This window comes from Pseudonocardia sp. ICBG601, from assembly GCF_020496245.1.
This window is the reverse complement of sequence record NZ_JAHLJA010000042.1, coordinates 1-50,346: the sequence shown is the minus strand read 5'-3', so window position 1 is coordinate 50,346 and position 50,346 is coordinate 1. Positions and strand designations below refer to the sequence as shown.

The 50,346-nt window shown below is 64.3% G+C and carries 41 protein-coding genes; 20 read left to right on the top strand and 21 right to left on the bottom strand.

Annotation, left to right across the window (positions count from 1 at the left end):
* Positions 1-1,091: 1,091 nt before the first annotated feature.
* From KPL57_RS15550 to KPL57_RS15540, 3 genes are all read left to right on the top strand, one after another.
* On the top strand, positions 1,092-2,315 hold the full coding sequence (locus tag KPL57_RS15550) for an ISAs1 family transposase (protein WP_226352161.1): 1,224 nt from the start codon (positions 1,092-1,094) through the stop codon (positions 2,313-2,315).
* A 200-nt stretch (positions 2,316-2,515) separates the two neighbouring features.
* Positions 2,516-3,709, top strand: coding sequence for a DNA cytosine methyltransferase (locus tag KPL57_RS15545; protein ID WP_226352160.1), 1,194 nt, complete (start codon positions 2,516-2,518; stop codon positions 3,707-3,709).
* Positions 3,706-4,569, top strand: a complete 864-nt coding sequence (locus tag KPL57_RS15540) for an NgoMIV family type II restriction endonuclease (protein ID WP_226352159.1) — start codon at positions 3,706-3,708, stop codon at positions 4,567-4,569. The genes KPL57_RS15545 and KPL57_RS15540 overlap by 4 nt, the downstream gene beginning before the upstream one ends.
* A gap of 43 nt (positions 4,570-4,612) precedes the next feature.
* Here KPL57_RS15540 and KPL57_RS15535 read toward each other — a convergent pair whose 3' ends face one another.
* The 5 genes from KPL57_RS15535 to KPL57_RS15515 form a co-directional block, all read right to left on the bottom strand.
* Complete coding sequence (locus KPL57_RS15535) at positions 4,613-5,986, bottom strand: MFS transporter (protein WP_226352158.1); 1,374 nt, start codon at positions 5,984-5,986, stop codon at positions 4,613-4,615.
* A 44-nt stretch (positions 5,987-6,030) separates the two neighbouring features.
* Complete coding sequence (locus KPL57_RS15530) at positions 6,031-6,552, bottom strand: hypothetical protein (RefSeq protein ID WP_374203729.1); 522 nt, start codon at positions 6,550-6,552, stop codon at positions 6,031-6,033.
* Positions 6,524-7,777: a hypothetical protein gene (locus KPL57_RS15525; RefSeq protein ID WP_226352157.1), complete on the bottom strand. Its 1,254-nt coding sequence runs from the start codon at positions 7,775-7,777 to the stop codon at positions 6,524-6,526. Before KPL57_RS15525 ends, KPL57_RS15530 begins: the two co-directional genes overlap by 29 nt.
* A gap of 330 nt (positions 7,778-8,107) precedes the next feature.
* Positions 8,108-8,428: a transposase family protein gene (locus KPL57_RS15520; RefSeq protein WP_226352156.1), complete on the bottom strand. Its 321-nt coding sequence runs from the start codon at positions 8,426-8,428 to the stop codon at positions 8,108-8,110.
* Between the two features lie 124 nt (positions 8,429-8,552).
* On the bottom strand, positions 8,553-8,933 hold the full coding sequence (locus tag KPL57_RS15515; RefSeq protein ID WP_226352155.1) for a transposase family protein: 381 nt from the start codon (positions 8,931-8,933) through the stop codon (positions 8,553-8,555).
* 665 nt (positions 8,934-9,598) lie between these two features.
* Between KPL57_RS15515 and KPL57_RS72205 the strand changes: the two genes are divergently transcribed.
* Together KPL57_RS72205 and KPL57_RS15505 are read left to right on the top strand one after the other, a co-directional pair.
* A complete protein-coding gene (locus tag KPL57_RS72205; protein WP_374203730.1) occupies positions 9,599-9,928 on the top strand; it encodes a transposase family protein in 330 nt (109 codons plus the stop codon).
* A 202-nt stretch (positions 9,929-10,130) separates the two neighbouring features.
* Complete coding sequence (locus KPL57_RS15505) at positions 10,131-10,544, top strand: hypothetical protein (protein ID WP_226352154.1); 414 nt, start codon at positions 10,131-10,133, stop codon at positions 10,542-10,544.
* A 604-nt stretch (positions 10,545-11,148) separates the two neighbouring features.
* Here the strand turns inward: KPL57_RS15505 and KPL57_RS15500 are convergent.
* Positions 11,149-11,895, bottom strand: coding sequence for a hypothetical protein (locus tag KPL57_RS15500; RefSeq protein ID WP_226352153.1), 747 nt, complete (start codon positions 11,893-11,895; stop codon positions 11,149-11,151).
* Between the two features lie 1,251 nt (positions 11,896-13,146).
* On the opposite strand from KPL57_RS15500, the gene KPL57_RS15495 reads away from it, so the two are divergent.
* A complete protein-coding gene (locus KPL57_RS15495) occupies positions 13,147-13,329 on the top strand; it encodes a hypothetical protein (RefSeq protein ID WP_226352152.1) in 183 nt (60 codons plus the stop codon).
* 2,473 nt (positions 13,330-15,802) lie between these two features.
* Here KPL57_RS15495 and KPL57_RS15490 read toward each other — a convergent pair.
* The 7 genes from KPL57_RS15490 to KPL57_RS66550 all read right to left on the bottom strand — a co-directional run bounded on the left by KPL57_RS15490 (position 15,803) and on the right by KPL57_RS66550 (position 23,639).
* Entirely contained in the window at positions 15,803-16,429 is a 627-nt protein-coding gene (locus tag KPL57_RS15490; RefSeq protein ID WP_226352151.1) for an HNH endonuclease family protein, read from the bottom strand.
* A gap of 128 nt (positions 16,430-16,557) precedes the next feature.
* Positions 16,558-18,246: a DUF308 domain-containing protein gene (locus KPL57_RS15485; RefSeq protein ID WP_226352150.1), complete on the bottom strand. Its 1,689-nt coding sequence runs from the start codon at positions 18,244-18,246 to the stop codon at positions 16,558-16,560.
* Between the two features lie 990 nt (positions 18,247-19,236).
* Complete coding sequence (locus KPL57_RS15480; protein ID WP_308252888.1) at positions 19,237-20,454, bottom strand: hypothetical protein; 1,218 nt, start codon at positions 20,452-20,454, stop codon at positions 19,237-19,239.
* 10 nt (positions 20,455-20,464) lie between these two features.
* Positions 20,465-21,553: a hypothetical protein gene (locus tag KPL57_RS15475; RefSeq protein ID WP_226352148.1), complete on the bottom strand. Its 1,089-nt coding sequence runs from the start codon at positions 21,551-21,553 to the stop codon at positions 20,465-20,467.
* Positions 21,554-21,805: 252 nt separating this feature from the next.
* Positions 21,806-22,363, bottom strand: a complete 558-nt coding sequence (locus KPL57_RS15470; protein ID WP_226352147.1) for a hypothetical protein — start codon at positions 22,361-22,363, stop codon at positions 21,806-21,808.
* A complete protein-coding gene (locus KPL57_RS15465) occupies positions 22,360-22,722 on the bottom strand; it encodes a hypothetical protein (RefSeq protein ID WP_226352164.1) in 363 nt (120 codons plus the stop codon). Before KPL57_RS15465 ends, KPL57_RS15470 begins: the two co-directional genes overlap by 4 nt.
* Positions 22,722-23,639 carry a DUF2637 domain-containing protein gene (locus KPL57_RS66550; RefSeq protein WP_308252887.1) on the bottom strand — a complete coding sequence of 306 codons (918 nt, stop codon included), beginning with the start codon at positions 23,637-23,639 and terminating at the stop codon, positions 22,722-22,724. The genes KPL57_RS15465 and KPL57_RS66550 overlap by 1 nt, the downstream gene beginning before the upstream one ends.
* Before the next feature lie 1,690 nt (positions 23,640-25,329).
* On the opposite strand from KPL57_RS66550, the gene KPL57_RS15455 reads away from it, so the two are divergent.
* Positions 25,330-26,094 carry a transposase family protein gene (locus KPL57_RS15455; RefSeq protein WP_226352146.1) on the top strand — a complete coding sequence of 255 codons (765 nt, stop codon included), beginning with the start codon at positions 25,330-25,332 and terminating at the stop codon, positions 26,092-26,094.
* A 159-nt stretch (positions 26,095-26,253) separates the two neighbouring features.
* Here the strand turns inward: KPL57_RS15455 and KPL57_RS15450 are convergent, their stop codons facing one another.
* The 6 genes from KPL57_RS15450 to KPL57_RS15425 form a co-directional block, all read right to left on the bottom strand.
* Positions 26,254-27,366, bottom strand: coding sequence for a C40 family peptidase (locus tag KPL57_RS15450; protein ID WP_226352145.1), 1,113 nt, complete (start codon positions 27,364-27,366; stop codon positions 26,254-26,256).
* The gene (locus KPL57_RS15445) at positions 27,366-27,737 is read right to left on the bottom strand and encodes a hypothetical protein (RefSeq protein ID WP_226352144.1); all 372 of its coding nucleotides are present in this window, start codon (positions 27,735-27,737) and stop codon (positions 27,366-27,368) included. The genes KPL57_RS15450 and KPL57_RS15445 overlap by 1 nt, the downstream gene beginning before the upstream one ends.
* 293 nt (positions 27,738-28,030) lie before the next feature.
* Positions 28,031-30,160: a hypothetical protein gene (locus KPL57_RS15440; protein WP_226352143.1), complete on the bottom strand. Its 2,130-nt coding sequence runs from the start codon at positions 30,158-30,160 to the stop codon at positions 28,031-28,033.
* Positions 30,161-30,309: 149 nt separating this feature from the next.
* Positions 30,310-32,823 carry an ATP-binding protein gene (locus KPL57_RS15435; protein WP_226352162.1) on the bottom strand — a complete coding sequence of 838 codons (2,514 nt, stop codon included), beginning with the start codon at positions 32,821-32,823 and terminating at the stop codon, positions 30,310-30,312.
* Between the two features lie 107 nt (positions 32,824-32,930).
* On the bottom strand, positions 32,931-33,365 hold the full coding sequence (locus KPL57_RS15430; protein WP_226352142.1) for a hypothetical protein: 435 nt from the start codon (positions 33,363-33,365) through the stop codon (positions 32,931-32,933).
* Positions 33,366-33,422: 57 nt separating this feature from the next.
* Positions 33,423-33,677, bottom strand: a complete 255-nt coding sequence (locus KPL57_RS15425) for a hypothetical protein (RefSeq protein ID WP_226352141.1) — start codon at positions 33,675-33,677, stop codon at positions 33,423-33,425.
* Positions 33,678-34,148: 471 nt separating this feature from the next.
* Between KPL57_RS15425 and KPL57_RS15420 the strand changes: the two genes are divergently transcribed.
* The gene (locus KPL57_RS15420) at positions 34,149-34,820 is read left to right on the top strand and encodes a helix-turn-helix domain-containing protein (protein WP_226352140.1); all 672 of its coding nucleotides are present in this window, start codon (positions 34,149-34,151) and stop codon (positions 34,818-34,820) included.
* Here the strand turns inward: KPL57_RS15420 and KPL57_RS15415 are convergent.
* Together KPL57_RS15415 and KPL57_RS15410 are read right to left on the bottom strand one after the other, a co-directional pair.
* Positions 34,817-35,254, bottom strand: coding sequence for a hypothetical protein (locus KPL57_RS15415; protein ID WP_226352139.1), 438 nt, complete (start codon positions 35,252-35,254; stop codon positions 34,817-34,819). The genes KPL57_RS15420 and KPL57_RS15415 overlap by 4 nt on opposite strands.
* Positions 35,229-36,173 (bottom strand): hypothetical protein, encoded by a 945-nt coding sequence (locus tag KPL57_RS15410; protein ID WP_226352138.1) that lies wholly within the window; start codon positions 36,171-36,173, stop codon positions 35,229-35,231. Before KPL57_RS15410 ends, KPL57_RS15415 begins: the two co-directional genes overlap by 26 nt.
* 1,243 nt (positions 36,174-37,416) lie before the next feature.
* Between KPL57_RS15410 and KPL57_RS15405 the strand changes: the two genes are divergently transcribed.
* The 12 genes from KPL57_RS15405 to KPL57_RS15350 all read left to right on the top strand — a co-directional run bounded on the left by KPL57_RS15405 (position 37,417) and on the right by KPL57_RS15350 (position 49,991).
* Positions 37,417-38,052, top strand: a complete 636-nt coding sequence (locus KPL57_RS15405; RefSeq protein WP_226352137.1) for a hypothetical protein — start codon at positions 37,417-37,419, stop codon at positions 38,050-38,052.
* 27 nt (positions 38,053-38,079) lie between these two features.
* Entirely contained in the window at positions 38,080-39,261 is a 1,182-nt protein-coding gene (locus KPL57_RS69740; RefSeq protein ID WP_226352136.1) for a glycoside hydrolase family 16 protein, read from the top strand.
* 35 nt (positions 39,262-39,296) lie between these two features.
* Complete coding sequence (locus KPL57_RS15395; RefSeq protein ID WP_226352135.1) at positions 39,297-39,782, top strand: hypothetical protein; 486 nt, start codon at positions 39,297-39,299, stop codon at positions 39,780-39,782.
* Positions 39,730-40,701, top strand: a complete 972-nt coding sequence (locus tag KPL57_RS72200) for a transglycosylase family protein (RefSeq protein ID WP_374203728.1) — start codon at positions 39,730-39,732, stop codon at positions 40,699-40,701. The genes KPL57_RS15395 and KPL57_RS72200 overlap by 53 nt, the downstream gene beginning before the upstream one ends.
* A gap of 27 nt (positions 40,702-40,728) precedes the next feature.
* Entirely contained in the window at positions 40,729-42,039 is a 1,311-nt protein-coding gene (locus KPL57_RS15385) for a MinD/ParA family protein (protein WP_226352134.1), read from the top strand.
* Positions 42,040-43,121: 1,082 nt separating this feature from the next.
* On the top strand, positions 43,122-43,808 hold the full coding sequence (locus KPL57_RS15380; RefSeq protein WP_226352132.1) for a ParA family protein: 687 nt from the start codon (positions 43,122-43,124) through the stop codon (positions 43,806-43,808).
* A 343-nt stretch (positions 43,809-44,151) separates the two neighbouring features.
* Positions 44,152-44,391, top strand: a complete 240-nt coding sequence (locus KPL57_RS15375) for a hypothetical protein (protein ID WP_226352133.1) — start codon at positions 44,152-44,154, stop codon at positions 44,389-44,391.
* Between the two features lie 791 nt (positions 44,392-45,182).
* Entirely contained in the window at positions 45,183-45,869 is a 687-nt protein-coding gene (locus KPL57_RS15370) for a ParA family protein (protein WP_226352132.1), read from the top strand.
* Between the two features lie 343 nt (positions 45,870-46,212).
* Entirely contained in the window at positions 46,213-46,452 is a 240-nt protein-coding gene (locus KPL57_RS15365; RefSeq protein WP_226352133.1) for a hypothetical protein, read from the top strand.
* Positions 46,453-47,243: 791 nt separating this feature from the next.
* The gene (locus KPL57_RS15360; protein ID WP_226352132.1) at positions 47,244-47,930 is read left to right on the top strand and encodes a ParA family protein; all 687 of its coding nucleotides are present in this window, start codon (positions 47,244-47,246) and stop codon (positions 47,928-47,930) included.
* 343 nt (positions 47,931-48,273) lie between these two features.
* Positions 48,274-48,513, top strand: a complete 240-nt coding sequence (locus tag KPL57_RS15355; RefSeq protein WP_226352133.1) for a hypothetical protein — start codon at positions 48,274-48,276, stop codon at positions 48,511-48,513.
* Between the two features lie 791 nt (positions 48,514-49,304).
* Positions 49,305-49,991 carry a ParA family protein gene (locus tag KPL57_RS15350; protein WP_226352132.1) on the top strand — a complete coding sequence of 229 codons (687 nt, stop codon included), beginning with the start codon at positions 49,305-49,307 and terminating at the stop codon, positions 49,989-49,991.
* Positions 49,992-50,346: the final 355 nt, after the last annotated feature.

Genomic DNA, 50,346 nt, shown 5'->3' with positions numbered 1-50,346 from the left:
CGGCCTTCGGCCCACGCGGGACGCCCTTCGGACGCCCCGTAGCTACGTAGCTCAGTAGCTACGTAGCAGTTAATGCGTAGCTACTGAGCTATAATATCACTAAGATCGCCCTTCGGGCGCCTTAATCTGCTGGTCAAGCTGCTTTTTATCCATTAGGGTATTACGTAGCTACTGGACTAGTATGGAGTAGTCGGTACTTCATCGCATATGCTACGTACATCAGTATCTACGTAGCATTTATCTCAGTAGCTACGTAGATGCTGAGATAAATGGCCAATCGGTCGCCTAATTTTTAAACGTCCAAGTAGCTTTCTTCGCAGACAAGAACTCGATCGCAGCACCCCACCTCTTCGCAAAACCGACATCGCCACCCTTTCTGCTCATTTACGACCAAAAGCCGCCAATCCTACTCCTCAATTCTAAGGGGTCACTCCAGAATCACCCCAAGAATCCCTAGTTGCAGAGCAGGAGCGCGAGCGAGGCGAGGCGAGGCGAGGCGAGGCGAGGCGAGGCGAGGCGAGGCGAGGCGAGGCGAGGCGAGGCGAGGCGAGGCGAGAGCCAGCTCGCCGATCGCAAGGATGGCCATGCCCCATGCTACTACGTAGCTACTGAGGAAACAAGAACGTAGATGCGTAGTGGTATATCTCTTTTTCTGCTGGCCATGGTGCTTGTTCGTTGCACCAGTCTGATGTTTATGGTCACGGCTCCTGGTGCTCACCCACGAAGCCCGCGGAGGAAAGAAGCGGGAGCGGGCGGACCGAGCGGCTGGGCGCCGGAACGCTGAGTTCCAGAGCCGAGCCCGAGACTCCGCCTGCCGACGGGGCTCAGGCGCTGATAGCGCCCGCCCGGGTCACGCGCGGCCGGACTGGCGATGGCGTTCAAGCTCATCGAGGCCGCCCAGAACCGATGGCGCGCCGTGAACGGACCGCACCTGGTCGCCCTCGTCCGAGCAGGGCCCCGGCAAAGTCGTGATGGGTGGGTCCTGAGCTGCGGTGATGTGGGGGGTGGGGGTGGGTGCGGACACAGGCTTGGCGTGATCATGAGGGTGTCGAATCCTTGCTCACGTCAGGAAGCCTGTGTCCGCAGTGTCAGTGTCTCCGATCGTTGCTGCTCTGGAAGGCCTGGAGGTCGGTCCTGACGCGGGGAGAGCCGCGCCGGTCGGTGAGGCGGCGGGGTTGTCGCTGGTGGAGGCCCTGTCGCGAGTGCCGGACCCGCGGAAACCACGCGGTGTCCGCCACGGTGTCCTCGCGGTGTTGCTACTGGGGGCGTGCGCGGTGTTGGCGGGGGCCCGGTCGTTCACCGCGATCGCCGAGTACGCCCATGACGTCGGCCGCGCCGTGCTGGACGTGCTCGGGGTGGGCGCGGTCGCTCCGCACGAGTCGACCATCCGCCGGGTCCTGCAACGGGTCGACGCCTCGGCGCTGGAGGCGGCGTTGCGGTCCTGGGTGTTGCCCCAGCTCAGCGCCCAGCCGGCCCCGGAGGGCACACCCCGGCGAGAACAGCGTCGCGTGCTGGCCTTGGACGGCAAGACCCTGCGCGGCGCCCGCGTCCGTGCCGCCGACGGCAGGGTCTGGCTCCCGCATCTGGTGTCGGTGCTCGACCAGACCAGCGGTGGCGTGCTCGGCCAGGTTCAGGTCGCAGAGAAGGGCAGCGAGATCACCGCGTTCACCGCGCTGCTCGACCCCCTCGACCTCGACGATGTACTGGTCACCGCGGACGCTCTGCACACCCAGCGAGCCCACGCCGACTACCTACACCGCCGCGGCGGGCACTACCTGATGACGATCAAAGCGAACCAGCCCACGCTGCTGGCACGGGTACGGGCGCTGCCCTGGACCCAGATCGGCGTCGCTGATCGTCAACGCGGGCGTGGGCACGGCCGCGTCGAGACCCGCACGATCAGCGTGGTCAGCCTGCACCCCTGTCCCGACCTGGGCGCAGAGTTCTTCCCCCACGCATCCCAGGCGATCAAGCTGGTGCGCCGGCGTCGCCCACTGCGGCCTGGCGGGAAGTGGAGAACCGAGACCGCCTACGCGATCACCAGCCTGACCAGCACCGACGCCGATCCAGGACTGCTCGCCCGCTGGATCCGTGGGCACTGGTCGATCGAGAATCGCCTGCACTGGGTCCGTGATGTCTGCTTCGACGAAGACCGCGCCACCGCCCACACCGGTCACGCCCCGCAGGTCATGTCGGCGTTGCGGAACCTCGCGATCACCGCGCTACGCCTGCACGGCGTCAGCAACATCGCCGCAGCACTCCGCCACCACGCCCGCGACCCCCATCGACCACTGACCACCTACAAGATCATCTAGCGACTTTGCCGGGGCCCTGCTCGTCCGAGCCGGAGCCCGATTCGACGCCGGCCGCCTCGTCGAACGACCCGACGCCCACACCCACACCGAAGCCGCCTAAAAGATCTTCATCCACAGGTCTTGACGATTGCTCGCCCCACGACCTCACCGCGGCCTGCGCCGAGTTGCTGGGTTCAGCCCGGGCGGTGAGTCTCGGTGCGGTGAGTCTGGATGGCGCGGTAGGCGTGGTGGGCGACCGCTGCGGTGGCTACCAACGCGACCATGGCGGCCGCGACCGGTGCGGCGATCATGGCGACACCGGCGGTGAGGACACCAGCGGCGACCAGAAGCCCGCCGACCTGCAGGATCAGGAGCCCGTCGACGGAGCAGGTGGCCGCGCCTACGAGGCGCAGCGCGGCCGGGGGGATACGCTCAACCGAGGCCCAGGAGGATCATTGCTGACATCAGTCGAAATCTGCACCGGAGCCGGTGGACAGGCCCTTGGTCTAGAGCAGGCAGGGTTCGATCACCGTGCCGTCGTCGAGATCGACCGGCACGCATGTGGCACCTTGCGCGCCAACCGCCCGGAGTGGAACGTCATCGAGCAGGACCTGCTTGCGTGGGACCCCATCGGGCACGAGGGCGTGGACCTGCTGGCGGGCGGCGTTCCATGCCCCCCATTCTCCAAGGCCGGACGGCAACTGGGAGCCGATGACGAGCGCGATCTGTTCCCGCGTGCCATCGAACTGGTGGACGCGCTCCGGCCCAAGGCGGTTATGCTGGAGAACGTCCGGGGGCTCCTCGACATCGTGTTCCAGACCTACCGCTCCGGGGTTGAGCAGCAACTAAAGGACCTGGGCTACGAGCCGGACTGGCGTCTGCTGAACGCTTCTGACTTCGGGGTTTCGCAACTGCGTCCCCGCGTGATCTTCGTTGCAGTCCGGAAGGATCTTGGGCGTCCGTTCGAGTGGCCGGTGCCTGCCCCCGAGGCGACGGCACCAACGGTTGGCGAGGCACTACGAGACCTCATGGCTGCCAACGGCTGGGAAGGTGCGGACGAGTGGGCGGCGCAGGCGAACACCATCGCCCCCACTCTCGTCGGCGGCTCCAAGAAGCACGGTGGTCCTGACCTTGGCCCGACACGAGCCCGCCGTGCGTGGGAGTCACTGGGCGTGAACGGCAAGACGCTTGCTGAGGAGGCACCGGCCCCGGGCTTCACCGGCCTGCCTCGTCTGACCGTCGAGATGGCTGCACGTATCCAGGGGTTCCCGCCTGAGTGGCACATCACGGGGCGCAAGACCAACGCCTACCGGCAGGTCGGCAACGCCTTCCCGCCGCCCGTGGCCAAGGCCGTGGGCGAGCAGATCAAGGCAACCATCCTCGGAGCAAGGCCCGGGCTCCAGGTTGTGGCATGACCGCACTGATCAGCAGTGCCCGGAGAGCCTTCCACCAGCGCCTGGTTGACGACAGCACGCTCTCACTTTCCGCAGACGGCGTAGCCTCCAACGCTGACGGCAGCCAGAAGACGAGCAAGGCAATCGCGCTGAGCATCGCCAGCGGCATCGGCGCGCAGGTGATGCCGAAGAAACTCGACGGGCAGCGCACCGGGCACCTCTTCGAGCAGGCGGTGCAGGAGTTCCTCGGTGCCACGTTCCCCGGTCTCGGGACCATCCGGCCAGGCAACTGGCGCATAGAGAACGTCGGCGGCTCACGAGCTGAGTACCAGATCGCCCGGTACGAGCCCTACACACATCTGGACGACCTCGCGACGGCCATCGAGCAGAACCCGACCCTTGCCTCCGTGCTCGGCAACTCCTACGAGATCAGCCCCGACGTGCTCGTCCTGCGCGAGCCGGAGCCGGACGAGGCGATCAACCGCGACGCACTGGTCGTTGACAGCGACACGGCCCGGCACGCCGTGATCCGCAGCGCCAATCAGGAGCGCGCAATCGTCCACGCCATCGCATCCTGCAAGTGGACGCTGCGGTCTGACCGGGCCCAGAACGCCCGGTCAGAGGCGCTGAACATGATCCGGAACCGCAAGGGCCGCACACCGCACATCGTCGTGGTGACTGCCGAGCCCACCCCGTCCCGTCTTGCGTCGCTGGCGCTCGGCACCGGAGATGTGGACACGGTGTACCACTTCGCCCTGCCCGAACTGACGAAGGCCGTCAAGGCAAGCGGCAACGACGAGGCCGAGTCCATGCTCGGCATCCTGGTGAACGGAAAGCGACTGCGCGACATCAGCGACCTACCGCTGGACCTGGCGGTCTAGGGGAGGCAGCCCGGGCGGCAGAGCACCCGGATGAGCCCTAGACTCACTCCCGCTCACTCACCAGGAACGGTCCTGCTTGAGTGCTGGCGGCGGCGATCACGAGCAAGGTCACCATTTGGATGATTAGAATTGCGGTGAAAGCGGTGGGGTGTCCACTGCTCAGCATCCCTGTGGTGAATAGTCCGCCTATTACCGTAATTCCGATGGCCATTGATCCTTGTTGCGTCGTGACGAGGACACCGCCGCCTGTGCCGGCATGACCTTTGGGCATTGCTCCGATGATAGATATTTGCGATGATCCGATTGCAAGTGCTTGGCCGAGCCCTATGAGCGATACTCCAGGTAAAAGATTTTGGATCGGCGCACCGAGTGTCAGTGAGATGATCAGCCACGCGACGCCTACCGCCTGAATTATCAAGCCCAACGAAAAGGTATTGTCACCATTCCTGCTTCGAAGAAAAGGCACCGTCAATGAGCCCAGAATGAAGGTGATCGGCATCGGAGCAATGATGCCGGCGGCCTCGATGGGGCTGAGCCCGAAGCCCTGCTGCAACGCTAAAGGTAGCGCGAACAGATAACCGGCCCACACTGCTAGGAACGGAATAATGAGTATCAGACCGCGGCGGACACGTGAGTCTGTGAGCACCTCCGGGGGGAGGAGCGGTGATGGTTCCTTCTTCTCTATGCGCCATAGCATTAGAGCTAGGGGAGGGATGGCCAGGAGCAATAGGAATAACCAGCTGCCGCGATTGAGGGCAATGAGAAGTGTCAGGATTAGCGAACTTAGAAGGGCGGTACCGCGGAGGTCAATATGGAGGGGGTGCGGCGAAAGTGTCTCAGGTGTGTATCGAAGCACCAGGGCTATGGCGACGATGCCGATCGGTAGGTTGATTAGGAAGATCGGTCTCCACGATGTGCCCAGTAGATCTGCGTGTACGAGCACTCCGCCGAGTACCAGCCCGATCACGGCAGCTAGTCCACTTACTACTGCAAACAGACTCATTGCCCGTGGTCGGTGTTCTTCCTCGACCGCTGTCGCGATGGTGCCGAGTACCTGCGGTGGAATCATCGCCGCTGTAGCTCCTTGCGCTACACGAGCCGCAATGAGTGCTTGAGTCGTGGGAGCTGTGGCGCAGAGCAGTGACGCAAGGGTGAACAGCGTCAGGCCGATCATAAGGACTCGCTTGCGCCCATAAATGTCACCAAGTCGTCCGCAGAGGACCAGCAGTACAGTGAAGGCTACGACGTAGCCGGCCACAATAAGCTCAAGTGAGCCCGGGCCGGGATTGAGCTCTGCATCGATCTCGGCGAGCGCGACGTTGACGATGAACGAATCTGCCATCGGCAACAACGCTGCCAGTAGTACGGCTGCCAGTCCGGCGGAACTTAGTCTGGGCGGCTTTTGGTCTTCGTTCACGGCAATTTCCTCTGAACGGCCCCCACACCAGCGCCGAAGGCGGATCAACCAGACACCGAGGTATCTACCTCGTCTGCGCCGCACAACTCCGCAATCTGGCCCGGTGGCAGACCCGTGACATCGATCAAGAACTTGACGATCTTCCAACAATCGGCCGTGGTTTCATCTATCACGCCGAAACAGCGCGTATAAAGCGGAATCCATCTGAGTGCCTGTTCAGCGAGTTCCTCGCGCGTCGGTTCCGTACTGAACTCGGAGTACCCGATGCTGCGGTGATGAATAAAGAATGAACCGGGGAGTCGTTCGCAGAACTCGGCATATTCGCGGGTTTGCAGGATCCAGTAGTGCCACACCTCATCTACGTCTTGGATCACTGGTAGAAATAGCCCCGCCAGTTCCTCGCGAAACGTGGAGACTAGATAGAGGTAGCGGAAGGCTTCCCGCGTCTGGCCTACAGCCGTTTCGGCAGACACCTGATTGTGATGTTGGGTGTAGGTGACTGTCTCTTGGTGGAGATCCCCCAGAAACAGCACATCGTCAGGGGGCGATATCTGTGCGTTCATCACATAACCACCGGTACTTTCCAGACTTTCCTATGTCTATTCGATAACGATGCTCTGTCGTTACTGGGAGGCCCGTGAGTTCCGACAAGGCCGCGCTTAGCTTAAGCGAGACTTCGCTCGACAAGGGGTCACCGGAGAATGTGGTGTAAGCGAGCTGGGCTTCCCTATCGGTCACGCCGAGCCTGTATAGGAACACTGCCGGGGCGTGATCAGCGACTATTTCATCGAGCTCGCCATGCGCGGTTAGCACGCCAGGGCCGGAAAGGAGTTCCGGTTCGCGGCCAACAAATTTCACAATCCTGCTAGGGTCCGCTGTTCCGTCCTCGGTAAGTACGCAATCACCTGTTCGGTATCGAATCAATGGCATGAAACGATTGCGGATCGAAGAGATGACCAGGGTATAAACCCCCCGGCTTCCGGCTATAGGGGCTAGCTCTACATCCATGTCTTCGAGGTAAGGAACGTAACTCGGAGAGTTATCGCTGTAAAACATGTAGCCGAGTTCAGTGCTGCCGAACAGGTCCACGACTGACCTGTTCAATCTGTGTTCGATAAATCTCCGCGTGTTCGCCGGCATCATTTCGTAGGCGTTGACGATACTGTCAGGAGCTGGGATGTATGCACGCAAGAGAAGGTGCGCCAAGTGGTTCGCCGAACAATCGAGGTGATAGCCGCCGACAGTCTGTCGAGCTTGAGTGATCTCTTCGACCATTTTTGCGACGTCAGCATTGGTCCAATCGGCTGGGTCGAGGACACGGTTGATGTACAGTGTTCGCGAGTCGAGCCATCGGCTTGAACGGTGTTCGTTTGAACCAGCTTCAGAGTTGACTCTTATTACATGGTCAGTTGCGAGGCGTGTAGTTATCGACACTCGGGGTATTCCCCGGCGAAAACTCTCGCCGATCACTGGATGCGCTTCCCAGATGGAGTAGTAGCTTTTGAGTAGAAACAGCGGCGGCCGAATCAATGCCATTCGTGCATGATTAGTTCCGGTGCTGAATACTATTTGGGCCGCACCTGTATCGAGCGCCGATGCAGTCGCCGCGCTCATGAAGGATTCAGGGAAATCTTTCGCGACTTCGCTTTTGGTGATGATCGGCGCTTGTCCATCGACGATTTTGTCACGATAGAAAGGTACATCGCAAACAGCATCGAGGAATTTTAATTCCATCGGGCGAAGCTGAGAGCCTGTCTGGGGAGGCTTCAGGGCGGGCTGCTTCCTGTTCATTGTTGACGTCCTCCCCACGGATAAATCCGGAGCGACGACCGAGGGTCGACGTTCCGGGGATGACTTGCGACGTGTAGGCAGCGTTAACCAGCCGTAACGACGAACCTCGCCGTTCCGACACGTCATGGAGTCCTTGGCCGAACAATGCTGGAAATCCGTTTAATCCACCTGCGGAAGCTTGTACAGGGGCTGTTACTCCGACCTCGGTGCAGCTCTCGATACCCGCTTCTCAAACACGCTTTGAGCGCGCGGCGGCTGCAACCGTGGCGGCGCGCTCAGGGCGCCGCCACGGTCCTCGGAATTCAGTTGACCGAGATGCAATCGGGAGGCTTATTCATAAGCCGCAAAGAAGTAGAGGCCTACGATTGCCGCAACTGTGCTTTCGTATTTGCTGATGGGGTAGCGGTATCGGCCACCTTCTTCGCTGAGCATGCGCCATGTTTTGAGGTGCGCGATGGCGTGTTCGACGGCTGCGCGGATTCTGCCGAGGGCGGTGTTGAACTCGACTTGGCTGGGGTCGAGGTCGATACCGGGGGATCGCTTGTGCGGGACCGTGTTGATGCCCTCGACGCCGATGTAGCCGAGGTCGGCGACGGACGGGAGATCGCGCAGACGCTCCGCCAGCCCGGATGCGGCGCAGGGCCCCGGCAAAGTCGCGATAGGCGGCGGTAGTCGCCCCACGCGGCCTTCTGATTGCCGCGCTGCACCTGCCCGGGACCAGCTATAGCGCCGAGCGGCGGCGCAGCTGCGCCGCTTGTCACGGCTCGCCACAAGATCATCTAACGACTTTGCCGGGGCCCTGGGATGCGGCGTAGGCATGTGCGTCGTGGCGGGCGCCGTGAATCGGGACTTCGCCGACCGCGACGAGGACTCCGTCGAGGGTGGCGGCGATCTGCAGGTTCATGCCCGAGTAGCCGGCCTTGACCGAGAACAGGTCGGACACTGCGTTCCAGTCCCACGTCGGGCACACGGTGCCATCGACCAGCACTGTTCCGCCTCCGAGGACCTCCCGCGGGTCGGGCACGACGTCGGCGAGGACCTCGCCGATCACCGGGCGCAGCAGGTCCCAGCGGCGACTGACCGTGGACTGGCTGACCCCGAAGATCGCGCCCGCGAAGTCCTGGGTCACGTTCTTGCGCATCAGCGTCACCACCATGGCCACTGACCGGAACAAGCCCAACGCAACAGGCCTACCTGCAGAAACGAACTTGCCGCCGCATCGGGCGTGTACTCTCACCACCAGATCGGTGAGTTGTCTATCGTCCAACCCTGTCATAGCTTTGAATCGCAACAGCTCTTCGCCGATCCTCGTTCGATGCCTGGGAACACCGAACAAACCGGCAAGGGCTGTTGCACTTCAAGCGCGACACACCGCCGTGCCGGTATCGAGACAAAATCGCCGGTGACGGCTTCCGCAGATCAACAGAATTACTCCCTTGTGAATAAGCCCCCGGGAATCGAGACGCAGCCGTCAATCGAGACGCAGCCCTCGGACGCTGCACCGTTCGCTGCGAGCCACTTGGTCCAGTTGGCATCCTGGGTCATCATCTGCACGATCGTGGACATTGAGTCCTCCATGTGTTGGCTTCACGGTTATCGTTATGGAGAGTACACGAGGTTCGCAAATCGGGCAAATCGCGCAAGGCGAGCAGCCTCCAGCCGGTACGCAACGCGGATGCCAACGGTAGTGCTGCGCCACACTCCAGTTGAGGCCTGCGACTAGCGAACAAGCGCTGCGACCAGCAAGAAAAGGGACATCATGCTACGTATCCACGTTCCTACGTAGGAACGTTCCTATTTACTCAGTAGCTACGTAGTGTCCTGAGAACGTGGTCATCATCGCGATCGGCTGGTCATACGGCCGCGGGTCGCCACCAGCGCCGGGCGGCACGCCTGTCCGCGCTAGCCATGGGGTGTGCTCGGCGGCGCGGCGTCGACCGTGGACTACCTGGCTCGGCCCGGCTCTGCCCGGACCAGCCCACGGTCAACATGCTGCACTCCGCGACCCGAGCGATCGCTGAACGAGGAAACGCCCTGCTCAAGAACACCTTCCGAGCGTTGAGACACCTCAGCCTGTGCCCACAACGGATCGGCGCGATCACCGCAGCAGCGTTGGTCCTGCTCCACACCGAGCACAACCGAACAACATGATCAACAAGCTAGTGAGAACACCTCACTCTGCGCGCCCCTCATATTTCACGGATAGTTCACTCTCGCCAGGTCTGAACCGGATATTCTCCTGGCTGTTCCCCGAGTCGTTCCCCCGAGTGCTCGACACCCTCTGCTGCCGTCACGTAACGACAGCAACCATGCAGAGCTGCTGAGCCCCGACTGAGAGGCAAGGTCCCCCTAGATGAAACGAATTGCTTGCGCTGCAGCTTCCCTGCTGGCGGCCTTGGCTCTGGGGCAGCTCGGTCAGGTTGCCGCAGCAACTCCCGCCAGCGCCACTGAACGCTGCGAGTTCCCCGGAAGAATCCAGAACAACTCCGACACCCAGTTCAAATTCACATTCGATGGCGAAACCGGCGGGCAGCAGACTAAATACCTCCGACCCGGAGACAACTCCGACCTCTACACCTGCGACGCGGACTTCATCGAAGTCCCTTACGGCTTCACTTTCACTTTCGCTAATATCGGCGGGGACCGCCGGGGCAACTACGAGGTCTACAGCGGAGAGTCATTCAAGCTCGGCGCTTACGATTACACATGCGTGCAGGATGGGCCTTGGGGTGTGCATTGCCGAGGCACCTACACCGGAAATCAGTAAGGGATTCCAATCACAGACCAGTCGTGCGACCGAACCGCCTACTGTCGTTTTGTCGATAACAGTATCGACCTCTAGAAAGAGATTGCCAGATCTCCAGACACAGGCCGAGGCCATCCCCCGGAAGGGGGAATCGAATATCCACTATCCGGGCCAAACAATGCCGCACCGAGCATCTCCTCATCTCTCTCACCAGGCACGCCATCAAGAGAGTCCAGCTCCATCTGCGCCCAGTCTCTCGCCCCATCGGGATCCATCGTCACCCAGCCGCCCGTGTCGCGATGCTGAGCCCTACGGCGCCCTCCCCGACCTCGATGCCCCCCTGACTGCATGTCCAGCTCGCCCGAGAACTGATACCGAGGCACCCCGACTCCAGCCGCGATGTTCTGCAGCGCGCAGCGCCATCGCACCTTCTCTATTCGTCCGGCAGAGGCCCGGCGTGATTGCACCGGCTTCCCCTCCTCTGCTGCGATCCAACGCTGCACTGATCTCTGACTCACTCCGGCCGCTTCAGCCACGGCGCGAGTAGAACCCAGCGCAGCCTTCACCTCGGCCCACGAACCAAAGCCGACAACGCCTTCAACAACTCGCCGAACACCCCCGGTCGTCAACGCCGGCCATCCCGAATCTCACGAACACGCTTCAATAGCGGTGCAGGCTGCGGCGCACGACCAGAACGACAACACGAATCTATCGCTTCGATAACCGCATCCATCGGTAGCGGCGACGTCTTCACCGACCACTGCCCCCATTCGTCCCCAATTCGCAAGCCCAGAGCGTCCGGGCTAGGATCGTCCGTTGCGAAAAAGACTTCATCTACATTCGCTGCGAACGGTCGCGCCTCAATCTTGTCCAAATTTCGCAGCACATCAACCCTGGCCCGGGAGATGAGCGACCCTGCCCAGTGGGGGCGATAAAGCGGATTGCGGGCCTGCTGAGCAGCCACCTCGGCATCTGCACTCAAATGTGGAGCAAGCGCGCCGCCTGTTGCTGCGTAGGTCTCCTTCAGTACTCCCAGGGCGACCTTTGCCCCCAGCTCCCCGGTTCGCGACCTCAGTCCTCGGCGACCCTCTCGGAATCTAGCTACGTAGCTACGTAGCGGAAAGCTTGGATTCTCCCAGGTCACGGACTCGCCGATATTCACAGACACCCCCTGTGAGAGGGCGTAGGTGATTGTCTCTGTTGAACGCCACTCTCCTCCTCGGGCGACACCGATGAGCGCGTCGGGGAGGAGCGGGTCTCTGCCTTCCGGCGGTGCTGCGCCAGTGATCCGGTGCATCCCAGGGGTTTTCGGGTCGTAGGCTGACTCTTCATGTCGGATCGGGTCGCCGAGCCCCAGGCGCAGGTCAGACATGCAGCCTGGGTAGGCCCCGTGTTTGTCCACTCCGATGATCCAGCGGGCCGATCGTTCCTGCTCTGTCAATGGGCGAGCCCAGAGCAATTCTCTTTCGCTGTTGGTGACTTCTCTCGGTGGATGCCAGGACGGCGGTGTCAGCTCAGCAGCCCCGGTCCTCTTGTGCAGCATCCCGAGTAGCCCCATCGCTGTTGCGGCTGGGCCTGCCCGGAAACGCATCCCGATCGCGGCTTCATACTCCGCCAGGGCTGCGGCTAGCTCACGACCCGTCTGTGGGTCAGTCCACGATCCTGTTCCTATCATCCACTCCGGGATCGCTACTTCCAGCTGGTCCGGTTCACCCCGGCCGTCAACGCTCCAGCCGTCCACGCCTTCCGGTCGTGTCTCCGGGTCGAGCCCGAGGCTCTCCAGGGCACTGGTGTGAATCCACAGAGCTTCGCAGTTCAGCTTCCGCGCGAAAGACACAGCTGCCCGCAGGGAAGAAGGCCGGTCTCCGTCCCATGGCTCAGTCGGCCCGGCCCGCCGATCAGCAACGATCGTGAAGCCTTCACCGCACAAGACTCCATACAGGTGAAGTCCCCGGCGGTCGCTGCGCCCTGAACGGCGACGGTCAGCAGACGGTGACGGTGCAGGAGTGTCCGAGGCCCTGGGAACCGGCGATCCGGAGGCTGTTCCAGGCGCAGCAGGTGTAGTCGGAGCCCCCCGGGGTCCCGCTTCGGCAACCTCATGGGTCACCGGTAGCGGGTCCGGGGTCGTTACGTCATCGTCCTCTCGTGGCGTGCAGTGTGCGTGCCGCGGAGTTCTGCATGGGGCACGCACCGCCGTCGGCTCGCCGCACAGAACACACGGTAAAGCCTCATCGGCGACCGTGACCGGCCCGCACGCCGGGCCCGGGCGCTTACACGTGTCGCAGTCAGCACCCATCAGGGGCAGTTCCTCCGCGGTCGGGGCAGGTTCGTGGCGCGACGGCACCCCAGCAGGGGAAGGCTGCTCTACATCCTCAGTAGCGGGCACCTCGATGACTCCGGAATCGCTGACCCCTGGCTGCGGGATGCAACGGATGGTCACCTGACGACGGGAAGCGCTGCGGCCTTCGCCTCTTACTACCTCGATACCGGCTGCACGCAGCGGACCCAGCACCCCATACAGACGCTTGCTGAACGCCGCGGCCGTCGCAGGCCAGTACCGGGACCGGAAAGCCCCGGGCGTCAACACTACATGCAGGTCAGAAGGACGTCCTTCCCAAGCCCCTTGACCCGCCTTGACCCGGTCGGCCATAAATACCGTCACCGCGGCAGCCACTTCGTCTTCGTCTGCGATATCGCCCGCCTGATCGTCCAGCAGACGGGCATAGGCACCGAACCGATCCGCCGCCGGAAGACCAGCATCAGCGTCAAGAACGTCAAGCGCCTTACACGCCTGGGCGAACTCTGACAACCGCGGCAGGTCCAGCGGCATCGACCGCACCCGCGGCAAGACCCCCAGCACCCCAGATACCCGGTCCAGCACAGCACCCAGCAGCCGAGGGAGAACCTCTTCCCGAGCCTCTCGGTGAGCATCTTCGCCGATACGGCCGCCACGGAACCTGTTCAGTCTGATCGGCAGCATTCGGGTGACCAGGTCCGCAGCCTGCGCGCCCAAGTCCACCGAGGTCAAAGTGACGCACTGCTGCCCCCCGAACGACGTGACCCCTCGGTTCGTATGGAGCGTGCGGAACGAGATCTCCCCTCCAGTCACTGCCATGCATAACGCATCGGACTGCCACTCCGTCAGCCCACGCAAGTTATCCAGTACCGGGCTGTAGGACTGGCTCACACGGACTGCCCAGTCACGGATGTCCTTCGGCTGCGATATCACCGGGGCCGGATCGATGAGCGACGCCAGGGTCACGGCAGCCGTGGTCTTCCCCGCCCCCGCCTCACCGGACAACGACAGGATCGGGTGAGAGACATCAGCGAAGTAACGGAACACCAGCTCCGCCTCAGCCAGACCCCGGTCAGCAGGGTCAACATGAACCAGTGACCACAGCTCGGACACATCTCCGCCCCGGACCGGGACCGGGAGAGTCTCTGTCTCAGGAGTTCGCCAGAACAGCACCGGCGACACCGCCCGGACCTCCCATCCTGCGGAGGTGATCACTACGGCCCGACCGGTCTCATCGCCCAGATCAAGCACCAGGCCGTCATCGTACCGGGCGACCCGGCGGTGCAAGCGCACCCGGGGACCCCGCTCAGCGATCCCCTGCAAGATCAATAAGCAGTCAATGAGGGCGTAATGACCAGCGACCCGCCCGGACTGCTCGTAGTACAGCGCCGCCAGTTCCGCTGAGAACAGGGGGGAGCCCTCTCGGAGCAGGCGCGCGATCCGAGGCCCTTCACGGGGGATCAGATACGACTCGCCCCCCTTAGAACAGATCGGCTCCCAACGCTCCAGCGCCAGCTTCACCAACGCCTGCGCGGCAGACAGCTTCCGCTTCTTCTCCGCACCAAGGCCGAAGCCGTGATCCTGCCGCTTCTCGTCCAAGTCCGCTACGCGTGCCGAAGCAACACCGCTCAATTCGACCTCTTCCGCCGCGCCTCCACCATCGGAGACAGCCAACCCAGATTCGACAGGCAGCCTCAGCAGCGCCGCCGGGACCTCTTCGAACTCTTCTAGCCCTAGACCTGCGTCGAGGTGATCTGAAGCGTCGGCATGCTCCTCGTTCAACGGTGTGCGGACTAGCCGCAACACCACTCCAGCACGCCGCAGAGAAGTCGCCACCCGAGCAGCATGCCGGTAACCAGGCCCATCCCGGTCAGCGACCACCGTGACCGCTGCCCCCGCCAGAACCTCGGCGTACTCATCGCGCCAGGAAGCGCCTCCGTCCGGGGGTGTTGTCGCTACTTCCCCCCGCGGAAGTACCGCACCGAGCTGATCAGCGTTCTTGCAGCCCTCCACCAGCCAGATCCGGGCACCCGCCGCGACCGCCGCCTTCACCTCCGACAGTCGGTACAGCGACACTCCTCCCGGGGGCTTCCCCGAGGCCCAGCTACCGCTAGCACCGTCCCAGTGCTGCCAGTTGAAGCCCTTGCGCTCACCTGATGAGGCATCGACCGGATCGAACCGAGTCAACCGAGCGACAACCTGCCCTGACCCATCTTCGAAGTCGTAGTTCGTCGATCTCGTCGGCCCACGCGATGGTCGCGGCGTCGTCTTCACCGGTTTGATGAGGGTGCTCGCGTCACGCGCGGCCTTACTCGAGGAGCCAGGTCGACGCTGCGGCCGGGGCTGGCCCGGGCGGCGGGGCTTGTCATCGAACAAATCCGTCATGGTCAGGCCGAGCGCACTCAACAACTCAGAGTTCCGCTCCTGGCCACACGCGCGACACCGCATCGCAATGCGGCCCACCGAGTGGTGGCCATCCGCAGCGAACCATCGAGCCCCACCCGACGCGTTCGAATCATCGTGGTCCGGCAGCGGGCACCGGAACGACACCTCATCGCCCCGGACCCGGTGCCACACTCCGGCGTGCTCCAGCGCTGCGACGAGCCGCGCCAGGGATGCCCGGGGATCCTCAGTCGCATCACGACGAGCCAAACCCCCCGGATCAAACGCCGACGCGCTCATCGCGCCTCACCCTCCAGGCCAGCAACACCCCAGGTCACAGCTGCCAGTGACCACCCGCAGTGGGACTCACCTACGGGGCGACTTCCTCCGTCAAGACCTAGCGTGTACCGTTGCACGGGCGATCCCCTTTCGGGTTCGAGATGCACTAACTGGATTGCACTGCTGGATTGCATTGCTGGGCTGCACTGGCTGCACTGGCTGCACTGGTTCGTGCTGGAGCTCGCTTCGAGCTCCGGGTTACACCGAGCCCCCCCCCCTTCCCGCCGGGTCAAAAGCGAAAACGGGGGGGGGCTCGCCCTTTCTAAGTCATCGGGCAGGCATCGAGGAGCATCGCCAGAGCGGCACGCTCAGCTGGCTTGACCCAGAGCGTGTAGCGTTCCTTAATCATGATCTGCCTCGTTCCGTAGTTGCACCATGCGGACCTCTGCGGCGGCAGCCAGGTCGCGGCGTCACCGTCGCCCTTGCTGGTGTTGGTCGGCCCGTCCACCGCGAGAAGATTGTCCGGATCGTTCGCGAGTCTTTCACGGTCCCTCTCACCGAGTTGCTGGGCACCGCTCTGCCACGCGTCCGACAAGGACACCACATGATCGATCTGGACCGCCGCTGAGGTGTCCCGGCCACGCTTGAACTCAACGACCTTCCCCGTGTAAGGGTCCGGATCGAGCACTCCTGAATCCACCACACACCGCGCCCCGCCCGGCCGGTGCACAACGTTCTTCAGGTCGCGCGCGAGGATGTCGTTACGTTGATCGCAGCCATTCCCGTCGGTGTCGGCCCATCGCTGGCCGAACGCTTCACGACTGTATCCAGTTTTCGGTGCGCGGCCTTTGGTGGGGAGCATCGCCAACTTCTCTCTCGCCGCCTCGGCACTCACCAGTGCTCCGGTCGAGACGCGAACGTCTGAACGACGAAAGTCTCCCATGGTCATCGGCCCAGCACAACCCGCCAACAGCATCGATGTCGACACCATCACGGCCGCCACAAGCCCTAACCGCGACCGGGGGCGCGGCGGCCCCGACATTCCGAGTGGAGCCGCCCGGCCCCGGCCGAGAAGTTTCATTCTTCCCAGTCACCTACAGAAGGAGTAGCGCCATCGGCAGGGCATCCACCAGCCCCATTTCTCTCCTTCACTGTTCTCCGATTCCGAGCCCAGCGCCCCAGTTCATCGGCCGGGTACAGATTCATCTGACCATGGCGGCCACGCGGGACCGGGAAATGCTCGTCACGGCGAGACTCTTTCCTTAAACTATTCAGCGACATTCCTTCGACGAGATCGTCATCAACAGCCTGTCGGAGTCCGACCAACTGCACTCTCTGCACGTACTCTTCGTCGTCGCAGCCATCATTTCGGGGCGACACGGGCGAGGGCGGGGTGGCTGTCCCAGGTTGGCAACCTGGGACAGTCCCAGGTTGGTTCCCCTGGTCAGTGCGATCCTGGGACACCTGGGACACCTGGGACAACCACCCTGGAGAGTCCGCCGCCGACTCGTCGACCGAGGTCTTCAAATCCTGCGGAATGCCCATCTGAGCCAATTCCCGAGCCTGTCGGGGAGTGAGAAACACGACCTGCGTCTCGGTTGCCGCGCCCCCGGTCACGATCTGCCAGCGACCCATTCTGCGAGACTTTTTCGGCATCGGCCACACCTCCGGGCACAGCATCCTCCACGCATTCACCGAATAACGCGCCAAGCAGCGAGTACCAAAATTCTCGCGCGCTTCCGGGCCGCCCACCGTACGAGCCGTCGCCAGCTGCGCAACCGTCACCACATGAACCTTGATCTGGCGCCCCATAAAGAGAATGTCAAGCAATGCCTCCACTGCCGGAGAGGTATTCGGCTCGCCTTTCTCTTTAATACTTCGCCAATACTTGGACAGGCGGCCGATCGTGGCGTTCATTTCCTCGATAGCAACCCAAATGCGGGGACCCACATCGATATGATCGGTATTGCCATCAATGTCTGCGTAACGCTCGACTAGCGCGTTGCGGCGATCCACCTCAGCTCGCAGGGAAAGGAGCCGCTCATGGATGGACTCGGCTGTGCGGTGGTATTCACAGTTTCGGAGGTTCCGGGCCCACATGTGCGAGATGCGCTTGACATCGCATATGACTCCGTAGCCGCCCTTCGCGAGTCCTTGAGCGGTGATCGTCCGGACGAGTACGGATTTCCCTCCGCCGCTGCCGCACGAGATCAGCACGTGCGGGGAGTCATTTTCCAGGTCAACCGGCACCGGGACTCGATCTGCCGCGAGTCCCACGATCGGAGCGGTCTCAGCCGAGGTCGCGAGCAGCGGCAGGAGGTCGTCATACCCGACCTTCGCGGGCGGACGGACCGGTTCCACGAAGGTCACGTAGGGCTTGTCACCTGCAAGGTGGAAGGAGAACACCGTCTCGGGGGCAAGTCCGAGCTTGGCGACCACCACTTCCCGTACGTGATCTTTAACACTTTCCAGTCCGGTGAAGGTTGCAGGCAGATCGATCCGCATCGTCAGACCCGGCGCGCGACTGAAACCCGGGGGGATGTGGAGCCATGTCTGCGGGTGTGTCGTCGGCGGGTCGAGCACTCCGGCCAAAGCGCGGTGCAGTGGCCAGAGGAACCGGCGGCGATGCGCGCGCAGCTCGACCCCGCCCCAGGCACCGAACGCCCCCCAGACCGCCGCGAGTACTCCAATGACGGCCCCGACGACGACGGTGACCTGCGGGGCCACCAGCATCCCTGTCGCCACCACCACCGCCAGGAGGGCCACTCTGACAACCGCGCGGCGCCACCCGGCCAGATAGGACCATCCGCTGGTCTCCCCCGGCAGGTCCGCGCCCTGGCGGCGAGCGCCGCGCCAGAACGTCGCGTCCGTGCGCGGCGGCCCCCACAGAGGCCGACCCGAGACAAACCGAGCCACTCCCCTCCCTACCACTGGGGCCGGGCGGCTCACCGTCACCGCATACACCCCCCGCGCCGATCGGCGGACGACCTCCCCCGTTCCCTTCCACCCCGCTCTCAGCCCCGACAACGCCACCGACGCCGCGGGAATCCCCCGCACCCGGTCCAAGACACTCTCCGGCCGGAGCAACAACTCCGCAGCCTGGCCTTCTGGCGACTTCACCTGACCTCGTTCCTCAGCGCCACCTCGATGATCATCGCTAACCTAGCGATCCTGCTCATAGCGTTACTGCTCGCGCGAGGGCGATCACCGGACGTTACCGAACCTACTCATCCTCTCTGTCCGCGATCCCATCCGGAGCCTGTCGGGGCGCTGCCCGTTTCCCCGGTGCGGCTCGACCCGGGCGCGGGCGGCGCCCGAGCGGTTCGGCTCGGGCTCCTCGGGGCGCGAACCGCTCTCGGACCTCGCTCTCCTCGCATTCTGCGCTCGCTGCCGCGGTGCCTCCGCTGGCCGCCAGTAACGCCCCAGCCGTAGCGGTAAGCGCGATCGCGACCGCCAGCACGACCGCCCCTACCCCTCTCGCTGCAAAGAATCCAACGATTTCCGCCACTCCCCCGAGAACGAGGATCGCCGCAGTTGTCTTCTTCCGTTTCTGCGCTGCGTCCCATGCCCGCCGCAACCTTCTTCCCGCCCTGCGAGGTTCAAACCACGGTTGTCGGCGCTCTTTACGGCGCTCCTCAATCGCAGTGCGGCGGCCGAGGCGCACTCCGTCCAGCTTGGATCGTTGATAGCGATCTACTCGAACAATTTTTCCCGACGACGTTCGGCGGGTATGCGATGACACCCGATGTTCGCCCATCACGCGCTCTTCTTTCTGCCCGCGATCGGGCGGGAACGATGCCACTGCCGCAACACCAGCCGGGTCCAGCACGGCCGCCCCGCGACCGTCTCTTCCCCTTCAATGCGGCGACGGCGCCGCGCTTTCTCGAAACTCACCGCAGTATATTTCGTCGCCTCCGCCTCGTTCAGGTATTCCACCGCTGCTGCGATACCGATAACACGCAGCATGTCCACCGCATCGTCACTGAGTCCGCCATCCGAGGGCATGTGATCAGGCGCCAGGTCCTTCGGGCCCGGCGAAGGCGCCTGCGGCGCAGCCCGCGGAGGAAGAAACGGTGGGGGTCGGGTGTCCCGGACAGGCGCGCCGATATCCGCAGGTCGGGGCAGGTGGACCCCGGGAAGGTCGTGCAGGGACAGACGGCCGGACGCATCCAGGTGACCGTGAGCCCTCAGCAAAGCGACACCTCGGCGAGCCAGCGCCCGTAACTGCTCGGTATCGGCCTTGACCGCCTGAATCTGCACCACCTCACCATTCCGGATATACGCCCCCGCGCCCCGCCGGCGCGGCGGGACCGGCGGACGAACCACTCCAGGTCCAGCCAGCATCGTCCACGACGTCGGCTCCAAATCCACCCCAAGCCCGATACGCTGACCGTACTGCCCCCGATCCTGAGTCCCGTTCGGGAACACATTCCGGTTCGCCTGCTGCGTAATCCCTACCGCCACCATACGAGCCTCAGCACCCCGCAAAAGCAGCGATGTCCACATATTCCGGATCGGCGCCGGACCCTTGTTCTTCGCCTTCCCCTTCGGGTCATCAACATCGACCTGATCACGCCACCACACATCCGACTCCAGCAACAGTGACGCGAACTCATCCGCTACCACCACCACTGTCGGGAACAAACCATCATCGGCGAGAAGGTCACCATCAGACGCCTGATCGATCATGTAGCGGCGCTGCATCTCCTCCCGCAAAGACAGCATAACGGTGTGCCATTCCTCCGGATCGTCATACACCACAACATTCGGAAGGCCCTTGAATATCTTCTTCCAGCGCCACTTCGGGTCCAGCACCACCACGATCGCTCCCCACGCCGCCGCCAGCGCGGCCACGAACCGCCCCAGCGTCGTCTTCCCCGTCTGCGTGCCCCCGGTGATCAACGTGTGCGGTGTGTCCGTGCCCGTCAGCTGCAAGTACTCGATGAGGTGCTGGGCGTTCTTCGCGAACGGCACGAGCAGATGCCTACGCATTGCCCACCACCTGCCTGTCCTCCGCCGCCGGAGAACCCACGACGCCACCGCCAACGACGGAGCCAGAGACCGAGCCAGCGGTAGGACCGGTAACCAGGTCGGCCTCGAATCCCTCATCGACCAGACCGCCCGCCAGGTCCTCGGCCACACCCGAACCAGCACCCAGATCGACACCGGCAGCGAGACCGACCTCAGCCAGGAGCTCATCGACCTCAGGAAACGCGCCCGCGCTCAAATCCACCAGACGCGGCGGCGCCGAATCAGGATGGCGCCGCACCAACACACACACCCGCCCCTGGTGATCGGTCTGCGCCCGCCACCGCTTCGGTAACCGCTGGTCAGCGATCCGGACCAACGCCTCGGTCAGCTTCACATCATCCGGACACTCATCCGGCAACACGATCCGAATGACAGCGTCATCCGCAGCCGAATCCACGGGCATCTCGATCCACACCGCCGGGTCATCCGCCGGGTCCAGCCCGAACAGGACCGCGACCGGCGCCCACAGCACCGGATCGACCGGACGATGACAGAAGGTCACCAGGCGCTTCTGCGACTCGATCTGCTCCACCCAGGCGCCCAACTCCAGACGCTCCCCGAACAGCTCCCGCAACGCCGCCGCCCGCCGTGCATCACCCACCACGCCGTCGGGCAGCCCAACCTCGATCACCGCGTCCGGAGCCGCCGGGTCCAGCGGGAACACGATCCACGACCGCGGCGGCGCACCCACGACCTCACCACCGAGAATCTCGACCACCGCAGGCCACAACGGCGCCACCCACCGCCGCTCATGCGCGGCCTCCCGCCACCGCTGCAAACCCCATCCGACACTCAGCAACAGCGCCCCGGCCCCGAGCAGCAGCGCCGCCGCCGGCGACACCGCCCACACCACCACTCCCAGCAGCGGTGACAGCCGCGCCGACGACCGCACCCACCCCGCCCGCGAGGCCCACCAGCCGCCATCGATCTGACGGGCCTGATGGACAAACGTCGCGTCCGTGGCCCGCGACCCGACCAGCACCCGACCCGCCACGAACCGAGCCACCCACCCGGCGCACCACCAGCAGATCGCCACGAGCACCCGATCCAGCATCGACCGGCCACCACGCGGCCTCAGCCCACGACTCCGGCCGCTAGCCGCCATGACCGCCCCGGCGCACCGCGCGCTGGCGTCGCGCCAGCGCTGCTCGATCCCGCCGCGACACCCGACGCCACCACCGCCGCGCCGACGCGTTCCGCAACACCCACCCGCTCACCTGCGAGCGCTGCGGAACACTCATCCAACCGATGACAGCGCCGAGCACGACCATGACCATGATTCCCAGTACGAGCGTCATGCTGCCCACCCCACCCGCTCCCAGGGGCCCATGACCAGCTCCGACACACCCGACCACTCATCCGCCGCGGTGCACAGCCCGATCCGGGCCTGCACCCAGCGGTAACGCACACCCAGCCGCTCGGCGATCACCGACGGCGCAACACCGAGTTCCGCGAGTGCTCCCAGGACCGCGACCTTCTCGTTCTCCCCGAGAACGACCTGCTCACCAGCCAGTGCACGCTCCACCGCGACCTCATCGACATAAGCCGGGTCCGGCCGCATATCCGGCCCGGTCAGGTCGAACTCGACCACCACCGCCTCATCGCGGCGCAGCGCTAACTCCCAGCACGGCCCGCACCCCACCACACCGGCCGTATGCCCGACTCCGCGGCACTCCCGACCGGCGACCTCGGCCACCGGGTGACCACTCCGCAGCCGGGACAGCGCCGCATGCACCGCATCGCGCTCCGCAAGCCGGTCCGACAGTTCGCAGCCGACCGCCAGCCGGGCACGTTCAACCGCCCGGACGCGCCGTTCCGCCTCGGCAGGACCCAGCCGCCGCGTCTCGGTCATCGCAGCGTCCCCTCCCTCAGCGCCGCCCGAACCGTTTCCACCTGAACACGACACTCACGGACGACATCCGCTGCCGCCTCATATACCGCAGCGCTCGGTTCCCTTTCCTCAACACCGGTCACCTCAGCACTGGAATCGTTCTTCCCCACGTCCCGCACCTGCCCTTCCGACACAGCTGCCCCGCAGCCGACGCCACAATTCGATGTCGACCACGCCTGCATTTCGTTGCGGTGGCGGAGCTCCTGCGCATCCCACATCGCGCGGACATCCACACGGCCACTCGCCTTCTCCGCCGACACCCACCCCGCCACGAACCCCAGAACCCCCATCACCCCCGCCACGATCACTACCGCCACCATCAGGAATTCACCGCCGGGACCAACGACACCGGACCCGAACGCCGCAACTCCTTCAGCGCACGCAGCCGCAACTCCCGCCCATACTTCCGATCCAGCCGGATCCCATGCTCATCCAGAAACTCGATCACCCGATCCACATCCCGCAACGTCGGCGCCTGCCCCGGCCCCACACCCAACATCCGCCACGCCTCCCGCACCGCAGGCGCAAGACCACTCGACTTCTCGATCTCCACCAGCGACAACCGGCCCTCCGTAGCTACGGTGGGCCGGACCTCCGCAGACCCGTAGCTCCGTAGCTCCTGCCCTGCGGGCGACTCCGACATCCCTCCCCGCACCGCTTCAGACACAGAAGAGCCCGACACCGAAGAAGCCCCCGCAGAAAGCGACACCGCCAACGCCTCACCCGGCGACGACACCCCATTCAACACAGCAACACGAAACGCCCGAAACGTCGTCGCCGGAGCCAACACCCACCGCAACACACGGAAACGCGGCAACGGACGCTCCAACAACCCCGCCCCACGCAACTGATCACGACGCCACGCCCGCAACGTCCGATCCCACAACAACACCGCCGACAACGACGCCCCACCAAAAAACACCGCCGACGCGAAACCCCGCCCCGAAGAGGCTGCAAACCAGAAGTTAAACCCCGCACCCGCCGACGCATACAACCACGTCAAGCCGCGCTCCACCACAGCAGAATCACCACGCAACACAAACCGCTGCGCTAGCAGGGCCACATAGAACGCCGCCGCACCGAACAACAGCGGAACCAGGAACTCCCAACCACCCGACAACCCCAGCGGCCCCCGAGCGAACCCGACTAGGCCCTGCCACGCCGCCGCCTCCGGCGCCAACACCACCACCGACAGCAACACCGCACGCGACACCGACAACAGCCCCGTCGGCCACACCCCCTCCCTCGACGCACCCACAGCCCCAGGGCCCACACCACGCCAACCACCCACCACGAACCTCCCGACCACGAGCAGCCACACCGACGAGACGGATCGTACTCATGGCCTATGCGTCTTGTACAGACCTGAGTGAAAGTTTCAGGACAGGAGCCCTCAGAGAGCGACGCGCTCCGGGGCGACGCGCTCCGGGGCGACGCGCTCCGGGGCGACGCGCTCCGGGGCGACGCGCTCAAGATCAATCCAGTGCAAAGCCCCTGGTCACCCGACTCATTGATAACCTCCAGAGAGGATGGAAGCTAAAATCTAAGGAGGGAATCCAGATGCCTGATCAGCCAGGACCAGATCCGACTGGTAACTGGTGGACCTCAACTGACGTAGCCCGCTACCTCGGTGTCCACCTCAGGACCGTCTCCGCCTACCGCGGACGACAGCAGATGCCCGCACCTGACGGTCGAATCGGGCAATCCTGGTTCTGGGCGCCAGAGCGAATAATAAAATGGAACGAGCAGGAAAGGCCAAGAGCTGTCACCAGAAATCTCAACAGCGCCAAGCCTGACTCAACAGCTAATGCATGGACCGCCGCAGAAGTCGGCGCCTATCTCAACATTCGCCCCACAACCGTCATTGCCTACAAATATAAAAAAATAATCCCCGAGCCAGTGGGTCAAGTAAATGGTGAACCAGTCTGGGATCCACAGAAAATAATCACCTGGGACCGGCATCGCAAAAAAAGAAATGCACCGAAAACTCAGTAAATTTCGCTCGATCGATGGTTGCGCGAGCTCACGGCTGACGCTAGCTCAATCGGTGATCTCCCCTATGATTTCACCGCCGATTCATGCTTACCTTCAAGTGATTCCAGTTGCCGCGCTTACTCCAATCACTTGGAAGGGCGCAACGCGCCTGTCAGTGCATTTAGATCCTCAGGATCGACGTGGGAGCTCCACAAGTAATCCCAATAAGAACCCTTCCAGCGCAGCAATAAGACCCAGACCAAACCTCCAAGCTAAATCCCAAGATGCCTGACTTTCTGTGCAATGAGGCTTATTCAGGGACGTTCAACAGGCTGCTGCGTTGAGGCGCTGACCTGAGGAAGCACCTCGCTTCATGATCACCCTGAATAAGCCTCAATCAGTCAGTAAATCTATCGGCTTTCATCTAAGGGCGCCGGGAACTCACAAGCTGGAACATTAACTGCCGACTCAAAACCTCAGAATCCCAACATGCTCCTGCACCTCTACAATCCCTCGGCCCTGCGGCGGCGCGATTGCCAGTAACCGGCCAGCGCGGCTGGTGCTGCTGCCATGAATAGCACGCCAATCGCCGTGATGGGTGATTCGAGCAATTCTTTCATGACGTTTTCGCCTGGGTGACCCTGCGCTATCATCCAGACCATCCATGTCGACATCACAATGCTGCACAGAACGAGCCCGAGGTAGCCGCCGATCCAGGCTGCGGTCTCTACTTTGAGGCTTATTCAGGGTTGCAAAAAGCACGCAGAACGACACGCCCAACAGCGCATTAATATGCTCTCCACGTAGAGCGTCTCCAAACTTCAATCCTCTACTGAGGCTTATTCAGGGCCCGTGAAATAACGATCTAGCCCGGCGTGTCGGGTTGGGCGACAGCCCGTCCATCGCGAATATTGGTTTGCCGAATCAATCCGAGATGAACGGGCTGCCGCAGTATGTACTATACCACTGGTTTCCGGCGTGATGAAATTCAGGATCTTGTCGCTATAGTGTATGAGCAGGATCAGCGGGACGCGACGGAGGCACGTTTGTCTTGGCCGCCGGTTCTGGGGTTGTTCTGGTCGGTGGTGATCACGTTGGCGTATCTGCGCGGGAATCGTGTGCAGTGGGAGTTGGCGGAAACCTATGGGGTGTCGCAGTCGACGGTTAGTCGAGCGATCGCGGGGGTGACACCGTTGCTGGCACAGGCGCTGCGGAGTGTCGTTCCGACGGCGGAGGAGCTTCGTGCCGATCGGCAGTACATCATCGACGGAACCCTACTGCCCTGCTGGTCATGGACCGCCGTACCAGGTCTGTGGTCGGGCAAGCATCGCACCACCGGCGTCGTCGTCCAGGTCGCAGCCACCCTGGAAGGGCAGCTGTCGTGGATCTCCGACCCGACCCCAGGCTCCCGACACGACCTACATTGCCTCGACCAATCCGGCGCCCTCGACCACCTCGCCACATACCCACCGATCGGCGATAAAGGCTACATCGGGCGCGGCATGCTCACCCCGTTCAAAAAACAACCCGGCCGGGAACTTCTCGACTGGCAGAAAACATTCAACAAGAGCCTCAACCGCACACGCGCCACCATCGAGCGAGTCATCGCCCATATCAAAACGTGGAAAGTTCTCCACACAGACTACCGCCGACCCTACGCCACATTTAAAACGACGATCTCGGCAGTCATCGGACTCATCTTCTACGCACTTACCTGACGGAGCCTGAATAAGCCTCACTGCTCCACCGATAAAGAGCAAACCCCCCGAGAGCAAAGGCTCCCACGATTCCCACCGCCACTTCAGCAACCCCAAGCTCCCCCACCACTACTCCTTCCAAAATAGCTTCCTTCCCCATCTGCGCTTCACGCTGACAAGTCAAGCTCCAGGTCGAATGACGAAAGGTAGAATCCTGCGGGCGTCGTACGATCCCGAGGTGACGTTTAAATCTCGGTCGCGGACCGGGGTTCCCGTGGTAGGGGCTTCCCTGATTCGATCATCACCCAGATACAGTGCCACGTGATGGATCCCCGGGATTGTTCCGTTCCTCGACCAGAACACCAAATCTCCTGGGCGGGCTTCACTCAACGGGACACGCTGCCCTGCGGTGGCCTGTTCTCGCGAGGTCCGAGGCAGCTGCACCCCAGCGGCCTGCCAGGCCCGCATCGTCAACCCCGAACAATCAAATCCGTCCGGGCCCGCCCCTCCCCACACATACGGTTTCCCGAACTGGGCTGCCGCGAAATCCAACGCTCTCTGCGCTGCGGTTGATGCTCCCTGCCCCACCCCTGTCGATGTGCCGCCCCCCGTGGTCTCTCCCGGCTCACACAGCACTCCCGCTAAAAGCCCACCAAGCCCCGGCGAGGTACCTGTCGCCAGTTCAGTTAGTAAATCCGCTGCGGCTTGTTCCCATTTCGCGTAAGCGTCGGGAAATCCCGAGCGCTGTACTGTCTGCGCAGCCACGGTCAACGGCATCGCCTCCCAACCCGGCACCCTCAGGAGACCTTCATAGAACTTCCGGGCCGCATAAGTCGGATCGGTGACCTGAGAATGGGTACCCCAGCCCTGCGAGGGACGTTGCTGGAACAGTCCTGCCGAGTCCCTGTCGCCGCCGCCGAGGTTGTTCAGTGTCGATTCCTGCATTGCCGTCGCCAGCGCGATCCACTGCCCGCGGCCCGGCACTCCCATCTGCTCTCCGGTGCGGGCGATGACTTCAGCGTTCGCACGCTGTGACTGCGACCACTCCACTGCTCCTCCCTGGCCCCCCGAGGGCGCCGCCAGATCAGACACACATCCCGGGGCCGCAAAGTCAAACCCCGGCTCGGTCGCGACCACCAGCGCGGAAAAGACTGCGACCACCACGAACCCAGCCAGGAGCAACGCTCCCGCGGCACCCGTCACCACCCGGCGGCCCGGAACCTTCTCGATCCCCTCGCCCGCAGCGCGATACCGGCTTCCGGAACTCTGCGGTCGATCCTCGTAGTCGAGCATCAGCCGCCTGTCAGCGGCGCGACCGCAGCGACCCGCCATCCTCCGTCGACCCCGGCGGTCTGTGCTGCTGCCTCCGGGCGGTCCGGCCCTTCCAGCTCCTCAGTCGAGAGGAGATCGAGCTGGATACTGATCCGGTCGAGTTCGATCACGACCATCACAACGCCTTCATCTGCAGAGACCACTCGGGGGGCGCCGACGACCCGGTCAGCGGGGATGTTCGCCGGGTCGACCTGCGGCAGGATGACGTGCCCGTATTCCGGAGTAGCCAACGGTTGCAACCGTCGCAGCCACTGTGCCTTCGGGGTGTTCGGCGAGGCCCAGAGGCGAGCGAACCGCTCTGCGGTCGCCACCGCCGCCTGCACCAATCCCACCGGCGGACCCGCCGTCGAGGACCTCGACGGCGGCGAGGGCTCCCCACCGGGGGCATTCTCACCTTGAGCCGGACCTGAAGGCCCCCCCGGAACCGGGGCCGTGGGCAAGTCCACCGACCGCGGTGGTGGTGGTGACGCTGCAACAGCTGCACTCGGTGGGAACTCTTGACCAGCGGATTCTCCATCCCTACCCGTCAACTGAGCGCACAACACCGCCGCAATCACCAGGGCGGCGGCGATGCCGTAGAAGCGACGTCGCGAGTACAACAGCCAGGACCGCGCTGCACGCAGGATCACCATGACCGACGCCGCCTGGTCTCCGGGCGACCTCGCACCGCACCAGCCGCCGATTCCGACCGCCCCCTGCCCAGCTGCCGCAGCCGACGAGAGCGGTCACCTCCACTTCCGGGCCGATACACACCAGGCCGTCTGCCCCCAGCCACCAACCATGAACTCAGCGACGGCGCCGGAGACGACCCCGTCTGCTCCTCAACAGCTACCGAGCGGCGGCGACCCTCCAACGACGGCCCCCTCGCCGGTTCCGCCGAACCTCCCGGCCGACCCGGCCTCGGAGCCGCACCCGCCATCACATCATGATCAACTCGCGGAATGGTCCCGTCCGACAGCGCCCTGGCCGAGCCTGCGAGCCCCCCGCGGCCCCGCCTTCCCCGCTCGCGGTCACCTCCCCCTTCTCCTCCCCCGGGCGGTCTGACCAGCTCCTCTCCCGGCCTAGGGCTCAGTGGGAGGCGGACCCGTGGCGTCGACTCCTCAGGATCGGAGCCCTCCCCCCTCCCCGCTCCGCCGGTCGCCACCGGCGGCGGCGACGACCGAGGGCCGCCGGTCACCGGGCCTGAACTCTGCGGTCCCGACGGACCCCGATCCGATGACCGACTTCCTCCGCCGTCCGGTGGCCCCGGTCGAGGCCCCCGCCCCCCACCACCAGCGACCTCACCTGCATCACCGTCCTCGCCCGGTCCGCCGCCCGTCCTGATCGCGACCAGGACTCCCGGACCTCCGCGGCGGCGGGCCTGCTCTCGATCGCGGCGATCTGCTGCCGAGGCCACCGCGCGGCGCACTCCAGACACCGCTCGCGCGCCCCGAGATCGCACCGCCCGCGCCGAGGACACGATCCCGCTCAGGCTCAGAATCGGCCGCAACACCATCCACAACAATATCGTCGACAACCACGACACCACGATCATCGCCACATCCGTCAATTCCCCCGCCCGTGCCAAACCGAGAATCAACACCGAATGCGCCACCGCGCACACGCACGCAATCCCCGCGCCGAACACCACCGCCCCCACCACCCGGGCAGCCTTCTCCGGGACATCGGTGCGGACAATCCCCCACAACCCCACCACAGGCGCCGCCATCGGAATGCACGCCAAAAACAACACCAACATATATTGGATCAACAATGCGAAAATCTGAATCAGTGCAATGGGTAACATCACCAGCAACGCGCCCGCGCCCAGAGCCGCTCGGGAATCACCCTTCCCCTGAGTATTCACGTATTCGGTCGGGGTGAGCTGCCCATCAGCATAAGCCATCCATTTTGCGCCCTTGTCCTCGAATACCTGTGATCGCTCGCCCTGGCCATCGAGAATCGACCACCATTCGTGGTAATCCAGTGCCTGGTGGGTGAACAACTCCCAGGCCGCCTCATCACGGCCCGAGACTCCGACCTGCCCGTCTGCCCACGACCGATACAGCACCTGCTGGTAAATGGCGTGCCGTAAGGCTTCCCCGCCCGCGCCCAGCTGATCGGGGAACGCTTCCCGGGTCACCCAGTTCTGGGTCGCCGACATCACCTGCCCGACCGAGCCACTAAGATTCTGTGCGATCTGCGCGCCCGACCCGAAAGACAATGCTGCAATCGTCAATGCCGCGACTATCAAGGCGCTGCGGGTCACGATCTCCCCAGCATCACCCCGACGAGACGCCATCAGCAGGATCGCCCCACCCACCACCAATGCCACGCCCGACCACGGGGAAAAAACTGCTGCGAACAGCGCCTGTGCCGTCTGTTCCGACGCCTGCCCCACTGCCGGACCGGTGGGATCCATCACCACCAATTCGTGAAGCCCGTTCTGGGCCGCGAACAGCATTTTTGCAGTGCCTAGGAAGAATCCGCCAATCATGGTGTCGATCGAGGCGCCCGGGTCTCGAACCCCACCCGCGCAGCCCAGGTTGTAGTTCGACCAGCTCAAGCCCGCATATCCATAAACATCCCCGAGGCGGGATAATGTTTGCTCGCTCGAATGCGGGCCGGGTGCCCCCATTGGCTCTCTCAGCGCGAGCTCGTCCAGGGTGCCGAGAAAACCTCCTGACGGATCGGTCGGGACCGGGGGTGCTTTGCAATCGTTGAACAGGTCACTGATTGGATCCGCCGCCGCCTCCGGCGCCGCCCCGATCAGCACTCCCCCTCCTAGCGTCCCCACCAACAGCGCTACGACCAGCACTTTCAGCCAGCCCCGAGCCCTGCCGGACCTGCCGAGGCCCTGACGGCGCCTGCGGCGCCGCAACAACGCCCGCGGAGGAAAAAGCCCGGGCCGAGCAGGGAGCCCGGTCACCGGGTCGCCGCCCGCGCCGGATTGGTATCCAGCGCCGCACGCAGACCCGCAAGATGAGGACCCGACAGATCCAGACGCACCTCTTCACAATGCGCGCCCGAACGCCACAGAAACTCCCGAGGCGCATCCCCCTCCACCCCGACACCCGAACCGTCGCCGTAGGGCGCCGACAGCTCACCCAGCCGCGCCTCATACCCGACCCCGGCCGGGACCCGTAGCAACCGCAACGCCTCCGCCTGAGCCGACTCATCCACCGTCCGCCCGACGAACACGTCGTGACACAACGCCGCCAACCCGGACTCATCACCATCCAGGCGCAACACGTCCGAGGCCAGCTGCGACGCGACCAGCACCCGCGCCCGATATTTGCGATTATCCCTCGACAACTGGGTGATCAGCGTCCGGCCTGTCGCCGTGGCCGACAACCACCGCAACTCATCGAGGCCGATCAGCTTCGGCTCCGAGCGCGGCACCTCATACACCCGCCGGTAGGCCAGCCACGCCGCCAGATGCAGCAGCACCGACGACAACCGCTCCTCCATGCTGAAATCCGCCGGGTCCACCTCATCCCGCGGACGGGTCAGCCCCCGGGTCGAGATCACCAACAACCGATCCGAATCCGCCGCCCACACCGACCCGGCACCCCCGGAGCTCTCACCACGATCAGCCGAGCCCCACAGCAGCCGCGCCGGTCCCGTCGGCGACACGATCGCCTCCAGCGACTCCGCCAGTCGGCGCCCCTCGACATCAGGCGAGGCCGCCAACGCAGCGCACACCTGCCCCAGATCGTGATCGGCGTCCGACCCGACCCGATGCACCGCCGACAAGATCAACTGCTGGGTGGTCGACTCCCGCGCGATCGCCGCCGGAAGCAACTGAGTCACCACGCTGATCACCAGCGTCGTGCGCTGAGCATGCGCCGCCGACCGCTCATCGAGCCACGCGCTGTCCCCCTCCGCACCGGCCGGGAAGTCCCCCCGGGCCGGGTCGGTGATCATCTGATATGGGTTCAGCGACCCGGCCGGGGCGTCGAGCAGTGACACCGCCCGCGCCACCCCGGCCAATTCCGGCAGCTCACACAACGCCGTCAACGGCCCCGACGGGTCCAGCAACGTCACGAACGCCGACCGCGCCCGCACCACCGACACCGCCAGCGCGCCCATCAAGAACGTCTTCCCCGACCCCAGCCCCCCGACCACCGGCGTGAGCCCGGAGACCTGGCGGGTGTCCATGTCATGCCACGGGTCCCAGGCCAGCGGGCGACCCGACACCGAGGCCTGGAACAGCAACGGGCCGTGCCCGTCCCCGATTACCTCCGAAGCCGCAGGCATCGCCATCGCCACATGCCGCACGCTCAACCGGCGCCGGAACGCCCGCGTCGCCAACGGCTCGCCCGGGATGAACTCCCGCGCCAACCCGTACTGGCCCTCGCTGCGCTCCAAGGCCACCGTGGGATGGAACTGCTGGCGCAGCTCGTCGAACATCCCGATGACCTGCTGCTCGGACTCGCCCGCGATCGCCAGACGCCACCACCCCTCACAGCGCGCCGACAGCCCGGAACGATCGGTGTCGAGGTCATCGCGGATCTCCGCGGCGAGCTGGGCCTGGCGGTGCAAACCCAGGGGTGCGTCCAGGCCGTGTTCGACCTCGTAGTGGCGCTGCTGGGCCGCGATCCGATCCGATGCCCAGCGCACCGACCGCTCCGCGACCTCCCGCGGCAGGATCCGCATCCGCCCCGACCACGACACCCGCGCGCCGTCGGCCATCGTCATCCACGGCAGATCCCGGCCCGGGACCTCTAGCTCCCCCATCCGCCCGACCGAGGCGATCAGCAGATGCCGGTCATGACGCACACCCTCGGCCACACCGGCGACCTGCACCGTCGGCGCATACGGCTCGACAGTCCAACGCGCCGCGCCGTCGAGGGCGGCCATGTCCTCGACGTCCCAGACCGTGTGCGGGGCCGCCGCCAGGCCCGCCTCCGGCGGCAGGCCCAACGCACACGACCGATACAGCAAGCTCAGCATCTGTGCCGCCGTCACCGGACGCGCCCACAACCCCGGCCCGGCCAGAACCGCGTCCAGGCGCTGCACCTGGGCATCGAGAGCTTCCAGCTCCGCATCCACCCAGCGAGCACCCCAGTCCGCGACCCGGCGCCCCAGGCCCGTGCCGATCCGATCGCCGAACCGGCCCAGCCGGCCACGCCCAGCGTGGACCTCGACCCCGAGATAGACCTGTTTGACCGACGCTCCGACATCGAGTGCCCGGTGCTGCTCGCCGACCAGGTGCTCCTCCCAGGACACCCCACCCCGCTGATCGGGCAGCGGATCGGCCCACTCGTCGTGCGCGCGAGCCCACGACGGCGCCGGATGCGGTTCCCAGCAGACCCGCCAGTGCATCCAGCGCCCGCTCAGCTGCGCCAACCCCAGCCCGAGCGCCGACATCATCTGCTCACGCTCATGATCGGCGCGCATCCACCACGACTGCGGCGCCAACCGATACCAGGCCATCACCGACGACTCCGTGCGCGCCAGATGCCCGGTGATCCCCCGCAGCGCAATCCCCGGCCGATACTCTCCCGCGCCGCCGCGAGGTCCTCCGCGATCTGCCCCTCTCCTCACTGCCGCGCCTCCTCAGACTCCCGCAGCTGCGGACCGGCCCACCTCGGCGCCGATATCCATCCCGGCATCGACTCCGGAGTCGGTTCGGGAATCGGGCGCGTCACCGCCACCGACACCGCGCTCGGATCGAGCACCGTCGTGCGCGAGTGCTCCCGGCCGCGGCGCGGGGCCCGCAGCTCCGCCGCGAACAGTCCCGCCGCCGACGCTGCCGAGCGGTCCGGGTTCACCCAGCGCATGCTCGCCTGTGTTGCGACCACCGCGACCACCGCGACCACGCCGTAGCCGATGACTCCGGGGAAGAGCCCGAGTTGGGCGCGGATCACCAGCGCGATCAGTGCGTAGACCGCCCACAGGCCATAGGCGCTGTAACGGGCCTGCCACGGCAACGTCCGCCCCGGCGGCCCCAGATAGCGATTCGACACCGCATACAACTCGTCATCAGCCCGTGACCGCACCCACGCCCCCCACCGACAGCGCCGACAGCGCGGTCATCGGCTGGTCACCAGGTTCGCCGCCCACTCCGCGACACCCTTCGCTCCGCCGTCGACCAGGCCGATCCCGACCACGACCAGTCCCAGTAGCAGGCACACCACCACCGAGATGATCTTCGGCAGGTCCGCCTTCGCCGCTGCGGCGACCACGCACAGCCCGATCACGATCACGATCACCGGGATCGCGTTCCCCGACAGCCACTCCATCAGCCGCGAGGCATCCAGACCCTGCGCCAGCACCGACCCGTTCACACCGTCCCCTCCCCTGCCATCCTCGCTCAGCCGTGATCAATCCTGGCCCGATCAGCCCTTCCTGGCTACATCAGGCATGCCTGCCTTTTGCACAGACCTCCGCGTGAGCTGCGACCAGGAACATATCCCTCAGACGGAGTCACTCATCACCCGCTCATGCCTCGCTCGGCTTCATCGCACACCATATTACTGACTCTAGGTAAGCATTACCGTGCGCAGCGTACACAATCCCCCTCTCTTTCGAAACCGCAACAGTCCATTTGCGTGAATCTCGCGACCTCGCACCGTCATCCCCCACGGCGGTCGTCATACGTTCACAGCGAGTCCCATAACGGACACATCGCCCTCTATCCGGCAGGCTTCAGTGAGACCCGGCCCCACTCAGTTAACAAATCTCATGTTAAGGTGGTCGCCAGCTCCGGGTGGCCGCTTTTCTCTCGAGAGAGAGAGAGAGAGAGAGAGAGAGTTCTCATGCAGGATCTTCCGAACACTACAGGGTGGGCGCTCCCAGAACGCTTCGATTATCTCCTCAAGAATGTGCACCCACCTTATCGGGGACCCTATACCCTCGAAGAGGTCGCTGAAGGCATCAGTGAGCAGAACGAAGGTTTCTACGTCTCCATCCCCTATCTCTCCCAGTTACGCACCGGTGCTCGCTCCTATCCTACTATTCGGCACGTCACCGCGATCGCCCGTTTCTTTCAGGTCCCTGTCACTTATTTTCTTGAATCCACTCAGTCCGAGCTCATGAACCACTCGTTGAGTCTCGCCCGTGCCGTACAGGCCGTCGGGGTTCACGACATCGCGCTACGGGCTGCCGCACTCTCCCCCTCGGCGCGGCTCACCATCCTGCGGATCATCGACGAGATTCAGCAGGCCACCAGCGGCCAGCAGCCACCGCAGCAGTCGTCCTACCAGCAGCAGACCGCCCCGGCACTCCTCAATCAGGGACCTGTCGACCAGAGGTCCACACCTGACGCCTTCGTCAACCCCATCGATCCGCAGCAGCTCGAACAGCCCACCCCCAAGCCTCCTCGCGGCCAGCGTAAATACAGCCGCATCACGCGCACCAAGAACAATTACACCAACCCTCACCCCCCGATCGGACCGGTGACATTCTCCGACGGGACCAACGCCGACTAAAGCACCAGCCCTGACCGTCCAGCCCTCGCAGTCCTCTCCTGCCGCTTCGCGAGCCTCCGTTCTCGGCGCTGAAGGACCCGGAATTCTCGGCCCCATTGCCGTAAAAGCGGGCGGGTCTTCGTGAGGTCCCAGCCGTCGTCGACCCGGTCGACCGGCCCCTGCGGGAACACTGCATGCCCGCTATTCCTGCGTGATACTGCCTCGCGGATCTCCAGGGCCGTCGGAGGGCGGCGGCCGACGGCTCCCGATTCAGCGAGGATCGCCTCAATTTCTTCAGCGATGACATCAAGGCGGTCCTCGCATCTCCCCATCAACCGAGTCGACAGAAACCCGAGTAAAGTCACGATATTGAGCAGGCCCGGTCGGGCCGCATCGTCAAGGTTTCCGATCGCCAAGTCGATCCCGAAATCAGGCCATTCCTCGGTCGTCACCATCAGCCTTCCTTATACCCGGCTCCACCACGGTCTCCGTCCCATCGGGCTGTCCGTTCCTTATTCCCGGGGCAGTGCGCCACGGTGATCGCGGAGTCGGTGTGACCGATTTCAGTTCGTCCCACAGCGGCCGCAACTCATACGTGTCATACAGCTCACGGCACACCATCAACACCGCCCACCCGAAGCCAATGAACATCGGCACGATCACCGCCGTCATCACCACAAGTGAACCAACCGCCAAGCCCGCCATTCCCACCAGCGGCAACAATCCCGGTGGCACTACACCCAACAGCCTGATCAGCCCGGACAGAAACAATAACGATGCGCCCGCCGCAATCGCTGCCGACCCCGCCCCCGCTACCGTCAGTGCCCATTTCAGTGAGCGCGACACACCTGCAACTCTCCGATGCCCCCAGGCCCACAACGCCACCGCACCGAAGATCACCATCATAAACACGTTCTCCGGCATGAAGAACAGCGCGATAAGCGGCGAGCCGACCGGGGCACCTTCGGTCACGCCCTGGGTCATAGCGGTCAGCCACTCCCGCTCCGATCCTGATATCAGAATCGTCACCGTGATCATTGACGCGAGCGCCGCCACCAGCGCCACGAACTGAATTCGCATCAGCACAACAGCCCGTCGAGTAGTCGCATTCACCCACTGCTCGCGCACCGGTTCGACCAGCGATCTCGGAGGCGGCACTGGAAACGACACAATGAATACCGCGAGGAAAAACGCGGTCACCTTCAAGGTCGCATGGAACGTCGTGTGCGCGACCAGCGAGTCCACTCCGGCCACGACTCGGCCGGTCACCACCCAGGCCCCCAGCAACGCGGACAGGACCCACCCCGAAGCCATCGCCACCAGCGGTAACAGCACCCGGAAACGCTCACCACGCGATCTCCACAGCAGCAGCATCGCCCAGACCAACCCCAGCAGCCCCAGCCCCGCCGACGCCGACGCCCACCACCCCAAACCCATCACAGCCAGCCCCTCTCTCCGTGCACCACCGGCTCACCCGTCCGCAATACCCGATCCAATCTCCGCGTACTCTCCTCCACCGGCGGAAACCCGAAACTGCTCCGATACAACATCGAGCGACGCCACAAAATCAACCCTCCGGTCTCCGCCACATACTCCTCGTCTGACACCACATCTCCGCGTTCATGTCTCGACAGCGACTCCCCATCCCTGTCTACATGTCCGCACAAAATGTGCATGCACTCATGGAATTTTCCGCGAACCTGCTTCTCTCCCGGCTTATTCACCCCCACCACCATCGTGTCCAGTAACGGCGAATCCTTCATCTGACACGTAAAACTTGTCACCCCAGGATCCAATCTTCTATACCATACTCTGGTCTCTCGACCCCTTAATTGCGCGACGCGATGAATCAACTCATCCGGATCTGCTAGACAGGGAAGTCCCGCCGCTCGGACGACATCCGAGCAGTAACGATTGATCCGGAAAAAACTCGGGCGCCCCACTAAAGGCTCCGGCAGTTCTCCCAGTCCAGTCGGAGGGTTATCCCGCAACCATTGAAACTCTTCCCTCAATGTCGACAGCCATCTGCCCCAGGAATCTTTTGACAGCAATAAAGATAAAGCACCACGCGGCAAACTTCCGCCCGCACCAACCTCAACTTCACCCTGGCGACCCCCGCTCGTCATCCCCCCGCCCCTCCCCTTCATCTGCGCCCACTCTCTTCGCTCTCATTCAGAGTGTTCGGATTAGACCACGGTCTCCACCCCCTCGACGCTCGTCACCGCCCCCTGCTCCCCAGTAAGAAAGACAAAGGGGATCGACCTTCCCTCGACCCCGTCAGATCCGGCACACTCTCACCCAGTCGCACGCAGTTAATCAAGCAGTCCCCCGTCGGCCTCCGCAGCCGCAAGGAGCAGGTCGCACACATGACAGTCCCTCGCGAGTCCGTCCGATGCAGCTGATCCCCCGGCGGCCCGCCCACGAGCGCGCCGCCAACGCCCGCGACCACTCCACGCTGCTCGCCGCCGCCGAGCAGACCACTCAGATCTATCGCCCCACACCGCCGCGACCGCAGCTCACCGCCCCCACAACCCCACTAACCCCTGCTCAGCCCGCCATCCAGTCCACCTCCCAGCGCGCCGCGCCCATGCCATCCCTCAGTGCAACGACACCTTCGGTGCCGCCCACCACCCCGCGGGGAGAAAAGCCCGAGCGCCGGCCGGAGCGCCCCCCTAGCGACGGTCAGCCCGGGCGGCAGCCGCCCACCTGGACTCCCCGCCCCCGGCGCGACATCGCCGGAGGCCGACATGCCGCCCCCGAACCCGAGTACCTGCCGCACCAAGCCCCTATCGATCCCGCCGACGCCGCCAGCCTCGCCTGGGCCTTCGCTCTCGACCTCGAAAGCTTCGACGAAGACCACCCCCACCGCCGCGACACCGTCCTCGCCCGCTACCTCCCCCACACCGACACCCGACACCTCGGCTGGGACCGCACCGGACGCCAGCGCGCCGAGACCGCCACCACCGGAACCGTCACCCACCACGACGACACCCACCTCACCGTCGACGTCCGCGTCCGCATCACCCCCTACACCCGAACCCCCCACCCCGCCCGCGGACCGAGGGCACCCAGCGCGACACCCGACCCTCCCAGCACCCCCGACGCCGTCCCCGCCGCCGCACCCGCCCCCACCGCCTCCGGCTGGACCCCCGGCGCCAGCGAATGGAAACGACTCCGCATCCCCATCACCCGCACCACCACCGGCGACCTCACCATCGACCTCACCCCCACCAGCCACCGCAACAGCGCATAACCCCCGCACCGCCACCCCGGAGCCCCCGTGCCCTTCCCCCATATCGCCGCCGCACTCACCCTCGCCATCGCCACCGCATTCACCCCCACGCACAACGACAACCACACTCCCAACGCGCCCAAAACCGCCAGCACTACCATCTCCCACAGCACTGCCATCGACAACAAGAATTGTTCCTGGAAAATCTCCGCGCTCTCCCTTTATCACGCCCTCCGAAACGACAACAGCAGCCGCACCAAACCTCTACGACAACACCTCGAAAACGCAGGCGTCACCGACCCCGACTTCATCCCCGACCGCTGCACCAGCATCCCCGACAACAACACTGACAACAACACTGGCGGCGGCAGCCATCCCGACGAAAACAACGCACAACGACGCGGTAATCCGACCTCACCCGCGCCGCCTGGAAACTCGGGAACCAGCGAGAACACCCCCAGTGCAGGAGAAACGTTCAACTGGGGTCCGCCCGAGGTCATCGACGACTTCGACGGCGACCTCGACCGATGGAGCCTCTATGACGGTCCCGGCCACGACGGCAACGGCACCCGCTCCCCCGACGCTGCTACCACCAGCAACGGCATCCTCACTATCCACGGCAGCGCCGACGGAACCACCGCCGGGCTCGCCTGGCCCCAACACAGCCAGCACCACGGCCGTTGGGAAGTCCGCATGAAAGCCCCCACCGGTTCCCCCTCCTACAACGCTCTCGCCCTGCTCTGGCCAACCCAAGAAAACTTCCCCATCGGCGGCGAAATCGACTTCGCCGAAATCATGGACCCCGAACGCAAAAAAATAGAACTCTTCCTTCACTACGGCGCCGACAACTCGCAAGTCCACGGCGAACTCGACATCGACGCCACCCAATGGCACAACTACGCCGTCGAATGGACCCCCGACGCCATCACCGCATTCGTCGACGGAAAAGAATGGTGGAAAACTACCGACACCAGCATCTCCCCGCCCGGACCCATGCACCTCACCCTCCAACTCGACTGGTTTCCCAAAGGCGACAACCAGACCGGGGAAGTCCACTACGACTGGGTCAAGCAATGGGCGCTCAACAACGGTGACAAACCCTCAACCACCACCCCCGCAAGTGAAGGATCAACCGACGCCGACTCCTCCACCACCGCCACCGACGAGGAAAACAACTGGAACGGCCGCAGTCGCACCAACAACAAATCCAGTAGCCGTACCGACAACTAATCCGATTACACGCCGGTTACCTTCACGGAGAACTCATGGCCGTCGCACTCCCCGCCATCGCTGCCGTCGCCCTCGCCGCGACCCTCACCCTTCCCGCCATCGCCAGCGACCCCCAGCGACCCCGCGCGCAGCCCGTGACCTGCGCCCAGACCAGCACCACCAGCCCCCAGCGCACCCCGCCCAGCCGCGGACCGAATCCCCCCAACGCGACACAGCGCAGCACGACCGAGCAGCTCGATCAGGCCATCGACGCCCTCGACGACGCCCGCGCACTACTCGCCAGCGTCGCCAGTGACCCCCAGCCCAGCGCTCAGCAGCAACGCACCGCGCACACCCTCCGCGACGCCGGGATCACCCCCGCCCTGCACCGAGGCTGGCGCCAGCACGCCACCGACACCTCCGACACCCTGCTGCACGCCACCGACCCCGAGCACACCCGCGCCGGACGCATCCTCGCCCGCGCCGGACATGGCCCCACCCCCGCCGACCTTGCCCCCCCCCTCTCTCACCGCCAGCACTGACGCCCCACCGAACGACCCCGAAGACTGCGCCACCGACACCACCAGCACCGAACCCACCAGCACCGACATCGACGCAGCACTCACCGACCTCACCGAGAACTTGCGACGACTCCGCGACTCCGACCCCGACGCCCGACAACTCCACGACCAACTCACCGACACCGCGCGCGCCGACACCCCCCGCGACAGCAGCGACACCAGCGCCGAGCCCCTCTCGCCCCCACCCTCTCCTGACCGCAGCGCCTCCACGCCCCGCGCAGGCGACACGATCACCCGCAACCACAGCACCGCAGGATCACCGCGCCGCGACAACGGCAACAGCTCCAATACCAGCAGTAATAACGACAACACCACAGCCACGACAGACGATCATGACAACTGGGAAAACCGCCGTAGCGATCTCCTCGACAAACTCGACAAAGCCGCAGACGACCCCGACGCACGCGACCTCGCCGCCGCACTACGCAACAACGACAACAGCAATCCCGAAAAAAGTAACCCCCGAAACGGCGAACCCGAAAAAAACAGAACCCTCAACCAGGAATCTACCTCACCCTCCGCGGCCTCGCCGCCCGACATCAGCACCAAGCCCGACGACACACACAACGACGCACCCAACGACACCGACACTCGCAGCAGGCCACGCAATTCCACCACCTCCAGCTCCTCCGAGACCTGGGACCAACTCGCAGAATGTGAAAGCTCCGGCAACTGGGCCGCGAACACCGGAAACGGATACCACGGCGGCCTACAATTCGACAAGAACACCTGGGCCGCCTACGGTGGCACCGAACACGCCCCCACCGCCGACCAAGCCACCCCCGACCAGCAAATCGCCATCGCCGAAAAACTACGCGCCGACCGAGGCGGATACAGCGCCTGGCCCGCCTGCGCGCGCAAACTCAACCTCCCCAAGTGAAACACAACAACAGAACGGACCGCCCTCATGTCGAGCAATCCATTCCAACGCGACTGGGACAACAAAGAAACTGCCTCCAGTATGCCCCCAACGCAAGCCGCTCAAGAAGAAAGTGGCGCACCTGATCAAATCATCCAGTCCCCCCCAACGGTCACAGCAACCACAGAGCCCACGACCACTACCGCCCCGACCTCCGACTCCAACGAAACCCCACCCCCCCTCGACGAATCCAACAATGACCAACAAGGAGGTGTCATCAATATAGCCGACCCCCACCGCAAGCGGCTCAATTCCAGTTCGCACAATATTAAAGAAATGTCCAACGAAACCGAGTTCGACAACACCGTCGTCGGCAGTCCACCCCCACCCCCACCCCCACCCCCCTCCCCTCATCCCGGCTCCCACCAGCACGGACACCAGCAGCCGAGCTCTCACACCCTGAACCACGACACCCTCACCAAACATCGCGCCGACATCCCCCAACACGGATGGCGACGCGCCACCTACCGCCTCACCGCCGGACTCATCAATCCCGGAATCAGCCCCACAGAAAAAGCGCGTCAACAACTCCGCGAACGAGTCCGCCGACGTCTCCACGCCCCCCACCGCGTCGCCGTACTCAGCGTCAAAGGCGGCATCGGAAAAACCACACTCACCGCCTGCATTGGCTACGCCATCGCCGAAATACGAGGCGACCAAGTCGCCGTCATCGACGCCAACCCCGACGCCGGAACACTCGCCGACCGACTCACCGGCGACACCAGCCTCACCATCCGACATCTCCTCAACGACATCCACACACTCAACGCCCTCACCGACGTCACCAGCTACATGACACTCGCCGGACGACTCAAAGTCCTCTCCTCCGACCAAGACCCCGCCACCAGCGAAGCACTCACCGCCAACGAATACACACAAGTCATACAACTACTCTCAAAATACTTCAACCTCATCATCACCGACTGCGGAACCGGAATATCCCACGACACCATGACCCCCACCCTCAAAATGGCCCACTCACTCATCATCACCGGAAGCCCCACCATCGACGGAGCCAGCCGCGCCGCACACACACTCGACTGGCTCAACAACCACGGCTACACTCACCAAGCAAACAACGCTATCGTCGTCCTCAACCACAAAGACACCTCACCCGATATCGACACACATCGCATCACCGAACACTTCCAAAATCGAACACGAGCCGTCATTACACTCCCCCACGACCCCCACCTCGCCGCCGGAGGCCGCATCAACTTCCACCGACTCCACCCCACCACCACCCACGCACTCACCGAAATCAGCGCACACATCGCAGACGGATTCCCCACCCCGTAACAACGAACAGGAGCAAGCTTGAAGATCAACACCATCACCGTCCCCGACGGAGCCGGGCCCGAGCTGGAGGCCCGCTTCGCCGTCCCCTGAGCGACATCCCCCGAGACCTAGACGCGCAGTCCCCTCACCCAGAAGATCGCCCGTGAGACCGGCCGCCACCGCGGCCGCTCCCGGCTGCGCCCCCAACACGTCACCCGAGCCGCAGTGCGCCGCCTGCTCGTCGACCCCGACCTCATCGTCGCCGTCACCGCCGACATCACCGAAGGACGCCACGAACTCCCCGGCCACTGACTCTCCCGCCGCCGCCCGGCCGGGCGCTGCTCTCCTTTACGACCAAACAGCCCCGCGGAGGAAAAAGCCCCCGGCGCCGCGACGGAAGACGAACCAGACATACCAGGACATACCAGACAAAAAGCAAGGCCGATGACAGGAGAGTGACAGGAGCCTGGGCTCCTGTCACTCTCCTGTCATCGCTCAAGCCCACCCTCTGACCTGCGGAAACGATGAGGCGATGACAGGATGACGGCAATGACAGGAGCAAGCCGATTTTTAGTAGAGGAGAAAAAGAGACAGAGGGTCGCCATCATCAAGTGACCCAGGTCACCATGTAGAGGTGTTATAAAAATTTGCCGGGCCTGTCACTGCTGTCACCCCTGTCATTGAGGCGCTGACCTGCGAAAACGAGAATGACAGGACCGATGACAGGAGGGACGGCTCCTGTCATCGGTCATCACGAGCCCGCCTCCCCCCTGTGCTGGTCGCCGGGATGTGGCTGCACTGCCGCGTGCGGCCGCTGCGCCGCCTCGCTTCGTCACCAGCGGCTCTAGAGCTCAGCGTTCCAGCGGCGCCCCCCCACCCGGCGCCCCTCTTTCCTCCGCGGGCTTCGTGAGTGAGGAGTAAGAGTCGAGACCTCGACTACCTCGGCCCAGAAACCGCTACAGCGCCGCCGGAGGCGGCGTCTGCGTGCTCCAGCCTGGTTCTGCTGGTCACAGCGAACAGGCGCCGTGACCAGCAGAACCAGGGATGTTCTACTACGTAGCTACCGACTTGTTCGTTCAGTAGCTACGTAGTAGTGTGAGGGCATGGCTATTCTTGCGATCGGTTCCCCCAAAGGGGGGGTCGGTAAAACGACCACCGCGACACACATCGCGGCGATCACCACCCAGGTCCACGGCCGCCGCACCCTCCTCGTCGATACCGACCCGACCCGCAGCACCCTGGACTGGGTCGAAGAAGGCCAATTCAGCGGACTCGACTTCGCCGACGGTCGGGACTTCAACGACCTCCACGGAGTCCGAGAGCATGAGGATCGCTACGACCTCATCGTCATCGACTTCCCTCAAACAAGCCCGCCAGCTCTTCACGCGATGCTCGGCGAACCCGGCGCCTACATCGCTGACGCTCTCTTGGTCCCGAGCCCTCCCGAGCTGATGGACCTCACCCCGATCATCCGCATGATCGAGACAGGACTGCCCATCCCGTATCTGCTCGCCATCACCAGAGCAGGCACCGCCGGGATGAAGACCTCCGCGACCGGAGCTCCCGGCCGCGTACTCGACCTGCAGAAACAACTTCGGGACGACTACGAGTTCCAGGTCGCCGACACCATCATCGCCGAGCGACGGACCCCTTACCGGAGCGCGCGCGAGCGCATGACCAGCGTCCTCAACATCGGAGGCCCGAAGACCCTCGCCGCACGAGCAGCCGAATCCGAATACCGGAACCTCACCCGCGAGGCATTCGCCCTCGTTGGGCTCGCCACCCGCTGACCAGCACGGATCGGAGACCCCCATGGCCACGAAGAAGACCCCGGCCGCAGGCAAGCGCATCCCTTTACGAACGGCAGTCAAAGTCGCCCCTGACCCGGCCCCCGACGCGCAGACCACCGCCCCCGACGCGCAGACCGCCGCAGCATCCGCCCAAGAACCCTCGTCCGCTTCTTCCCCGACCGATACATCGGTGAGGAAGAAGCGGGCGAGGGGAAGCCGCGCGACCCCAGACCGCCGAAGCCCCTCAGTCGAGAAGGGGGCCACTAGCTCCGCAGCAGTTCAGGAGACCTCGGTTCAGGAGACCTCGGCTGCTGTGACGACAACGTCGAGACCGGCGGTGGTTGTGCCCCGCTCAGGGGACATCACCCGAGCCACCCTCGATCTCGTCGCCTCCGAATCGGCCCGGCTGGAACGACTCACCCAGAAGATCGCCCGTGAGACCGGCCGCCACCGCGGCCGCTCCCGGCTGCGCCCCCAACACGTCACCCGAGCCGCAGTGCGCCGCCTGCTCGTCGACCCCGACCTCATCGTCGCCGTCACCGCCGACATCACCGAAGGACGCCACGAACTCCCCGGCCACTGACTCTCCCGCCGCCGCCCGGCCGGGCGCTGCTCTCCTTTACGACCAAACAGCCCCGCGGAGGAAAAAGCCCCCGGCGCCGCGACGGAAGACGAACCAGACATACCAGGACATACCAGACAAAAAGCAAGGCCGATGACAGGAGAGTGACAGGAGCCTGGGCTCCTGTCACTCTCCTGTCATCGCTCAAGCCCACCCTCTGACCTGCGGAAACGATGAGGCGATGACAGGATGACGGCAATGACAGGAGCAAGCCGATTTTTAGTAGAGGAGAAAAAGAGACAGAGGGTCGCCATCATCAAGTGACCCAGGTCACCATGTAGAGGTGTTATAAAAATTTGCCGGGCCTGTCACTGCTGTCACCCCTGTCATTGAGGCGCTGACCTGCGAAAACGAGAATGACAGGACCGATGACAGGAGGGACGGCTCCTGTCATCGGTCATCACGAGCCCGCCTCCCCCCTGTGCTGGTCGCCGGGATGTGGCTGCACTGCCGCGTGCGGCCGCTGCGCCGCCTCGCTTCGTCACCAGCGGCTCTAGAGCTCAGCGTTCCAGCGGCGCCCCCCCACCCGGCGCCCCTCTTTCCTCCGCGGGCTTCGTGAGTGAGGAGTAAGAGTCGAGACCTCGACTACCTCGGCCCAGAAACCGCTACAGCGCCGCCGGAGGCGGCGTCTGCGTGCTCCAGCCTGGTTCTGCTGGTCACAGCGAACAGGCGCCGTGACCAGCAGAACCAGGGATGTTCTACTACGTAGCTACCGACTTGTTCGTTCAGTAGCTACGTAGTAGTGTGAGGGCATGGCTATTCTTGCGATCGGTTCCCCCAAAGGGGGGGTCGGTAAAACGACCACCGCGACACACATCGCGGCGATCACCACCCAGGTCCACGGCCGCCGCACCCTCCTCGTCGATACCGACCCGACCCGCAGCACCCTGGACTGGGTCGAAGAAGGCCAATTCAGCGGACTCGACTTCGCCGACGGTCGGGACTTCAACGACCTCCACGGAGTCCGAGAGCATGAGGATCGCTACGACCTCATCGTCATCGACTTCCCTCAAACAAGCCCGCCAGCTCTTCACGCGATGCTCGGCGAACCCGGCGCCTACATCGCTGACGCTCTCTTGGTCCCGAGCCCTCCCGAGCTGATGGACCTCACCCCGATCATCCGCATGATCGAGACAGGACTGCCCATCCCGTATCTGCTCGCCATCACCAGAGCAGGCACCGCCGGGATGAAGACCTCCGCGACCGGAGCTCCCGGCCGCGTACTCGACCTGCAGAAACAACTTCGGGACGACTACGAGTTCCAGGTCGCCGACACCATCATCGCCGAGCGACGGACCCCTTACCGGAGCGCGCGCGAGCGCATGACCAGCGTCCTCAACATCGGAGGCCCGAAGACCCTCGCCGCACGAGCAGCCGAATCCGAATACCGGAACCTCACCCGCGAGGCATTCGCCCTCGTTGGGCTCGCCACCCGCTGACCAGCACGGATCGGAGACCCCCATGGCCACGAAGAAGACCCCGGCCGCAGGCAAGCGCATCCCTTTACGAACGGCAGTCAAAGTCGCCCCTGACCCGGCCCCCGACGCGCAGACCACCGCCCCCGACGCGCAGACCGCCGCAGCATCCGCCCAAGAACCCTCGTCCGCTTCTTCCCCGACCGATACATCGGTGAGGAAGAAGCGGGCGAGGGGAAGCCGCGCGACCCCAGACCGCCGAAGCCCCTCAGTCGAGAAGGGGGCCACTAGCTCCGCAGCAGTTCAGGAGACCTCGGTTCAGGAGACCTCGGCTGCTGTGACGACAACGTCGAGACCGGCGGTGGTTGTGCCCCGCTCAGGGGACATCACCCGAGCCACCCTCGATCTCGTCGCCTCCGAATCGGCCCGGCTGGAACGACTCACCCAGAAGATCGCCCGTGAGACCGGCCGCCACCGCGGCCGCTCCCGGCTGCGCCCCCAACACGTCACCCGAGCCGCAGTGCGCCGCCTGCTCGTCGACCCCGACCTCATCGTCGCCGTCACCGCCGACATCACCGAAGGACGCCACGAACTCCCCGGCCACTGACTCTCCCGCCGCCGCCCGGCCGGGCGCTGCTCTCCTTTACGACCAAACAGCCCCGCGGAGGAAAAAGCCCCCGGCGCCGCGACGGAAGACGAACCAGACATACCAGGACATACCAGACAAAAAGCAAGGCCGATGACAGGAGAGTGACAGGAGCCTGGGCTCCTGTCACTCTCCTGTCATCGCTCAAGCCCACCCTCTGACCTGCGGAAACGATGAGGCGATGACAGGATGACGGCAATGACAGGAGCAAGCCGATTTTTAGTAGAGGAGAAAAAGAGACAGAGGGTCGCCATCATCAAGTGACCCAGGTCACCATGTAGAGGTGTTATAAAAATTTGCCGGGCCTGTCACTGCTGTCACCCCTGTCATTGAGGCGCTGACCTGCGAAAACGAGAATGACAGGACCGATGACAGGAGGGACGGCTCCTGTCATCGGTCATCACGAGCCCGCCTCCCCCCTGTGCTGGTCGCCGGGATGTGGCTGCACTGCCGCGTGCGGCCGCTGCGCCGCCTCGCTTCGTCACCAGCGGCTCTAGAGCTCAGCGTTCCAGCGGCGCCCCCCCACCCGGCGCCCCTCTTTCCTCCGCGGGCTTCGTGAGTGAGGAGTAAGAGTCGAGACCTCGACTACCTCGGCCCAGAAACCGCTACAGCGCCGCCGGAGGCGGCGTCTGCGTGCTCCAGCCTGGTTCTGCTGGTCACAGCGAACAGGCGCCGTGACCAGCAGAACCAGGGATGTTCTACTACGTAGCTACCGACTTGTTCGTTCAGTAGCTACGTAGTAGTGTGAGGGCATGGCTATTCTTGCGATCGGTTCCCCCAAAGGGGGGGTCGGTAAAACGACCACCGCGACACACATCGCGGCGATCACCACCCAGGTCCACGGCCGCCGCACCCTCCTCGTCGATACCGACCCGACCCGCAGCACCCTGGACTGGGTCGAAGAAGGCCAATTCAGCGGACTCGACTTCGCCGACGGTCGGGACTTCAACGACCTCCACGGAGTCCGAGAGCATGAGGATCGCTACGACCTCATCGTCATCGACTTCCCTCAAACAAGCCCGCCAGCTCTTCACGCGATGCTCGGCGAACCCGGCGCCTACATCGCTGACGCTCTCTTGGTCCCGAGCCCTCCCGAGCTGATGGACCTCACCCCGATCATCCGCATGATCGAGACAGGACTGCCCATCCCGTATCTGCTCGCCATCACCAGAGCAGGCACCGCCGGGATGAAGACCTCCGCGACCGGAGCTCCCGGCCGCGTACTCGACCTGCAGAAACAACTTCGGGACGACTACGAGTTCCAGGTCGCCGACACCATCATCGCCGAGCGACGGACCCCTTACCGGAGCGCGCGCGAGCGCATGACCAGCGTCCTCAACATCGGAGGCCCGAAGACCCTCGCCGCACGAGCAGCCGAATCCGAATACCGGAACCTCACCCGCGAGGCATTCGCCCTCGTTGGGCTCGCCACCCGCTGACCAGCACGGATCGGAGACCCCCATGGCCACGAAGAAGACCCCGGCCGCAGGCAAGCGCATCCCTTTACGAACGGCAGTCAAAGTCGCCCCTGACCCGGCCCCCGACGCGCAGACCACCGCCCCCGACGCGCAGACCGCCGCAGCATCCGCCCAAGAACCCTCGTCCGCTTCTTCCCCGACCGATACATCGGTGAGGAAGAAGCGGGCGAGGGGAAGCCGCGCGACCCCAGACCGCCGAAGCCCCTCAGTCGAGAAGGGGGCCACTAGCTCCGCAGCAGTTCAGGAGACCTCGGTTCAGGAGACCTCGGCTGCTGTGACGACAACGTCGAGACCGGCGGTGGTTGTGCCCCGCTCAGGGGACATCACCCGAGCCACCCTCGATCTCGTCGCCTCCGAATCGGCCCGGCTGGAACGACTCACCCAGAAGATCGCCCGTGAGACCGGCCGCCACCGCGGCCGCTCCCGGCTGCGCCCCCAACACGTCACCCGAGCCGCAGTGCGCCGCCTGCTCGTCGACCCCGACCTCATCGTCGCCGTCACCGCCGACATCACCGAAGGACGCCACGAACTCCCCGGCCACTGACTCTCCCGCCGCCGCCCGGCCGGGCGCTGCTCTCCTTTACGACCAAACAGCCCCGCGGAGGAAAAAGCCCCCGGCGCCGCGACGGAAGACGAACCAGACATACCAGGACATACCAGACAAAAAGCAAGGCCGATGACAGGAGAGTGACAGGAGCCTGGGCTCCTGTCACTCTCCTGTCATCGCTCAAGCCCACCCTCTGACCTGCGGAAACGATGAGGCGATGACAGGATGACGGCAATGACAGGAGCAAGCCGATTTTTAGTAGAGGAGAAAAAGAGACAGAGGGTCGCCATCATCAAGTGACCCAGGTCACCATGTAGAGGTGTTATAAAAATTTGCCGGGCCTGTCACTGCTGTCACCCCTGTCATTGAGGCGCTGACCTGCGAAAACGAGAATGACAGGACCGATGACAGGAGGGACGGCTCCTGTCATCGGTCATCACGAGCCCGCCTCCCCCCTGTGCTGGTCGCCGGGATGTGGCTGCACTGCCGCGTGCGGCCGCTGCGCCGCCTCGCTTCGTCACCAGCGGCTCTAGAGCTCAGCGTTCCAGCGGCGCCCCCCCACCCGGCGCCCCTCTTTCCTCCGCGGGCTTCGTGAGTGAGGAGTAAGAGTCGAGACCTCGACTACCTCGGCCCAGAAACCGCTACAGCGCCGCCGGAGGCGGCGTCTGCGTGCTCCAGCCTGGTTCTGCTGGTCACAGCGAACAGGCGCCGTGACCAGCAGAACCAGGGATGTTCTACTACGTAGCTACCGACTTGTTCGTTCAGTAGCTACGTAGTAGTGTGAGGGCATGGCTATTCTTGCGATCGGTTCCCCCAAAGGGGGGGTCGGTAAAACGACCACCGCGACACACATCGCGGCGATCACCACCCAGGTCCACGGCCGCCGCACCCTCCTCGTCGATACCGACCCGACCCGCAGCACCCTGGACTGGGTCGAAGAAGGCCAATTCAGCGGACTCGACTTCGCCGACGGTCGGGACTTCAACGACCTCCACGGAGTCCGAGAGCATGAGGATCGCTACGACCTCATCGTCATCGACTTCCCTCAAACAAGCCCGCCAGCTCTTCACGCGATGCTCGGCGAACCCGGCGCCTACATCGCTGACGCTCTCTTGGTCCCGAGCCCTCCCGAGCTGATGGACCTCACCCCGATCATCCGCATGATCGAGACAGGACTGCCCATCCCGTATCTGCTCGCCATCACCAGAGCAGGCACCGCCGGGATGAAGACCTCCGCGACCGGAGCTCCCGGCCGCGTACTCGACCTGCAGAAACAACTTCGGGACGACTACGAGTTCCAGGTCGCCGACACCATCATCGCCGAGCGACGGACCCCTTACCGGAGCGCGCGCGAGCGCATGACCAGCGTCCTCAACATCGGAGGCCCGAAGACCCTCGCCGCACGAGCAGCCGAATCCGAATACCGGAACCTCACCCGCGAGGCATTCGCCCTCGTTGGGCTCGCCACCCGCTGACCAGCACGGATCGGAGACCCCCATGGCCACGAAGAAGACCCCGGCCGCAGGCAAGCGCATCCCTTTACGAACGGCAGTCAAAGTCGCCCCTGACCCGGCCCCCGACGCGCAGACCACCGCCCCCGACGCGCAGACCGCCGCAGCATCCGCCCAAGAACCCTCGTCCGCTTCTTCCCCGACCGATACATCGGTGAGGAAGAAGCGGGCGAGGGGAAGCCGCGCGACCCCAGACGCCGAAGCCTCAGTCGAGAAGGGGGCCACTAGCTCCGCAGCAGTTCAGGAGACCTCGGTTCAGGAGACCTCGGCTGCGTGACGACAACGTCGAGACCGGCGGTGGTTGTGCCCCGCTCAGGGG

Bases quoted from the DNA above. Each gene is read 5' to 3' on its own strand.
- KPL57_RS15380 (WP_226352132.1), top strand. From the start codon at position 43,122: ATGGCTATTCTTGCGATCGGTTCCCCCAAAGGGGGGGTCGGTAAAACG.
- KPL57_RS15450 (WP_226352145.1), bottom strand. From the start codon at position 27,366: ATGCTCGACTACGAGGATCGACCGCAGAGTTCCGGAAGCCGGTATCGC.
- KPL57_RS15350 (WP_226352132.1), top strand. From the start codon at position 49,305: ATGGCTATTCTTGCGATCGGTTCCCCCAAAGGGGGGGTCGGTAAAACG.
- KPL57_RS15490 (WP_226352151.1), bottom strand. From the start codon at position 16,429: ATGACCATGGGAGACTTTCGTCGTTCAGACGTTCGCGTCTCGACCGGA.
- KPL57_RS15500 (WP_226352153.1), bottom strand. From the start codon at position 11,895: ATGTCTGACCTGCGCCTGGGGCTCGGCGACCCGATCCGACATGAAGAG.
- KPL57_RS15370 (WP_226352132.1), top strand. From the start codon at position 45,183: ATGGCTATTCTTGCGATCGGTTCCCCCAAAGGGGGGGTCGGTAAAACG.
- KPL57_RS15540 (WP_226352159.1), top strand. From the start codon at position 3,706: ATGACCGCACTGATCAGCAGTGCCCGGAGAGCCTTCCACCAGCGCCTG.
- KPL57_RS72200 (WP_374203728.1), top strand. From the start codon at position 39,730: ATGGCCCCACCCCCGCCGACCTTGCCCCCCCCCTCTCTCACCGCCAGC.
- KPL57_RS15410 (WP_226352138.1), bottom strand. From the start codon at position 36,173: ATGCTGCTGCTGTGGAGATCGCGTGGTGAGCGTTTCCGGGTGCTGTTA.
- KPL57_RS15525 (WP_226352157.1), bottom strand. From the start codon at position 7,777: ATGAACAGGAAGCAGCCCGCCCTGAAGCCTCCCCAGACAGGCTCTCAG.
- KPL57_RS15435 (WP_226352162.1), bottom strand. From the start codon at position 32,823: ATGGCCTGGTATCGGTTGGCGCCGCAGTCGTGGTGGATGCGCGCCGAT.
- KPL57_RS15455 (WP_226352146.1), top strand. From the start codon at position 25,330: ATGTACTATACCACTGGTTTCCGGCGTGATGAAATTCAGGATCTTGTC.
- KPL57_RS15470 (WP_226352147.1), bottom strand. From the start codon at position 22,363: ATGACCGAGACGCGGCGGCTGGGTCCTGCCGAGGCGGAACGGCGCGTC.
- KPL57_RS15465 (WP_226352164.1), bottom strand. From the start codon at position 22,722: ATGGTGGCGGTAGTGATCGTGGCGGGGGTGATGGGGGTTCTGGGGTTC.
- KPL57_RS15505 (WP_226352154.1), top strand. From the start codon at position 10,131: ATGAAACGAATTGCTTGCGCTGCAGCTTCCCTGCTGGCGGCCTTGGCT.
- KPL57_RS15360 (WP_226352132.1), top strand. From the start codon at position 47,244: ATGGCTATTCTTGCGATCGGTTCCCCCAAAGGGGGGGTCGGTAAAACG.
- KPL57_RS15415 (WP_226352139.1), bottom strand. From the start codon at position 35,254: ATGGTGACGACCGAGGAATGGCCTGATTTCGGGATCGACTTGGCGATC.
- KPL57_RS15515 (WP_226352155.1), bottom strand. From the start codon at position 8,933: ATGGTGGTGACGCTGATGCGCAAGAACGTGACCCAGGACTTCGCGGGC.
- KPL57_RS15385 (WP_226352134.1), top strand. From the start codon at position 40,729: ATGTCGAGCAATCCATTCCAACGCGACTGGGACAACAAAGAAACTGCC.
- KPL57_RS15395 (WP_226352135.1), top strand. From the start codon at position 39,297: ATGGCCGTCGCACTCCCCGCCATCGCTGCCGTCGCCCTCGCCGCGACC.
- KPL57_RS15420 (WP_226352140.1), top strand. From the start codon at position 34,149: ATGCAGGATCTTCCGAACACTACAGGGTGGGCGCTCCCAGAACGCTTC.